The sequence below is a fragment of the Pseudomonas sp. B20(2017) genome (assembly GCF_002113125.1).
Taxonomy (GTDB): Bacteria; Pseudomonadota; Gammaproteobacteria; order Pseudomonadales; family Pseudomonadaceae; genus Aquipseudomonas.
Genome location: NZ_NEJP01000010.1, coordinates 167,699 through 225,369, shown reverse-complemented (window position 1 = coordinate 225,369; position 57,671 = coordinate 167,699). Strand labels below are relative to the sequence as shown.

35 protein-coding genes (2 of these 35 running past the window's edge) are annotated in these 57,671 nt (G+C 61.8%); 15 read left to right on the top strand and 20 right to left on the bottom strand.

Going from position 1 to position 57,671, the window contains the following annotated elements:
- From CAF63_RS16715 to CAF63_RS16705, 3 genes are all read right to left on the bottom strand, one after another.
- On the bottom strand, positions 1-2,791 hold the beginning of the coding sequence (locus CAF63_RS16715) for a non-ribosomal peptide synthetase (RefSeq protein WP_085686525.1). The gene continues 5,510 nt to the left of window position 1, outside the view; 2,791 of the gene's 8,301 nt are visible here — the first part of the coding sequence; the start codon lies at positions 2,789-2,791; its stop codon lies beyond the left edge, outside the window.
- On the bottom strand, positions 2,788-15,786 hold the full coding sequence (locus CAF63_RS16710) for a non-ribosomal peptide synthetase (protein ID WP_085686523.1): 12,999 nt from the start codon (positions 15,784-15,786) through the stop codon (positions 2,788-2,790). Before CAF63_RS16710 ends, CAF63_RS16715 begins: the two co-directional genes overlap by 4 nt.
- Before the next feature lie 251 nt (positions 15,787-16,037).
- Entirely contained in the window at positions 16,038-22,448 is a 6,411-nt protein-coding gene (locus CAF63_RS16705; protein WP_085686521.1) for a non-ribosomal peptide synthetase, read from the bottom strand.
- 492 nt (positions 22,449-22,940) lie between these two features.
- Between CAF63_RS16705 and CAF63_RS16700 the strand changes: the two genes are divergently transcribed.
- The 4 genes from CAF63_RS16700 to CAF63_RS16685 all read left to right on the top strand — a co-directional run bounded on the left by CAF63_RS16700 (position 22,941) and on the right by CAF63_RS16685 (position 26,446).
- A complete protein-coding gene (locus CAF63_RS16700; protein WP_085686519.1) occupies positions 22,941-23,735 on the top strand; it encodes a helix-turn-helix transcriptional regulator in 795 nt (264 codons plus the stop codon).
- 59 nt (positions 23,736-23,794) lie between these two features.
- Positions 23,795-25,213 carry an AdeC/AdeK/OprM family multidrug efflux complex outer membrane factor gene (adeC, locus tag CAF63_RS16695; protein ID WP_085686517.1) on the top strand — a complete coding sequence of 473 codons (1,419 nt, stop codon included), beginning with the start codon at positions 23,795-23,797 and terminating at the stop codon, positions 25,211-25,213.
- Positions 25,214-25,364: 151 nt separating this feature from the next.
- A complete protein-coding gene (locus CAF63_RS16690) occupies positions 25,365-25,970 on the top strand; it encodes an SCO family protein (protein ID WP_085686515.1) in 606 nt (201 codons plus the stop codon).
- Positions 25,970-26,446: a copper chaperone PCu(A)C gene (locus tag CAF63_RS16685; RefSeq protein WP_085686513.1), complete on the top strand. Its 477-nt coding sequence runs from the start codon at positions 25,970-25,972 to the stop codon at positions 26,444-26,446. The genes CAF63_RS16690 and CAF63_RS16685 overlap by 1 nt, the downstream gene beginning before the upstream one ends.
- Before the next feature lie 75 nt (positions 26,447-26,521).
- Here CAF63_RS16685 and CAF63_RS16680 read toward each other — a convergent pair whose 3' ends face one another.
- Positions 26,522-26,938, bottom strand: a complete 417-nt coding sequence (locus CAF63_RS16680; protein ID WP_085686555.1) for an organic hydroperoxide resistance protein — start codon at positions 26,936-26,938, stop codon at positions 26,522-26,524.
- A gap of 265 nt (positions 26,939-27,203) precedes the next feature.
- Here CAF63_RS16680 and CAF63_RS16675 point away from each other — a divergent pair, with 265 nt between their 5' ends.
- Entirely contained in the window at positions 27,204-27,656 is a 453-nt protein-coding gene (locus CAF63_RS16675; RefSeq protein ID WP_085686511.1) for an Ohr family peroxiredoxin, read from the top strand.
- 179 nt (positions 27,657-27,835) lie between these two features.
- Entirely contained in the window at positions 27,836-28,297 is a 462-nt protein-coding gene (locus CAF63_RS16670; protein WP_085686509.1) for a MarR family winged helix-turn-helix transcriptional regulator, read from the top strand.
- A 109-nt stretch (positions 28,298-28,406) separates the two neighbouring features.
- Here CAF63_RS16670 and CAF63_RS16665 read toward each other — a convergent pair whose 3' ends face one another.
- Positions 28,407-29,420: an ABC transporter substrate-binding protein gene (locus CAF63_RS16665; RefSeq protein ID WP_085686507.1), complete on the bottom strand. Its 1,014-nt coding sequence runs from the start codon at positions 29,418-29,420 to the stop codon at positions 28,407-28,409.
- A 142-nt stretch (positions 29,421-29,562) separates the two neighbouring features.
- The gene (locus tag CAF63_RS16660; protein WP_085686553.1) at positions 29,563-30,609 is read right to left on the bottom strand and encodes a sterol desaturase family protein; all 1,047 of its coding nucleotides are present in this window, start codon (positions 30,607-30,609) and stop codon (positions 29,563-29,565) included.
- Between the two features lie 332 nt (positions 30,610-30,941).
- On the opposite strand from CAF63_RS16660, the gene CAF63_RS16655 reads away from it, so the two are divergent.
- Together CAF63_RS16655 and CAF63_RS16650 are read left to right on the top strand one after the other, a co-directional pair.
- Positions 30,942-31,280: a hypothetical protein gene (locus CAF63_RS16655; RefSeq protein ID WP_085686499.1), complete on the top strand. Its 339-nt coding sequence runs from the start codon at positions 30,942-30,944 to the stop codon at positions 31,278-31,280.
- A gap of 313 nt (positions 31,281-31,593) precedes the next feature.
- Positions 31,594-33,804, top strand: a complete 2,211-nt coding sequence (locus CAF63_RS16650; protein ID WP_085686498.1) for an LTA synthase family protein — start codon at positions 31,594-31,596, stop codon at positions 33,802-33,804.
- A 49-nt stretch (positions 33,805-33,853) separates the two neighbouring features.
- Here CAF63_RS16650 and CAF63_RS16645 read toward each other — a convergent pair whose 3' ends face one another.
- Complete coding sequence (locus tag CAF63_RS16645) at positions 33,854-35,890, bottom strand: TonB-dependent receptor (RefSeq protein ID WP_085686497.1); 2,037 nt, start codon at positions 35,888-35,890, stop codon at positions 33,854-33,856.
- A 326-nt stretch (positions 35,891-36,216) separates the two neighbouring features.
- Between CAF63_RS16645 and katG the strand changes: the two genes are divergently transcribed.
- The gene (gene katG / locus CAF63_RS16640; protein WP_085686496.1) at positions 36,217-38,481 is read left to right on the top strand and encodes a catalase/peroxidase HPI; all 2,265 of its coding nucleotides are present in this window, start codon (positions 36,217-36,219) and stop codon (positions 38,479-38,481) included.
- Between the two features lie 147 nt (positions 38,482-38,628).
- Here katG and pepN read toward each other — a convergent pair whose 3' ends face one another.
- The 6 genes from pepN to CAF63_RS16610 are packed head-to-tail and all read right to left on the bottom strand — an operon-like array spanning position 38,629 to position 45,142.
- Positions 38,629-41,286: an aminopeptidase N gene (gene pepN, locus CAF63_RS16635; protein WP_085686495.1), complete on the bottom strand. Its 2,658-nt coding sequence runs from the start codon at positions 41,284-41,286 to the stop codon at positions 38,629-38,631.
- Between the two features lie 10 nt (positions 41,287-41,296).
- Complete coding sequence (locus CAF63_RS16630) at positions 41,297-42,127, bottom strand: DUF2797 domain-containing protein (RefSeq protein WP_085686494.1); 831 nt, start codon at positions 42,125-42,127, stop codon at positions 41,297-41,299.
- The gene (locus CAF63_RS16625) at positions 42,124-42,384 is read right to left on the bottom strand and encodes a YeaC family protein (RefSeq protein WP_085686493.1); all 261 of its coding nucleotides are present in this window, start codon (positions 42,382-42,384) and stop codon (positions 42,124-42,126) included. Before CAF63_RS16625 ends, CAF63_RS16630 begins: the two co-directional genes overlap by 4 nt.
- A 30-nt stretch (positions 42,385-42,414) precedes the next feature.
- The gene (locus CAF63_RS16620) at positions 42,415-43,284 is read right to left on the bottom strand and encodes a rhomboid family intramembrane serine protease (RefSeq protein ID WP_085686492.1); all 870 of its coding nucleotides are present in this window, start codon (positions 43,282-43,284) and stop codon (positions 42,415-42,417) included.
- On the bottom strand, positions 43,281-44,255 hold the full coding sequence (locus CAF63_RS16615; RefSeq protein WP_371807412.1) for a metallophosphoesterase: 975 nt from the start codon (positions 44,253-44,255) through the stop codon (positions 43,281-43,283). The genes CAF63_RS16620 and CAF63_RS16615 overlap by 4 nt, the downstream gene beginning before the upstream one ends.
- Positions 44,252-45,142, bottom strand: coding sequence for an NAD(+) kinase (locus CAF63_RS16610; RefSeq protein WP_011333623.1), 891 nt, complete (start codon positions 45,140-45,142; stop codon positions 44,252-44,254). The genes CAF63_RS16615 and CAF63_RS16610 overlap by 4 nt, the downstream gene beginning before the upstream one ends.
- Positions 45,143-45,257: 115 nt before the next feature.
- Between CAF63_RS16610 and CAF63_RS16605 the strand changes: the two genes are divergently transcribed.
- The gene (locus CAF63_RS16605; RefSeq protein WP_085686490.1) at positions 45,258-46,208 is read left to right on the top strand and encodes a DUF1853 family protein; all 951 of its coding nucleotides are present in this window, start codon (positions 45,258-45,260) and stop codon (positions 46,206-46,208) included.
- Positions 46,209-46,312: 104 nt separating this feature from the next.
- Here the strand turns inward: CAF63_RS16605 and CAF63_RS16600 are convergent, their stop codons facing one another.
- Positions 46,313-47,596 carry an arsenic transporter gene (locus CAF63_RS16600; protein WP_085686489.1) on the bottom strand — a complete coding sequence of 428 codons (1,284 nt, stop codon included), beginning with the start codon at positions 47,594-47,596 and terminating at the stop codon, positions 46,313-46,315.
- Positions 47,597-47,766: 170 nt separating this feature from the next.
- Positions 47,767-48,324 (bottom strand): NADPH-dependent FMN reductase, encoded by a 558-nt coding sequence (locus tag CAF63_RS16595; RefSeq protein ID WP_007956924.1) that lies wholly within the window; start codon positions 48,322-48,324, stop codon positions 47,767-47,769.
- A 185-nt stretch (positions 48,325-48,509) separates the two neighbouring features.
- Between CAF63_RS16595 and CAF63_RS16590 the strand changes: the two genes are divergently transcribed.
- Together CAF63_RS16590 and CAF63_RS16585 are read left to right on the top strand one after the other, a co-directional pair.
- Positions 48,510-48,746 carry a hypothetical protein gene (locus CAF63_RS16590; RefSeq protein ID WP_007956926.1) on the top strand — a complete coding sequence of 79 codons (237 nt, stop codon included), beginning with the start codon at positions 48,510-48,512 and terminating at the stop codon, positions 48,744-48,746.
- A gap of 85 nt (positions 48,747-48,831) precedes the next feature.
- A complete protein-coding gene (locus tag CAF63_RS16585; protein WP_085686488.1) occupies positions 48,832-49,725 on the top strand; it encodes a LysR family transcriptional regulator in 894 nt (297 codons plus the stop codon).
- On the opposite strand, the gene CAF63_RS16580 is transcribed toward CAF63_RS16585, so the two are convergent.
- The 3 genes from CAF63_RS16580 to dnaQ all read right to left on the bottom strand — a co-directional run bounded on the left by CAF63_RS16580 (position 49,691) and on the right by dnaQ (position 53,488).
- A complete protein-coding gene (locus CAF63_RS16580) occupies positions 49,691-50,305 on the bottom strand; it encodes a GNAT family N-acetyltransferase (RefSeq protein WP_085686487.1) in 615 nt (204 codons plus the stop codon). The genes CAF63_RS16585 and CAF63_RS16580 overlap by 35 nt on opposite strands.
- A gap of 14 nt (positions 50,306-50,319) precedes the next feature.
- The gene (locus tag CAF63_RS16575; protein ID WP_085686486.1) at positions 50,320-52,575 is read right to left on the bottom strand and encodes an Orn/Lys/Arg decarboxylase N-terminal domain-containing protein; all 2,256 of its coding nucleotides are present in this window, start codon (positions 52,573-52,575) and stop codon (positions 50,320-50,322) included.
- Positions 52,576-52,729: 154 nt separating this feature from the next.
- On the bottom strand, positions 52,730-53,488 hold the full coding sequence (dnaQ, locus tag CAF63_RS16570) for a DNA polymerase III subunit epsilon (protein WP_085686485.1): 759 nt from the start codon (positions 53,486-53,488) through the stop codon (positions 52,730-52,732).
- Between the two features lie 187 nt (positions 53,489-53,675).
- Here dnaQ and CAF63_RS16565 point away from each other — a divergent pair, with 187 nt between their 5' ends.
- Positions 53,676-53,981 carry a DUF2388 domain-containing protein gene (locus CAF63_RS16565; protein WP_085686484.1) on the top strand — a complete coding sequence of 102 codons (306 nt, stop codon included), beginning with the start codon at positions 53,676-53,678 and terminating at the stop codon, positions 53,979-53,981.
- On the opposite strand, the gene rnhA is transcribed toward CAF63_RS16565, so the two are convergent.
- Entirely contained in the window at positions 53,982-54,443 is a 462-nt protein-coding gene (gene rnhA, locus CAF63_RS16560; RefSeq protein WP_039770807.1) for a ribonuclease HI, read from the bottom strand.
- A 92-nt stretch (positions 54,444-54,535) separates the two neighbouring features.
- Positions 54,536-55,294: a methyltransferase domain-containing protein gene (locus CAF63_RS16555; RefSeq protein ID WP_085686483.1), complete on the bottom strand. Its 759-nt coding sequence runs from the start codon at positions 55,292-55,294 to the stop codon at positions 54,536-54,538.
- 65 nt (positions 55,295-55,359) lie between these two features.
- Here CAF63_RS16555 and gloB point away from each other — a divergent pair, with 65 nt between their 5' ends.
- Both gloB and CAF63_RS16545 read left to right on the top strand, forming a co-directional pair.
- On the top strand, positions 55,360-56,127 hold the full coding sequence (gene gloB / locus CAF63_RS16550; RefSeq protein ID WP_085686482.1) for a hydroxyacylglutathione hydrolase: 768 nt from the start codon (positions 55,360-55,362) through the stop codon (positions 56,125-56,127).
- A gap of 99 nt (positions 56,128-56,226) precedes the next feature.
- On the top strand, positions 56,227-57,671 hold the 5' portion of the coding sequence (locus CAF63_RS16545) for a transglycosylase SLT domain-containing protein (protein ID WP_085686481.1). It continues 31 nt past the right edge of the window; 1,445 of the gene's 1,476 nt are visible here — the first part of the coding sequence; it begins with the start codon at positions 56,227-56,229; its stop codon lies beyond the right edge, outside the window.

Sequence of the window (57,671 nt, the reverse complement as noted above, 5' to 3'; positions counted from 1 at the left end):
GACGCGCATTCGGGCGTTGACTGAACGGGTCCGGCAGAAAGCGTTCGGCGGTCAGTTGCGCACGGTTCAAGTAACCACGCGCCACGCCTCGGCCACCGATATACAGCTCGCCGGACACCCCGATCGGCACCGGACGTTGTTGGCCATCGAGCAGGTACACCGAGGTATTGCTCACCGGTTTACCAATGTGCAGTGCCTCCCCCGCCTCGATCCGTCCGGACGTGGCAACGACGGTGGCTTCGGTCGGGCCATAGTTGTTGATCACGTCGAAATGCTGATTGCGCGAAAACTGCCGCAAGCGATCGCCGCCGATCAGCAGGGTGCGCAATGTCGGGTGCTCGAGATGCCGGCTGAAGGCGTATTCGGCGACCGGGGTCGGCAGGAAACTCACGTCCAGCGGTTGCTCACACCACCAGGCCAGCAGCCCGTCGACGTCTTCGCCGCCGTCCTGCGCAGGCGCCAGGTGCAGGGTCGCACCGGCGCACAGAGCGGGCCAGACTTCCCATGCCATTGCGTCGAAGCCGAACCCCGCCAGACTCGACGTATGCCGGCCAGCGCACAAGTCGAAAGCGTTGCAATGCCAGTCGACCAGATTCGCCAACGTCTGGTGTTCGACCATCACGCCCTTGGGCAAACCGGTAGAACCGGATGTGTAGATCACGTAAGCCAGGTTCGCATCGGACAGCCCCGTCACCAGAGGATTGGTGTCATCACCTGAGCGCCAGGTGCGCGGGTCGAGATCGAGTATCGGCAGCTCTTGCGCCGGCAGCCTTGCGAGCAGGTCACTTGAGGTCAGGATCGCGACCGGTGCGCAATCACCCAGCAGATAATTCAAGCGTTCGGCCGGATGCGCGGGGTCGATCGGCACATAGCCGGCGCCAGCCTTGAAGACCGCAAGCAATCCGGCCAGCGTATCCAGTCCTCGACGGGCGACGATGGCAACCCGGTCATCCGGTTGCACACCCAGATCGATCAAGCGATGGGCCAGACGGTTGGCCTGGCGGTTCAGTTCGTCGAACGTCAGTTGCTTGTCCAGATGCACCGCCGCCAGTGCTTGCGGTCGCGCGACGACCTGCGCTTCGAAGCGTTGATGAATCGTCTGCCCGCGAACGTATTCGACATCGCTGGCGTTGAACCTCGTCAAAAGCTGTTCGCGCTCTGCGGCGGGCACCACCGACAGTTGATTCAACGGCGTATGCGGAGCTTGCTCCAATGCCTGCAACACATTTTCCATGGCGCACAACATATAGCCGCAGATCCGCTGCGCCTCGACCTCACGGGTCGCCAGCAGCGTCAGGCTGAAGTGATCGCCAAAGTCGTCGATGCTCAAGGTCAGCGGATAATTGGTGCGTTCCTCCGCATGCAGGACGCTGATCCCCTCCCACGCCGCGTGAGCTTCGGCACTGGCATTGGCACGCGAGGTGCTGTGCCGATAATTGAGCAGCGAATTGAACAGCGGCGAAGACCCGACCACCCCGCTGCAGCGCTGGGCCAACGCCAGCGGTGCGTGTTCATGGCGCAGCAGCGTCGTCAGACGTGCGTGGATAGCCTTCACCGCTTCGCTCGCGGCCTGCGTGCCGACCTCGACCCGCAGCGGCAAGGTATTGATGAAAATGCCGAGGGCGCGGTCGGTGGACTCCGCTCCCTGCATCCGTCCCATCAGCACCGTACCGAACACGACAGAAGACTTCCCGGTGAGGGCATTCAGAACCTGCCCCCAACCCAGATGGAACAGACTCGCGACACTCACCCCGAGCGAACTGGCGCTGGCTCGCAGGCGCTGCCCCAGCGACGGGTCAAGCGGCACACTGCACTCTTCGATGTCGCTGCCGTCGCCATGCACGCCTTGCAGACCAAACGGTAACGTCGGCTCGTCGATGTCACCGAGCATCTCGCGGAAAAAAGCTTCGTGTTCCGACTCACTGATGCCCAGTCGCGCCTGGGCGACATAATTGCGAAACGGCACCGGCGGCCCCAGTCTGGCGCTCAATCCTGACAGGCAAGCCTGCAATTCTTCGCTGACTACCGCGAGCGCCGAGTGATCCATTGCCATGTGGTGAAACAGCAACATCGCGACAATCCGCCCGGTCCCTGTATCCCGGGCATGGATCAGGCGCAATAGCGGCGCGCGTGTCACGTCGAGGCGAAAATGGCGGGCATCGTATCGCTCGTGCAACTGCTTCATGACATCGCCGTCAGCCGTGTCGAACTGCGCTTCTTCCACAGGCAGTTCGACGTTTCGCAAGACCACTTGCAACGGCGTGTCCAGTCCTTCCCAGACGATGGCGGTACGCAGAATGTCGTGGCGCTCAATCACGGTCCGCAAGGCATGAAGAAATGCCTCCAGCCGCTCGTGTCCGCTGAACGCGAAATGCGCTTGCATCACATACGGATCGCCCTGCTCAGCACTGACGTGGTGGTAGAGGATGCCCTGCTGCAACGGCGTCAGCGGGTAAATATCCTGGACATTGGCGCCACCGCCGGGCATCTGTGCGACGAGTTGATCGATGGCGTCCTGGCTCAGATCGGCCAGCGTCAGCATCGCCGGGGTGATCCGCGTTGCACCCGGTGGTATGCCATTGGCCGGCACTTCGACCTGCCCTACTCGTGCGGGCGAATAAACACCGGTCTCGATCAGCTCGATCAATGCCGGTTTGTGCTCGCGCAACGCCGCCAGCAACGCCGGTTCACTCAGGGCCTGCTTGTTGCCATTGACCCGCAATTGGCCGTCCGTGATTGCCAGCTGGATGTCTTTTCTCTTCAGCGTCGCCAACAGTTCATTCAATTTCACAGGACGATCTCCATTCTTTCCGTGATGGCTGCGTAACCAGCCAGAGTCGGTTGCTCGAACAGCGTCCGGACATCGGCTTCGATACCTTCCTGTTGCAGGCGCCCGATCAGGCTGACCGCCAGCAACGAATGCCCACCCAGCTCAAAGAAATGGTCTTGCCGTCCGACTCGCTCGACCTTGAGCAATTCGCACCACAGCCGCGCGAGGAGGATTTCCATCTCGCCGACCGGCGCTTCGTATTCGCGGTGACTGACCGCAGTCGAATCCGGTGCGGGCAGCGCCTTGCGATCCACCTTGCCGTTGGGACTCAGCGGCAGGCTGTCGAGCGCGACGAATGCCGACGGCACCATGTAATCGGGCACACGTGCGAGCAGGTGTTCGCGCAAGGCCTCGATCCCCGGCTGCCCGACCTCGGCGTGCCAGGTGAAGTACGCCACCAGACGTTCCTCACGCACCAGCACCACGGCTTCACGCAGCGCCGGATGGCTGAGCAGTTGCGCTTCGATCTCGCCCGGCTCCAGACGCAGGCCACGCAACTTGACCTGGAAGTCGTTGCGTCCGATGAATTCGAGCTGGCCATCGGCGCGGTAGCGCACCAGGTCGCCCGTGGCGTATAGCCGATCGCCGGCCACGAACGGGCTCGGGATAAACCGTTCGGCCATCAACTCGGGCAACCCCAGATAGCCCCGCGCAACCCCGGCACCGCCAATGAACAACTGACCGATGACGCCCATCGGCACCGGCTGTCCGGCCGCGTCGAGCACATACAGACGGGTGTTGTTAATCGGCCGTCCGATCGGCAATGAGCTTTCCGGCACTGGCATTGACGGCTCCAGCGTCCACACCGTGCTGTCTACCGTCGCTTCAGTCGGGCCGTAGACGTTGTGCAAGCGCACCTGCGGCAGACGCTCACGGACACGACGAGCCAGCGCCGGTGTCAGGTCGCCGCCGCCACAGAACACATCGGTGAGGCTGCAGCACTGGCTGACGTCGTCCAGTTCAAGGAAGTGTTGCAGCAACACCGGCACGAACTGGATCACGCTGATCCGCTGCTCACGAATCACCTGCGCCAGATACGCCGGGTCGCGATGTCCTTCAGGACGCGCCATGACCAGACGCAGCCCGGCGCTCAGAGGCCAGAACAGCTCCCAGACCGAGGCATCGAAACTGAACGGGGTTTTCTGCAACAAGGCACCGTCCGTCACGGCGGGACACAGCTGCGAACTCCAGTGCAGCAGGTTGCCCACGCCACGGTGCTCGACCATCACGCCCTTCGGCGCACCGGTCGAACCGGAGGTGTAGATCACGTAAGCCAGGTTCGAAGCGCTCAGGCCCGGTACTTGCGGGTTGTCCTCCGGGTTGGATGTCCATTGCGCCTGATCCAGATCGATCACCCGTGCAGTGCTCTCGCCCAGCAACTCACGCGTCGCCCCGTGCACCAGAACCGTTATCGGCGCGCTGTCCTTGAGCATGTAATCCAGACGTTCCGCCGGGTACGCCGGGTCCAGCGGCACATAGGCACCCCCAGCCTTGAGGATGCCGAGCAGACCGACTACCAGTTCCAGTCCGCGCTCGACACAGATCGCCACCCGCGAATCCGGCCCTACGCCCAGCTCACGCAGGTGATGTGCAAGACGGTTGGCCTGAGCATTGAGCTCCGCATAAGTCAGTTGCCGTTCGCCGGCCTGCACTGCCACGGCTTGCGGCGTGCGTTGGACTTGCGCCTCGAACAGCCCGTGAACGGTTTGCTCCAGATCGTCTGCGGTGCCGGTGACGTTAAGGTCGTAAAGCACCCGTTGACGCTCTGAGCCGTCAAGAATCGGCAAGCTGTTCAGCGGCTGATCCGGCGCCTGCTCCAGAGCATCCGCCAGTGTCTCCAGAGCGGTCTGCATGTAGTCGCAGATGCGCTGCGAACCGATGCTCGCCGGGGTCATGGCGGTGAGCACAAAACCACTGCCCAGATCGTCGACGCCCAGACTCAGCGGATAGTTGGTGCGTTCCTCGCTGCTCAGGGTCTCGATGCCTTGCCAGGCCTGACGCACGTTTTGCTGTTGCGCCTCGTCGGCGCTGTGCCGGTAGTTGAGCATCGCACTGAACAACGGCGACGGCGCGGCCACGCCGCTGCAACGCTGGGCCAGCGCCAGCGATGCGTGCTCATGGCCGAGCAGCGCGCTCAGACGTGCATGCGTCGCCCGAGCCCCTTCGCGCACCGGGGTTGCCCCCAGATCGACCCGCAGCGGCAAGGTGTTGATGAACATCCCCAGTGCCCGGTCTGCGCCTTCGCCGCCCTGCATCCGGCCCATCAGCACCGTGCCGAACACCACGCGCTCCTGCCCCGACGTCGCAGCCAGTACCTGCGCCCACGCGAGGTGGAACAGGCTGGCCACGCTGATGCCCAGTTGCCGGGCCAGGCTGCGCAGACGCTGACCGGTCGCAGCGGTCAGGACCTGTCGGGTTTCCTCGATGTCGCGACCGTCTCCCTGCACATCCTGCATGCCGAACGGCAGGGTCGGCTCGTCAATGTCGCCGAGCATGTCGCGGAAAAACGTTTCATGCTCCTGCTCGCTGACACCCAGCCGCGCCTGCGCCACGTAGTTGCGGTAAGGCACGGCCGTGCCCAAAGAGTCTTCGTGCCCTTGCAGACAGGCGAGCATTTCGTGCTGCACCACCTCCAGCGCGGTGTGATCGAGCACGACATGGTGGAACAGCAACATTGCAACCACCCGCTCGTGGACGGGATCACGGGCATACACCAGACGCAGCAACGGAGCCTGACTGATGTCGAGGCGGTAGTGTCGGGCATCGAAGCGCCCGTGCAACTGCTCTAGGACATCGCCATCCGCCGGGTCAAGCACGATTTCCTGCACCGGCAGTTCGACGTGACGCCACACGACTTGCATCGGCGTGGCCAGTTCTTGCCAGATCACCGCCGTGCGCAGGATGTCATGGCGTGCAATGACCTGACGCAGCGCTGCTGCAAAGCTGTCGACACGTTCGAGGCTGTCGAAGGACAACCGCGATTGCAGCAGATAGGGATCTCCCCCGGTTGCCGTAATGTGGTGATAAAGAATGCCTTCCTGCAACGGCGCCAACGGGTAAATATCCTGCACGTTCGCCGCACCGCCCGGCACCGAGGCGACGATCCGGTCGATGCTTGGCTGATCCAGCTCGGTCAGGCTCAGCAGGTCCGGGGTGATGTGGGTGCAACCAGGCGGAATGCGATTGGCCGGCACTTCGATTTCGCGGCCGCTGCCCACCGCTGCGGCCAGGGCTGCCAGAGTTGGCTGGCTGAACAACACACGCACATCGGTGCTCAGGCCGATCTGGCGCATACGTTCGATCAGGCTCACGGCCAATAACGAGTGGCCACCCAGTTCGAAGAAGTTGTCGTGGCGACCGACTTTTTCCAGCTTCAGGACATCGGCCCAGATCTTCGCCAGCGCGGTTTCCACCGGGCCTTGCGGGGCTTCGTATTCACGGCTGAGCCATGCGCTTTGATCCGGCTCCGGCAAGGCCTTGCGGTCGAGTTTGCCGTTGGCGGTCAGCGGCAAGGTGTCGAGGCGCACGTAAGCCGCCGGGATCAGGGCTTGCGGCAAACGGGTTTGCAGATGATTGCGCAAGGCCTCGAGATCAGTCGGCGCACGCTCGGTGAACCACACCAGCAATTGACCGTCGCGCACCAGCGCCACCGCCTCTTGCACCGCCGGATGGCTGGCCAGCGCGGCTTCGATTTCCCCCAGTTCAACCCGCACGCCACGCAGTTTGACCTGATCGTCGTTGCGGCCCTGGTACTCGATGTTGCCGTCCGCCAGCCAGCGTGCGAGGTCGCCAGTACGATACATGCGCCCGTCGTTGAACGGATCCTTCAGGAAGCGTTCGGCAGTCAGCTCGGGACGATTCAAGTAACCCCGCGCAACACCGGCGCCAGCCACATACAACTCGCCCGTCACACCCACCGGCACCGGACGTTGCTGGTCATCGAGCAGATAGATACGGGCGTTGGCAATCGGTCGGCCGATGTGTAGCGACTGACCGACTTCGACCGGGCCGGAGGTGGCGACCACGGTGGCCTCGGTCGGGCCGTAGTTGTTGATCACGGCGAAGGTCTGCTCGCGACTGAACTGACGCAGCTTGTCGCCGCCGATCAGCAAGGTGCGCAGGGTCGGATGTTGCAACTCGCGGCTGAACGCGTATTCGGCCACCGGCGTCGGCAAAAAGCTGACCTGCAACGGCTGCGCTCGCCACCAGTCGAGCAGTTCGTCCAGATGTTCGTTGCTCACCGATGCCGGCGGCAGGTGCAAGGTCGCGCCGACGCACAGTGCCGGCCAGACTTCCCACGCCATGGCATCGAAACCGAAACCGGCCACGCTGGCGGTATGGCTGCCGGCGTGCAGGTCGAACGCTTCGGCGTGCCAGTGCACGAGGTTTTCCAGAGTGGCGTGTTCGACCATCACGCCCTTCGGCTGCCCCGTGGAACCCGAGGTGTAGATCACGTAGGCCAGGTTGTCCGGCGTAAAATCGGCGACCTGAGGGTTGGCAACCGACAGGTCTTGCCAGGTCTCGTGGGCGAGATCAATCACCGGCACGCCCGCCTGATCCGGCAATGTGACGTCGCGAACCAGCACCGCCACCGGCGCACTGTCGGCCAGCATGTAAGCGATACGCTCGGTCGGATAAGCCGGGTCGACCGGTACATAGGCGGCGCCGGCCTTGAGGATCGCCAATAACCCGACCAGCATTTCCGGGCCACGCTTGAGACAGATCGCCACTCGCGTATCCAGGCCGACACCCATCCCGCGCAAATGATGGGCCAGCTGATTGGCGCGCTGATTCAGTTGCATGAACGTCAGGCGCTGCGTGCCCGCCTGAACCGCCACGGCATCCGGCGCCCGCAGGACCTGCGCTTCGAACAGTCGGTGAACACCTTGCGCTGACGGGTAAACGGCAGTGCTCGCGTTGAAGTCTCCTAGCACCCGTTGGCGCGCCGCCGGTGACAGGACGTCCAGTCGATCAAAGGCTTGTTCAGGATTGTCAGTCAACGCGGTCGCCAGTTCTGCCAGCGCGGTGAGCATCAGCTCGCCGACGCGCTGTGCCCCCACATGATCCGGGGTCAGCACCGACAAGTTGAAGCCATCGCCGAGATCGTTGACGCTAAGGGTCAGCGGATAATTCGTGCGCCCGTCCTGGGCCAGAAATTCGATCCCCTGCCAGGCTTGATCGGCAGCCTGTCGCTCAGTGTCATGACCACCGTGTCGATAATTGAGGACCGCACTGAACAGCGGTAACGGCGCGGCAACGGCGCTGCAACGCTGAGCCAGTGCCAGCGACGCATGTTCGTGTCCCAGTAAAGCGGCCAACCGCTCATGACCCACTCGAACCGCTTCGCGCACACGCTGCCCGTCAACCTCCACGCGCAGCGGCAAGGTGTTGATGAACATCCCCAATGCCCGATCCGCGCCTTCGCCGCCTTGCATGCGGCCCAGCAGCACGGTGCCGAACACCACGCTCTGGCGCCCGGAAGTCGCCGCCAGTACCCGCGCCCAGGCGAGATGAAACAGGCTCGCGACACTGACCCCGTATTGCCGCGCCTGACGGCGCAAGTGCCGATTCAAATCCAGCGGCAGCGCCAGCGAGTGCTCCTCGATGCTTCGGCCATCACCCTGTACGTCCTGCAAACCGAATGGCAGGGTCGGCTCGTCAATATCGCCGAGCATTTCGCGAAAGAAGGTTTCGTGTTCTTCCTCGCTGATACCCTGGCGGGCCTGATGGACGTAGTTGCGGTATGGCGCGGCGGGCGGTAAAGGCTCGAGCTGTTCCGCCAGGTACACCTGCATGTCCCGGCGAACCACCTCCAGTGCGGTGTGATCCAGCACGACGTGATGAAACAACAGCACGCCCACCACCCGGTCATGCGCCGGATCCTCGGCATACATCAGACGGATCAGCGGTGCCTGACCGAGGTCGAGGCGAAAATCCCGGGCGTCGAATCGTGCGCGCAACTGATGGCGGACATCGCCATCCTGCGGATTCAAAGCGACCGACTGCACCCTCAGCTCAGCCTCCCGCCATACCACTTGCTGAGGGCTCGGCAACCCTTCCCAAACCAGGCTGGTGCGCAGAATGTCGTGGCGCGCAATCACCTTTTGCAAGGCGCTGGCAAAAGCACGCAGGCGCTCGACGCTGGCAAAGGCCAGACGCGATTGCAACAAGTAGGGATCGCCTTCGGCAGCGCTCAAATGGTGATAAAGAATGCCTTCCTGCAACGGCGCCAGCGGGTAAATGTCCTGCACGTTGGCCGCGCCGCCCGGTACCGAGGCGACGATGCGGTCGATGCTCGGCTGATCCAGCTCGGTCAGGCTCAGCAAGTCCGGGGTGATGTGGGTGCAACCTTCAGGAATGCGGTTGGCCGGCACTTCGATTTCGCGACCGCTGCCCACCGCTGCGGCCAGGGCTGCCAGAGTTGGCTGGCTGAACAACACACGCACATCGGTGCTCAGGCCGATCTGGCGCATACGTTCGATCAGGCTCACGGCCAATAACGAGTGGCCACCCAGTTCGAAGAAGTTGTCGTGGCGACCGACTTTTTCCAGCTTCAGGACATCGGCCCAGATCTTCGCCAGCGCGGTTTCCACCGGGCCTTGCGGGGCTTCGTATTCACGGCTGAGCCATGCGCTTTGATCCGGCTCCGGCAAGGCCTTGCGGTCGAGTTTGCCGTTGGCGGTCAGCGGCAAGGTGTCGAGGCGCACGTAAGCCGCCGGGATCAGGGCTTGCGGCAAACGGGTTTGCAGATGATTGCGCAAGGCCTCGAGATCAGTCGGCGCACGCTCGGTGAACCACACCAGCAATTGACCGTCGCGCACCAGCGCCACCGCCTCTTGCACCGCCGGATGGCTGGCCAGCGCGGCTTCGATTTCCCCCAGTTCAACCCGCACGCCACGCAGTTTGACCTGATCGTCGTTGCGGCCCTGGTACTCGATGTTGCCGTCCGCCAGCCAGCGTGCGAGGTCGCCAGTACGATACATGCGCCCGTCGTTGAACGGATCCTTCAGGAAGCGTTCGGCAGTCAGCTCGGGACGATTCAAGTAACCCCGCGCAACACCGGCGCCAGCCACATACAACTCGCCCGTCACACCCACCGGCACCGGACGTTGCTGGTCATCGAGCAGATAGATACGGGCGTTGGCAATCGGTCGGCCGATGTGCAGCGACTGACCGACTTCGACCGGGCCGGAGGTGGCGACCACGGTGGCCTCGGTCGGGCCGTAGTTGTTGATCACGGCGAAGGTCTGCTCGCGACTGAACTGACGCAGCTTGTCGCCGCCGATCAGCAAGGTGCGCAGGGTCGGATGTTGCAACTCGCGGCTGAACGCGTATTCGGCCACCGGCGTCGGCAAAAAGCTGACCTGCAACGGCTGCGCTCGCCACCAGTCGAGCAGTTCGTCCAGATGTTCGTTGCTCACCGATGCCGGTGGCAGGTGCAAGGTCGCACCGACGCACAACGCCGGCCAGACTTCCCAGGCCATGGCATCGAAACCGAACCCGGCGACGCTGGCGGTGTGGCTGCCGGCGTGCAGGTCGAACGCTTCAGCGTGCCAGTGCACGAGGTTTTCCAGAGTGGCGTGTTCGACCATCACGCCTTTCGGCTGGCCGGTGGAACCCGAGGTGTAGATCACGTAGGCCAGATGTTCCGGGGTCAGGTCTGGCAACTGTGGATTGCCGTCCGGCAGATGCTGCCAGTCTTCGCTGTCCAGATTGATCACTGGCACGGCGCCCAGCAGATTGCGGGTGGCCGTCTGTGCTAGCACCGCCACCGGGTCGCTGTCCTGCAACAGGTAAGCGATGCGCTCTGCCGGATGCGCCGGATCGACGGGGACGTAACCGGCGCCGGCCTTGAAGATTGCCAGAAGCCCGACCAGCATTTCCGGGCCACGGTGCACGCAGATCGCCACGCGATCATCCGGTTGCACGCCGAGACCGATCAAATGGTGGGCCAGTCGGTTGGCGCGGCGGTTCAACCCGTCGTAGCTCAGGCTTTGTCTGCCCTGTTCCACTGCCACAGCGTCAGGCTGGAGCGCCACTCGCTCTTCAAACAATTGGTGCACAACATGACCATGGGCAAAGTCGCGACCGGTGACATTGAAGCCGACCAACACACGCTGACGCTCGGCCGCCGACAAAATTGACACCTGACTCAATGGCGCATTGCGGTCTTGTTCCAGTGCGCTCAGCAAATTGTGCAACGCCGTTTGCAGGTAATCGCAGACCCGCGCACCGTCCACTTCCGGCACTGCCTGTACAGAGAGCCGGAATCCCTGCCCAAGGTCGTCAACGCTGACCACCAGCGGATAGTTGCTGCGTTCACGAGAGTCGAGAATCCGGATGCCTTCCCATCCCGGCGTGGCCGACTGCTCCGCACTATGGCGATAGTTGAGCAGCGTGTTGAACAGCGGTTCTGACCCCGTCACGCCACTGCAACGTTGCGCCACCATCAGTGACGCTTGCTCGTGTACCAGCAGTTGCGCCAGTCGCTCATGGGTTGCCCTGACACCCGCCTCCACCGCTGTCGCCCCGACACTGACCAGCAGCGGCAGCGTGTTGATGAACATACCCAGCGAACGGTCGGCGCCCTCGCCACCCTGCATGCGCCCCAGCAGCACGGTGCCGAATACCACGTCTTCGCGCCCGCAGACCTGTGCAAGCACCTGGCCCCAGGCCTGATGCACCAGGCTCGCCACACTGATGCCCAGCTCGCGGGCCTGTTTGCGCAGACGCCCGGCAAGGCCTTCATCCAGTGCCAGCTCACTGTCCACAATGCGGCTGCCATCGCCGAGTACGTCGCGCAAACCGAACGCCAATGTCGGCTCAACGATGTCGCCGAGCATGTCGCGAAAGAATGCTTCCTGTGTCGCCGCATTCGAACCGAGTCGGGCCTGTGCGACATAGTTGCGATATTGCACGGGGTACGGCAGCGCGTCGGCTTGCCCGTGAAGTGTTTCGCCCATCTCGGCCACCAGCACCTCAAGCGCCGTGTGGTCGAGAACGATGTGGTGCAACAGCAAGATCCCGACCCAGCGGTTCTGCAACGGATCCTCGGTGTAGGCGAAACGCATCAACGGCGCACGCTGCAAGTCCAGGCGATAGTGTCGCGGATCGAAGCGCGCCTGCATTTGCTGCAACACATCACCGTCCTGCGGATCGGCATCCACCCGCTCCAGCGCCAGCGGCGCCGCACGCCACACCACTTGCACCGGCTCCTCGAGGTTTTCCCTGACCACGCTGGTACGCAGGATGTCGTGCCGGGCGATGACGCTGTTCAGCGCGCGGACAAATGCCTTGATCTGTGCCAGTCCGTCGAAGGCGAACTGCGCTTGCAACACATAGGGGTCACCGTCGGCAGTCGCCAGATGGTGATAGAGAATCCCCGCTTGCAACGGGGCCAGGGCGTAGATGTCCTGTACGTTGTCGATACCGCCGTCAACGGTTTCGACGACACGGTCGATGGACGCTTGATCCAGCGTGACCAGTGGCAGCATGTCCGGGGTGATACGGGTGCAACCGGGTTCGATGCGATTGGCCGGCACGCTGACCGTGGTATCCCCTCCCAACGTCGCGGCCAGTGCCGCCACGCTCGGCTGGCCGAACAGCACGCGAACGTCGCATTGCATGTCCTGTTGACGCATGCGCTCGATCAGCTTCACCGCCAGCAGCGAATGGCCGCCCAGCTCGAAGAAATTGTCATGCCTGCCCACTCGGTCCAGCCCAAGCAAGGTTTGCCAGATCGCTGCGATGCGGGCTTCGATCTCGCCCTGCGGCGCTTCAAAATCACGTCGGGCGAAGGCCTCATTGTTCGGCTGCGGCAACGCCTTGCGATCCAGCTTGCCGTTGGCGGTCAGCGGGAAGGCGTCGAGACGCACGAACGCGCCCGGCACCATATAGTCGGCCAGCGACACCAGCAGGTGATCGCGCAATTGCGCAACGCTTGGCTCTCCACCTTCGGCGGCCAGCCAGTACGCCACCAGACGCGTGTCTCCAGGGCTGTTCTCGCGCGCGATCACCACCGCATCGCGCACGCCGTCGCAGGATGACAGGCGTGCCTGAATCTCGCCGAGTTCGATACGGAAACCACGGATCTTCACCTGATCGTCATTGCGTCCCAGGTATTCAAGCTCGCCTTCCAGCGTCCACCGTGCCAGATCGCCGGTCTTGTATAAACGCGCGTGGGCATGCCCGCTGAACGGGTCGGCGATGAAACGTTCGGCGGTCAACGCCTCACGATTCAGATAACCACGGGCAACCCCGGCGCCGCCAACGTAAAGTTCTCCAACGACCCCGGCCGGCACCGGCTCCCGGCGGGCATCGAGGACGTACAGTTGCAGGTCGGGAATGCGCACCCCAATCGGGCTGCTCGCGGTCAATTGCGCGTCTGCCGCCACCAGCGGTCGATAGGTCACATGCACCGTGGTTTCAGTGATGCCGTACATGTTCACCAGCCGGGTGCCGGCGTTGCCGATCCGCGCGTACCAGGGTTTGAGCGACCCAGGCTCCAGCGCCTCACCGCCGAAAATCACTTCGCGCAACGAATGCTGCAACGGACTGCGCTCCTGGGCGGCGATCAACTGGCGGAACGCGCTCGGCGTCTGGTTGAGCACGGTGACGCCCGTTCGGCAGAGCAACGCGTAGCACTCGTCCGGCGAGCGGCTGATGCGCTGCGGCACCACCAGCAACTGACCGCCATACGCCAGCGCGCCCCAGATTTCCCAGACCGAGAAGTCAAAGGCAAACGAATGAAACAACGCCCAGACGTCTTGCGCATTGAACCGGAACCAGTCGTGGGTCGCGCCAAACAGGCGTGCCACGTTGCGGTGTTCGACCATCACCCCTTTGGGCAGCCCGGTGGAGCCAGAGGTGTAGATCACATAGGCCAGATGCGCCGGATTCAAGTCCGGGATCTGCGGGTTGAATTCGGGTTCGGTCTGCAAAGCGTGGTCGTCGAGGTCGATCTGCGGCACGGATAGCCCGGCCACCCGATCCAGCGTCGCCGCCTGCATCAACACCGCTATCGGTGCACTGTCTTGCAGGGTGAAGGCAATCCGTTCCAGCGGATAGGCCGGGTCGATCGGCACATAACCGGCACCCGCCTTGAGCACGCCCAGCAAACCGACAATCATCTGCGGGCCGCGCTCGACGCAAATGGCTACCCGGTCATCCGGGCGGATGCCCAGGGCGAGCAAGCGATGGGCCACCCGGTTGGCCTGTCGGTTGATTGCGTCGTAACTGTACGTCCTGTCCTCGAACAACAATGCGACGGCGTCGGGCCGAGCGTGCGCATGTGCTTCGAATCGCTGATGGATCATCGGCGCGTCGGGAAACTTCGCCTGCGGCGTATTGACGCCAGACAACCAGTGCTCACGCTCGGCTGACGGCAAGATGTTCAGGCTGTGCATGGCGGCTTGCGGATTGTTCTGCAACGCATCGGCGAGATTTTCCAGCGCCGTACGCAGATACCCGGCGATTCGTGAGGCGCCGAGCGTCACGTCGGCCAACGCCGTGATACGCAGATCCTGACCCAGGTCGTCGATGTTGATGGTCAGCGGGTAATTGGTGCGCTCGCGGGCACCCAGCACCTGCACCCCCGGCGACAACTCGATCACCTCGGCGACTTCTTCCACGCTGCTGTGGCGGTAGTTGAGCATCGCGCTGAACAGCGGCGTCGGCACCGCCACCGCACTGCAACGCTGGGCCAGTGCCAGGGACGCCTGCTCATGGGCAAGCAGCGCGGTCAGACGCCGATGCGTCGCCAGCACGCTGTCATGAACGCTCGACTCGCCGACATCCACCCGCAACGGCAAGGTATTGATGAACATCCCCAATGCCTGTTCGACGCCCTCCGCGGCGTTCATCCGCCCCAGCAGAACCGTGCCGAACACCACCGCCGTGCGCCCGGACAACTGCCCCAGCACGCGCGCCATGGCCAGGTGCATCAGGCTCGCCACGCTCACGCCCAGTTGCCGCGCCTGAGTGCGCAGACGCTGGCTCAGATCGCCTTCAAGCATGCACGAGACTTCCTCGATGCCCTGACCGTCACCCTGCACATCGTGCAAGCCACCGGGCAGAGTCGGCTCGTCGATGTCACCGAGCATCTCGCGGAAAAATGCTTCGTGCGCCTGCTCATCCGACTCCAGACGTGCCCTCGCCAGATGGTCGCGAAACGGCACCGCCCTACCGACTTCGGCGTCGCGACCGGACAGATAAGCCTGAATCTCACGGCGTACCACATCGAGCGCGAGGTGATCCATGATCATGTGATGGAACAGCAACAATGCAACCACCCGGTCGTTGACCGGATCCTCGGCGAACACCAGTCGCAGCAACGGGGCCTGTTGCAGGTCGAGGCGAAAGAGTCGTGGGTCGTGGCGTGCCAGCAATTGCGTGAGCACGTCCTTGCGGTGATTGAGTTCAACTTCCTCACAGACCAGCGGGGCTTCGCGCCAGACCACTTGCACAGGTTCGTCCAGACGCTCCCAGACGAACGAAGTGCGCAGAATGTCGTGGCGGTCGATCACCCGACGCAACGCGTCAGTAAATGTGTCCAGCCGTTCGCGACTGTCGAAGGTGAACCGCGCCTGCGACACGTAGGGGTCCCCTTCCGGCGCGCTGAGGTGGAGATAAAGCAGACCTTCCTGCAACGGCGCCAGCGGATAAATGTCCTGCACATTCGCCACGCCACCCGGCACGGTGGCGACGATTCGGTCGATGGCCGGCTGATCCAGTTGCACCAGCGGCAGCATGTCCGGGGTGATACGCAGCGCCGGGCTCGACCAGTCGCCGCCGTGGCTCGCCACCAGTTCCAGCAACTGCGCCTTGTGTTTGGCGAGGCTGTCCCAAAGCGCGTCGTCCAGCGCGTCGTCGTCGCCCAGAATGACCAGGTCTTCATCGTCCTGTTGAAGGCGGATCGCATGGGTGGAAATAACAGCCATCAGCTCGCGAAATTGCATGGGGGTAACCTGCTGTAAATTCGGGAAAAAGGAGCGCGCAGCGGCGAGTCCGTGCGGCCGCACGCAGCCAGGAAAAGCTAAAACATCGGGGCCTGGGTGTCTGACATGGGAAGCGGGGACAAGCCATGGTGCTGGGCAGCTCCCACCCTGTGGGAGCGAGCTTGCTCGCGAAGAGGTCTTGGCAGCCGACATCATTGGTGACTGACACACCGCTTTCGCGAGCAAGCTCGCTCCCACAGGTTTGATCCCATTCAGAGCCGGCGTTTGCGGTTGAGCGTCGGTATGGTGGTTTGCGGGACTTCCACCTGTTTTGCCTGCGCCGAAGTCTGGGCCGCCAGCGCGGCCAAGGTTGGCTGGCTGAACAGCGACCGCGCATCGACGTGCAGCCCGGCCTGACGCATGCGCGCCACCAGACTGACCGCCAGCAACGAATGCCCGCCGAGTTCGAAGAAGTGGTCGTTGCGGCCGACCTGCTCCAGTTGCAGCACCTCGGCCCAGATCTGCGCCAGCCGGATTTCGACTTCGCCCTCGGGCGCCTCGTACCGACGACTGAGCACCGCTTCTGCCCCCGGTGCCGGCAAGGCTTTGCGGTCGACCTTGTCGTTGGGGGTCAGGGGCAATGCCTCGAGTTTCACGTAAGCGCCCGGCGCCATGTACTCCGGCAAGCGCTCCAGCACGTGGGCGCGCAAGGTTTCGATGGGTGGCGCGTCGAAGCCTTCGCGCACGGTGAAATACGCCACCAGTCTCTCGTCGCGGACCAGCACCACGGCTTCACGCACCGCTGGATGCTCGATCAGCCGCGCCTCGATTTCCCCCGGCTCAAGACGCAGGCCGCGCAGCTTGACCTGGAAGTCGTTGCGCCCGAGGAATTCGAGGTTGCCATCCGCCCGGTAGCGCACCAGATCGCCGGTGCGGTACAGGCGATCACTGGCCACGAACGGGCTGTCGATGAAGCGCTCGGCCTGCATGTCCGGCAGTCCCAGATAACCCCGCGCGACTCCGACCCCGCCGATATGCAAGTGACCGCTCACCCCGAATGGCACCGGTTGGTCATGGGCGTCCAGCACGTAGAGCCGGGTGTTACTCAACGCCTTGCCGATTGGCACCACGGCTTCCGGCACCGATTGATCCGGCTCCAGCGTCCAGCCGGTGCTGTCGACCGTGGTTTCGGTCGGGCCGTAAACGTTATGCAGACGCACCCACGGCAGGCGCTCGCGCACGCGTCGGGCCAGTGCGGCCGTCAGCTCACCGCCACCGTTGAGCACGTCGGTCAGGCTGGTGCACTGGCTGACATCATCCTGTTCGATGAACTGTTGTAGCAGCGCCGGCACGAACTTGACCACGGTGATCTGCCGTTCGCGAATCACCTGAGTCACATACGCCGAATCACGGTTGCCGTCGGGACGCGCCAGCACCAGCCGCAGGCCGGAACACAGCGGCCAGAAAATCTCCCACACCGAACTGTCGAAGCTGAACGGCGCCTTCTGCAACAGCGCGCCGTGCCCGGTCGGTGGGCTGATCTGCGAACCCCAGTGGACCATGTTGCAGGCGCTTCGATGCTCGATCATCACGCCCTTCGGCGTGCCGGTGGAGCCCGAGGTGTAGATCATGTAGGCCAGGTTTGCAGCGCTCAAACCCGGAACTTGCAGGTTCTCGGCAGATGCGTGCTGCCAGGTGCAACGGCCGAAATCGATGACCGGCACACCGGGATCATTAAGCAGATTGCGAGTGGCCTCGTGTACCAGCACCGCCACCGGGGCGCTGTTCTGCAACATGTAATGCAGGCGTTCCAGCGGATAGTCGGGGTCAAGTGGCACATACGCGCCGCCCGCCTTGAGAATGCCGAGCAGGCCGACTATCAGATCCAGGCTGCGCTCGACGCAGATCGCCACCCTGGAATCCGGTTGCACACCTTGCTCCCGTAGATGATGCGCCAAGCGGTTGGCCTGCTCATTCAGCTGGCGATACGTCAGCTGTTGTTCACCGGCCTGCAAGGCGATGGCGTCGGGACGGCGTTGCGCCTGCTGCTCGAACAACACCTGAAGCGGCTGATCGATCGGGCAATCGACTTCGCTGGCATTGAACTCGACCAGCAGTTGTTCAAGCTCCGCCGCCGGCAGGATCGGCAAGCGATTCAGTGGCTGTTGCGGTGTCTGCTCCAGCGCATCCACCAGCGCCTGCAATGCGGTCTGCACGTAGTCGCCGATGCGCCGGGCGCCGATGTTCATCAGTGTTCGCGTAGTGATCCGCAAGGCGCTGCCCAGATCATCGACGCTCAAGGTCAGCGGGTAGTTGGTGCGCTCTTCATTCTCGAGGGTCTGGATGCCTTGCCAGGCTTGGTCCGACGTCGATTCCTGCACCTCAAGGTCGGTGTGCCGATAGTTGAGTAACGCGCTGAACAGCGGTGCTGGTGACGCAACGCCGCTGCAACGCTGGGCCAGCGCCAGTGACGCATGTTCGTGCCCGAGCAAATCGGTCAGTCGGCCGTGGGTCAGCAGCACGGCATCGCGCGCACCCCGGTCCATGTCCACCCGCAATGGCAAGGTGTTGATGAACACCCCCAGCGCCCGGTCCGCGCCCTCGCCGCCCTGCATGCGGCCCATAAATACACTGCCGAACACCACGCGCTCCTGCCCCGACGTCGCCGCCAGCACCTGCGCCCAGGCCAGGTGAATCAAGCTGGCCACGCTGACGCCTGCCTGCCGTGCCTGAAGGCGCAAGCGCCGGTCCAGTTCAGGCGCAAGCATGCGCACCGCTTCGTCGATACCGCGTCCGTCGCCCTGCACGTCCTGCAAACCGAACGGCAAGGTCGGCTCGTCGATGTCGGCGAGCATTTCGCGGAAGAACGCTTCGTGTTCCTGCTCGCTGACACCGAGTCGGGTCTGGGCCACGTAATTGCGATACGGCACCGCTGGCGGCAGCGGTTCATCGAGCCCCAGCAAGTTGGCGCGCATTTCATGGCGCAAGACCTCCAGCGCGATGTGATCCAGCGCCAGATGATGGAACAACAGAATCGCCACGATCCGCCCATGAGCCGGATCGCGCGCATACATCAGCCGGATCAGCGGCGCCTGACTGACGTCGATGCGATAGCGACGAGCATCGAAACGCTCGTGCAGTTGCGCGAGGACATCGTCCTCCGCCGGATCGAGGGCGATTTCCTGCACCGGCAGTTTGGCTTCGCGCCAGACCACCTGCACCGGCGTGGTCAAACCTTCCCAGACCACGGCGGTGCGCAGGATATCGTGGCGCGCCATGACCTGACGCAGCGCCGCCGCATAGGCCTCGACCCGCTCGACGCTGTCGAACGCCAGCTGCGATTGCAGCAGGTACGGGTCGCCCTGCGCGGCGGTGATGTGGTGATAAAGAATGCCTTCCTGCAACGGCGCCAACGGATAAATGTCCTGCACGTTGGCCGCCCCGCCCGGCACCTTGGCGATGATCCGGTCGAGGGTGGCCTGATCCAGTTCTACCAACGGCAACAGGTCCGACGTGATCTGCGTGCAACCTGGCGCAATGCGGTTGACCGGCACTTCGACCTCGCGACCACTCCCCACCGACGCAGCCAGTGCCGCCAATGTCGGCTGACCGAACAGCACGCGCACATCGCTGCTCATCCCTAGCTGACGCATGCGCTCGATCAGGTTGACCGCCAGCAACGAGTGCCCGCCGAGTTCAAAGAAGTGATCGTGACGCCCGACCTTTTCGACTTGCAGTACGTCGGCCCAGATCTGCGCCAGGAGGATTTCGACGTCGCCTTGCGGGGCTTCGTACTCGCGGCGGATCAACGCCTCCGGCCCCGGCGCCGGCAACGCCTGACGATCCAGTTTGCCGTTGGCCGTCAGGGGCATCCCCGTCAAGCGCACGTAAGCCGATGGCAGCATCGCACTGGGCAGACGGGTTTGCAGATGGGCATGCAACTGCGTGATGTCCAGCGGCTGGCGTTCGGTGAACCAGGCCAGCAGTTGGCCGTCACGTACCTGCACCACCGCATCGCGCACGGATTCATGGCTGCTCAACGCGGCTTCGATTTCGCCGGGTTCGATACGCACGCCACGGATTTTCACCTGATCGTCGTTGCGGCCCAGGTACTCAAGGGTGCCGTCCGGACGCCAGCGTGCGAGGTCGCCGGTGCGATACATACGTGCGTGGGGCTGGCGGCTGAATGGATCGTCGAGAAAGCGTTCGGCGGTCAGCTCAGGGCGATTGAAGTAACCCCGCGCTACGCCGGCGCCTCCGACGTATAGCTCGCCGGCCACGCCAATCGGCACCTGACGCTGTCGGTCATCCAGCAGATAGGCCGTGGCATTGCTTACGGGTTTGCCGATGTGCAGCGTCCGTCCCGGTTCGATTCGACCCGAGGTGGCGACCACCGTCGCTTCGGTCGGGCCATAGTTGTTGATCACCGCGAACGACTGCTCGCGATTGAACTGGCGCAGGCGATCACCGCCGATCAGCAGCGTGCGCAGGGTCGGGTGTTCGAGGTGGCGGCTGAAGGCGTACTCGGCAATTGGAGTCGGCAGGAAACTCACGTCCAGCGGTTGCGTGCGCCACCAGTCGAGCAGCGCGTCGATGTCTTCGCCACCGTCACGGGACGGCGCCAGGTGCAGGGTCGCGCCGGCACAAAGCGCAGGCCAGACTTCCCAGGCCATGGCGTCGAAACCGAAGCCGGCAAGGCTTGAAGTGTGGCGACCGGCGCACAAGTCGAAAGCCGTGCAATGCCAGTCGACCAGATTCGATAACGTGCGATGTTCGACCATCACGCCTTTGGGCTGGCCGGTGGAGCCGGAGGTGTAGATCACGTAGGCCAGGTGCGCGGTGGTCAGATTCGGGACGTCGGGGTTGAGATCGTTGATCGGCCAGCCGCGCGCATCGATTTCGATCAGCGGCACGTCCAGCACCGGCAAGCGTTCGCGCAGATCGCGCTGGGTCAGGACCACGACCGGAGCGCAGTCGCTCAACAGATAGCTCAACCGTTCCGCAGGGTGAGCCGGATCGACCGGCACATAACCGGCGCCGGACTTGAGGATCGCCAGCAGCGCGACCAGTGTGTCCTGCCCTCGGCGGGCGACCAGTGCCACGCGGTCATCGGGTCGTACACCGAGCCCGATCAAATGATGGGCCAGGGCGTTGGCCTGTCGGTTCAGCTCGGCATAGGTCAACCACTGTCCCTGGGATTCTGCCGCTACCGCCTCTGGCTGTGCTGCCGCTTGCGCTTCAATGCGCTGGTGAATGGTCAGGTCTTTGGGGAGTTCAGCGCGCGTGTCATTCCACTGCTGCAGCAACGCCGATTCGGAAGGAAGGCTCAGGCTGAAATCGCCCACTGCAAGCGCGGGTTCCTCAAGCCCCTGTTCCAGCACCCAAAGCAAGCGCCCACTCAGCGCCGCGATTTCATCGGCGTCAAAGTAGGCCTCGTTGTACACCATGTACAAACTGTCCTCGCCGTCGCCCCGGCTGCTCAGCAGGTGCACGGACAGCGGTGTGCCCTCTTCGTGGTTCGACACTTTGACCACCCGCGCCTGCGCACCACCGTAGCGGTACTCATGCGCGTCGCGCTCGTAGGACACGGTCACTTCGAACAGCTGCGAGCGATCCTCGCGCAGCAGGCCGAGTGCGCGGTTCATGTCGCTGAGGGGAAAACGTTGATGGCGGAAATCGCGTTTCAGCTCATCACCTATCGCCTTGATCAGTGCACTGAACGACAGCTCGCGGCCAAATCCCATGCGCACCGCACTGACCTGGGTGAACAGCCCCAGGGTCGATTTGAACCGGGCGCCGGAACGATTGAGCAGCGGCACGCCCACCACCCATTCGTCTCGCTGGGCGCTGCGGCTGAAGTACACATGGATCGCTGCCAGCAACACATGAAACGCCGACGCACCATATTCTCGGGCCACGTGCTTCATGCGCTCGTGCAGACGTGCCGGAAAAACCTGCGAGAAAATCCGGGTCGGTGCCGCAGCGCCGGCAAAGCGCTCCTGATAGCGCGGCAACAACAGCGGTTCGGGACGGTGCTGGTATTTGTCCAGCCAGTACGCTCGGTCACGGGCATAACGGGCGGACTGAAAATACCGCGCATCGTCACGGATGAAATCGACATAGGACGGCGCCGAATCGGGTGGCTGCTGCCCGAGCGCCAGCGCGTTGTAAATCTCGTCGAGGGATTTGAGCATCTCGCCGAACCCCCAGCCATCGACGATCAGGTGATGGGCCTGGAGTGAGAGCCAATGGCAGTCGTCATCGAGCCAGATCAGACAAAACCGGAACAACGGCCCTCCGTCCAGTGTGAACTGCTGCTCGATGTTTTCCTGCGTCAATTGGCGTGCTTCGACGTAGGGATCGGGATGGCTGCGTAAATCGTGCACCGGCATCGGCACCGGCATGGACTGCGCGAAACGCTGTAACGGCAGCCCATGCTCGCCGGCCCCCGCCAGCAGACTGGTGCGCATGGCGTCATGCCGGGCCACGAGCCCTTCAAGCGCTGCCTGCATCAGCGCCGGGTCCAGCGGCCCGGTCAGCTCGACATAGCCACCGATGTTGTACATCGGCGAATTCCCCTGACGCAGTTGGTCGAGCCAGATGTCGCGCTGGGCGGCAGTCAGCGGGAAGGCCTCGGAAATCGCGGACAGACCGTCCGCCGCGTCGGCAGCAAATTGGTTCATAAGATCCATCTCACGTGATTTGGCGCGTATTCAAGCATCGGCCCCGAAACCCGCGTGACACGTGAAACCCGGACAACTCTCCCCACTTTGTACAGTTGTGCGTACCAACAGGGCCTGAGAAGTCGGCAATTCCCCTAAAAGTTCGGAAAGAAATTACTGAAAATCCTGTAGGACAATCGCCACACTTGATGACCCGCTAGCCCCCCGAAATGTCGGAACACGGCGGTCCGAGCCCCGGATTCCGGGGTTCGTATTAGACCGTACAGTCACGGACTACGTGACCGTCAGCCATGGCCTGACAGAAACATGGCGCCATTAATTCGGAAATAGTGGCACTTTGTGTCCCTGTTTTCCCCTACAGACGTAGGACAAATGCATGGGCTTAAATCCTGCTCCAGATCGATTTCAAGGAGAAAAGACTGGGTGGGCGTTTCACGGGTGCATGCACGGCAGACGATTCGGCAATGGCTCTAAATCAAGGATGACAAAGATATGAATCTGACCGGCAGTCTTCGCAACATGGAAAATCCGCACTTTTACTGGCAGTTGGGTGAGCTGATCGCCAGCACCGGCAACGAGCGTTTTGCCACGAACATGTTCCAGTTGGTCGACAACCTCGTTCCGGTCAATCGCGTCCATCTCAGCGAATGGACCCTGGATGAACGGGAGTCCAGCGTGGTCGAGATCAAGGCGCTGGGCAGCGCCGGGTTGCCGGACACCTTCCCGCCCCCGGATCCGTTGCAGCACCCGGACGACCATCCGCTGCTGCAACAGATGATCGAGATGAACGATTCGCTACTGATTCAACTGAAAGCCTCGCTCCAGCATCGACACCCGCACCACAGCGTCCACCAATGCAATCTGGTGTCCCGCACGTCCAACCGCCGTTGCGTCATCTCCTTTTACCGCCCTCACACGCATCGGGTGTTTTCGCTGCCGGAGCTGTCGTTCCTCAAAAGCCTGTCCGACACGCTGTTGCCCTTGATCGAGCGCCATGCGCACATCAGCCGGCAAACCGACGCCCGGCAACCGCGTCTGCCAGAGTCCGATCAACGGCAGGCACCGTTGCAACAGGTGTTCGACCAACGCTTGGCGCTGGGCGACATCACGTTGTCGGTACGGGAAAAAGAAGTCTGCCTGGGCTTGCTGACAGGCGGCACCGTGCCGCAGATGGCCGAGAAGCTAAGGGTCAAGAACAGCTCGATCGAGACCTACCTCAAGCGTGCGGCCGCCAAGCTCGGTGTCAGCGGGCGACACGGTCTGGCCAGATGGATGGCCGGCGCCTGATCCGCGCTTTCTTTTATCGGGCGCCCGACGTCCGCTCCCCTTTGTGAACGAGGCTGTTGATGTCCAGGCTCCCGATTTCCCTCCTGTCCGTGACGCTGCTGCTGGGCGGTTGTTCGTTGATTCCTGATTACCAGCGACCCGCTTCGCCCAGCGCTGCGCAGTATCCGCGAGGTCCGGCGTACTCAGCGGCACCGCAAGCCACCACCGTCGTCGATGACTGGCGCACGCTGTTCAATGATCCGGCGTTGCAGCAACTGATCGAAAGTGCGCTGATCAACAACCGTGACTTGCGTGTTGCCGCGCTGAACGTCGAGGCGTTTCAGGCGCAGTACCGCATCCAGCGTGCCGATCTACTGCCGGCGGTGTCGGCCAATGCCAACGAACTGCGTCAGCGGGTGCCGTCCAGCGTGACCCGAACCAAAGCAGCGATCACCTCGACCTATACGGTGAACCTGGGTATCAGCGCTTACGAACTGGACTTCTTCGGCCGGGTGCGCAGTCTCAGCGAGCAGGCGCTGTTGACCTGGCTGTCCACCGAAGAAGCCCGGCGCAGTGCGCAATTGAGCCTGGTGGCCAACGTCGCCAACGCCTACCTGACCTGGCGCGCCGATCAGGAGTTGCTGGCCCTGGCCGAGGAGACGCTGGCCGCCGACGAGCGCAGCCTGCACCTGACCACCCGCAACCGCGAGGCCGGCAAGTCTTCGGCGCTGGATCAGATTCAGGCGCAGACCAGTGTCGACAGCACCCGCGCGAGCCTGGCTCGTTATCAGCGTCAGGTCGCCCAGGATTTGAACAGCCTGACGCTGCTGGTGGGGGCGCCGGTGCCCGAGCACCTGCCGGCGCGTCCGCTGGACAGTGATCTGGTGGCAACCGTGCCGGCCGGGTTGCCGTCGGATCTGCTGCAACGCCGGCCGGACATTCTCCAGGCCGAATACAAACTGCGCGCCGCCAATGCCAACATCGGCGCGGCGCGGGCAGCATTTTTCCCCAGTGTCAGCCTGACGGCCAATGCCGGGACGTCCAGCCGCGATCTGTCCGGGCTGTTCAAGGGCGGCTCCGGGGCCTGGACGTTCCAGCCGCAGATCAACCTGCCGATCTTCAACGCCGGCAGTCTGCGTGCGAGCCTGGATTACGCGAAACTGCAAAAAGACATCACCGTCGCCGAGTACGAAAAGACCATTCAGACGGCATTCCAGGAAGTATCCGACGGCCTCGCGGCGCGCCAGACCTACGAACAGCAACTCCAGGCCCAACGCGATCTGGTGCAGGCGACCCAGGATTATTACGACATGGCGCAGCACCGCTATCGAAGCGGCGTCGACAGCAGCCTGACATTCCTCGATGCCCAGCGTTCGCTGTTCAGTTCTCAGCAAGGACTGATTACCGACCGGTTGGCGCAACTGGTGGCACAGGTGAACCTTTACACCGCACTGGGCGGTGGCTGGAGCCCGGTTGAACCGCCACCGCCATCACCTTGAGTCATTTTTTCTTACACCTTTTGTCGCCCGATCCGACATTGGCTGGCGTTCAAAAACCGACCTGTCGGTTCATTTTGGTATCATGCGCCGCTTTTACGGTTAACCCGCCCGCCTGTCCTGCCGACTGGCGGGCTCCAAAGGGCGGTATGAAATGACGGCTTTGTTGACTCGCCGCAAGGTGCTTGCGGGAATGGGCGTACTCGGTCTGGGCCTGCTCGCCGGCTGCGACACCCGCGGCAAACTGTCGTACAAGTACGGCAAGGATCTGAGCGACAAGATCCTCGGACGCACCTTCAAGCTCAAGGACACCGAAGGCAACACCGTGTCGCTGTCGAGCTTTCGCGGCCTGATGCCGATGATCTTCTTCGGCTTCACCCAGTGCCCGGCGGTCTGCCCGACAACGCTGGCCCGCGCCGCGAAAATCAAGAAGCTGATGGGCAAGGATGGCGACATCCTGCAAGTGGTGTTCATCACCCTCGACCCGGAACGTGACACGCCGGAAATCCTCGACGCCTACGTCAAGACCTTCGACCCGAGCTTCGTCGCGCTGTACGGCACCCTCGAAGAAACCAAGGCCACCGCCAAGGAATTCGACGTGTTCTACGAAAAAGTCCCGGCCGGCGACACCTATACCCTGTCCCACACCGCCACCAGTTACGTCTACGACACTCGGGGCAACTTACGTGTGGGTCTGTCTCAATCGCTTTCGGCACAAGAGTGCACGGAAGATTTGCTTACCGTCATGGAGGTCTGCTGATGAACCCTTTTCTGAACAACATCAAACGTGCCGCACTGGGCCTGTCCCTGCTGGGCCTGGCGTTCCAGGTGTCGGCGCAGACCAGGGTCGATGACGCCTGGGTGCGTGCGACCGTGCCGAACCAGTCGGCCAGCGGCGCGTTCATGATCGTCACCGCCGACACCGACAGCAAGCTGCTCAGCGTTGCCTCGCCGGCGGCCAAGGACGTGCAGATTCATGAAATGACCATGAAAAACGACGTAATGAGCATGGGCCCGGTGAAATCGGTCGACCTGCCGGCGGGCAAAGCCGTCAACTTCGACCCGAATGGCTACCACGTGATGCTGATGGGCCTGACCGCCCAGCTGAAGGAAGGCGACAGCGTGCCGTTGACCCTGATCGTCGAAAACGCCAAGGGCGAAAAGGAAACCATTGAAGTGAAAGCGCCGGTCAAGGCGCTGACCATGGAAGGCCACGATCACAGCAAGATGCATTGATTGCCGCCTCACTGCCTGAACAAACAAACGGCGCGCCATGATCGATGATCATGGCGCGCCGTTTTGCATTACCCGTCAAACCAGCTTCACCTCAACCTGAATGTTGCCTCGTGTGGCCTTGGAGTAAGGGCACACCTGATGCGCGTCCTCCACCAGTTTCTGCGCCGCGGCGCGATCCATACCGGGCAGGCTCACACTGAGCCGGGCCTGTAACAGATACCCTCCTGAATTCGTGCCCAGATCCACCTCGGCGTCCACGGCCACATCCGCCGGCACGCTGATTTTCTGTTGTGCGCTCACTGCCTTGATTGCGCCGATGAAACACGCCGACCAGCCGGCCGCGAACAGTTGCTCCGGATTGGTCCCGCCGCCATTAGTGCCGGGAGACGATAGCTTGACGTCGAGAATCCCGTCGGAGCTGCGCGACGCACCATCACGTCCACCGGTGGTGTGGGTTTTCGCGGTGTAAAGCACTTTTTCAATCTGACTCATGGCGATCTCCTGGATGAAAAACAGCTGATTGTTCACTCGGCGCCTCCCGTCGCAGCCTTGAGGTGCGCCACCCGTTTCACACAGCCCTCTGACTATAGACGCGGGTTTGCCGCGCACCCGGGCAACGGACGTGCGGACAACCGCCCGTCGTATGAGCGACATTGAGCAGATTGACAGAACCAGAGTGCAAGAGGATTATCGTTACATCGCATGCGATCTAACCGTATACGATCACAACTATTCACAACACCTTGAGGATTACCCCATGAGCAAAATCGAAAAAGTCCTGGCCACCGGCAAGACCCACACTACCGCCAGCAGCGCCGGCCTCACCTCCCGTGGCCACAACGGCAATCTCGACATTCAGCTCTCGACACCCGGCAATGCCAAACCGGCGCACGTGTTTGCCAATGTCTTGCCCCACCCGACCGCCGAGCAACTGTTCGCCGGTGCCTGGTCTTCCTGCTATACCGCCGCCGTCGGCCTGGTCGCCAATGACCTGGGCGTGGTTCTTCCGGCAGACATGTCGGTGGACATCGAAGTAGATCTGGGCCAAACCGGCCCCGCTTACTTCCTCCAGGCGCGTCTGACCCTGCGCGTACCCGGCATCGCCGAAGACATCGCGAAGAACCTGGCCCACACCGCTGACCAGATCTGCCCGTATTCCAAGGCGACTCGCGGCAACATCGAGGTGGCACTGAACGTCATCACTGAGTAATTTTTCCGCACCAAATATATCGCATGCGATGTAGGCGCATAAGAAACAAGTGACCGGTTCGCGCTTGCGAATGGCGAATCGGTTACCTCAGGCAACATGATCAACCCTCCCGATTGAATCGCATCCGACGTATAGTTCGCCCCATACGTTTCACCGGTCACTGACCTACGAGGATGAACATGAATTCCACCGCCAACACCGCACCAACGGATCTGAAACTCAGCGATTTCCTGTGCTTTGCCGTCTATTCCACCAACCTGGCATTCGGCAAGGCTTACAAACCGATCCTCGAACGGCTCGGCCTGACTTACACCCAATACATCACCATCGTCTCCCTCTGGGAGCAGGACAACCAGACCGTCGGCGGCCTCGGCGAAAAGCTGTTCCTGGAGTCCAACACCCTCACCCCGATCCTGAAAAAACTTCAGGCCATGGGTTATGTGCAACGCCAGCGTGACCCGGCGGACGAACGTCAGGTGCGGATCAGCCTGACCCAGAGTGGTCGTGACCTGCGCAACGTGTCTTCGGGCACCAGCCTGTTCGAAGCGACGGGGCTGACCACGGAAGAGTTCACGCAGATGCAGAAATCGATCGTCACGTTGCGCAACAACCTGATTCGGTCGATGAATGCCGAAGAATGATGGAGGCGTTCGCCAAGCGAAAGCCTCTTGGGTGAAAGCAGTGAGTTGAAACGAAAAGTCCGCCCATCAGTACAAACTGCCGGGCGAACGGTTCACAAATGACGACTGTTCAACTCCCCGCCCCACCATGCGCCTCTTCAAAGAAATAATCCTTCCAGCTGTCCGCCTTGTTTTTCAGCACGCCCAGCTCCTGCAATTTCTCTGCATATATAAAGGTGCGTTGCGGCACCACGGTGAAATCGATTTCCGGGTCGGTGACGATTTTCTCCACCAGCGCCAGCGGCAGTTTCGACTGTTCAACACGAATGTAAGCCTGAGCTGCGGCAGGCTTGTCGGCCTTGATGATCTTCTCGGCCTCGGCCAGTGCGTCGTAGAACGCCTTGTAGGTTTTCGGGTTTTCGTCGTGGAATTTTTCCGTTGTGTAGAGCACGTTGAACGTGGCCTGGCCACCGAGCACGTCGTAGGAACTCAGCACTTTATGCACGTTGGGATTCTGCAGCGCCTGATACTGAAACGGTGGGCTGGAGAAGTGCGCGTTGATTTCCGAGCCGCCGGCGATCAACGCGGCCGTGGCATCCGGGTGCGGCAGGCTGACCGAAATATCGTCGAATTTCTTGTATTGGTCATTGCCGAATTCCTTGGCCGTTTCGATCTGCAGCGTACGTGACTGGAAGCCCACACCCGCCGCCGGTACGGCGATGCGATCCTTGTCGCTGAAGTCCTTGAGGGTTTTCACGTTCGGGTTGTTGGTCAGCAGGTAGTTGGGCATCGAACCCAGCGAAGCGATGGCCTTGACGTTCTGATTGCCCTTGGTGCGATCCCATACGGTGAGCATCGGCGGCACGCCGGCCGAGACCACGTCCAGCGATCCGGTCAGCAGCGCTTCGTTCATGGCGGTGGCGCCGGAGATGCTGTTCCAGTCGACCTTGATGTCCAGGCCCTGGGCCTTGCCGTGCTTCTCGATCAAGTGCTGATCGCGCACCACATCCAGAATCAGATAACCGATGCCAAATTGCTGGGCGATGCTGATCTTGCCTTCGGCCTGAGCGGTGTTGCCGAGCAGCGCGCCAGCCAGCGAAGCTGTCAGCAGCGTCAGTGCAGAACGTTTGAACGGAAGAGCCATGACAACCTCGCAGTGATTTACAGGAAATCTGTGAGGCCGGACTCTATCGCTATAAAAAACGAAATTTAAATACCGTTATCGCATATTGATATCACCCGAAAACCAGCCTTCAAAAAACCAATGAACAAGCTGATGTCGACGTTCAAGGCGTACGCTGGTTGAACCGGGTTCTGAGCCCGTCGGCGTTCGACGACAGGCGCTTCGCGGTGTCCACGAACGGAGTAACGATCAGGCTGTAGAGCGTCAGATAGCGCGTACGATCCTTCTCGCCCGTACCGAAGCGCAGCACTTCGGGCTTTGAAGTGGTGACGTACAGCGTGCCGAACAGCCAGTCCCACAGTGACAGGTTGATCGCGAAGTTCTTGTTGAAATGTCGCGGGGCGTCACTGTGGTGAATCTGGTGCTGGGCCGGACTGTTGAGCACATGCTCGACCGCCGGCCCGAACGACAGCCAGACATGGCTGTGCCGCAGATTGGAACCCAGACTGTTGATGATCAGCACCAGCCAGGTCACGCCGAACAGCGTATAGCGGCTGACCTCGCCGCCGCAGGCGTACCAGACCACACCGGCCAATGCTCCGAGGCCGGCAGTGATGACGATTCGTTCAACAATCGATTCGACAATGTGAATCCGGCTGGCCGTGGCCGGCACCAGTACCGGCGCCGAATGGTGAACCTTGTGAAACTCCCACAGATAGCGGGAGTGGAAGGCGCGGTGAATCCAGTAATGCAGAAAATCCCTGAACAGAAACACGCCCAGTCCGTAGCACAACGCGATCAACGGATGATCCGGCACCTGCTCGCGAGCGCCCCAGAGCTGGGTGAAAAATCGCGCATAGTCGCCCGAACGAAGGATGTGCGGGTCGACGAGGCCAACAACCGGCAATACCAGGGCCACCTTCAGAATCGCCTTGATGAAGTAATAGCGATAATCCAGCCAGGCCGAGCGATGCCCGTGAACACGACCGCCGCCGACAAATTGCCAGAAAGATCGGGCCTGCGTCAGATGTCGGGATTTACGATAGCGATAAAGGCCGTACGCCACGCTGTAAGAGGTGAACAAAAAGACGAGACCGAGGCGGCCATTCAAATCGAACAGGCCAAGGAACTGTTCGGTGACCGGTTCGATCACCCAATGGTCAAGCTGCGCACAGAGTTGCGTGAGTAGATCCACGACGGCCGACTCCATCAGAAGTCGCGCATTGTAAATCGCACTGGTTCGCAAATGCAGCACGACATTGATCAAAGTCCGGTTAAACAGCCTGAAACAATAAAACCGCTGCCTCGCTCAGGTCGGAAAACCGAGAGGACGCAGATCGATCAAGGCCCACAGCCAATCCGGAGGATTCACGGCATTTCGCCAACTCCAGCCATGACCCTCAGACGATGAACTATAAAACTCGTTTCAAAGACTGATTTGATCTAAAAAACTGGCAGATCCGACAGGTTCGATGGCGATACTTTTTCACTAATGTCCCGAGAGGTTGAATTCCGACCGCCTATCTCCCAGGAGTATTGAGAATGACAAATGTTTCTCGGCAGAACCCGGGGCCGAATACTGCCTCTTTTGATGACTTCAACCTCCAGGGTTTCAGCTCTGCAAATATGACGATTTCCTTGAGCGCGGTTCCCGCTTACGGGGCAACAGTCTCAGCAAAACTTCCGACAACCGGACTCACCGTAGATCTCCTCGTTAATCCCGACACACTGCGAATGGAGCGCAAGTCTCAAACAACGCAGATCGTGGACATCATCATTCCCCGCTCGTATCTGTCAGATGCCTTGAACAAGAGCATTGATTGCATTTTGGCTGCTCCCGGCATCGGCACCGTTTTCGGATTAATCAAGGTGACCTCGTAGTCATCGCGCCAAGCGTCGCTGAGCAGCTTCAGCGGCTAACCGCCTCAACCCTAAAGGCCGGATCCTCTCTACGAAGGAGCGAAATCGTTGTACTGCACCCAACCAAACAGTCAGTAACAATAAATATCTCAGGCAGATTTCCTTCAGCCCGACCTCCTCAGCCGAGTCGGTCAAAGGCCTCACGCATTCCTGGCTCGCAATGTTCAACGTGACGTGCGCTCTGTACAGCGTTTAAAAACACAATCAGCCGTCCTACCCTTGTTATCATCGCCCACACTTTTATGACGGTTTGATGGCTGGAAGGTCTTTTTTTGTGAGCGCTCTTTTTCAACGGCTACGGCAGCTCGATGCTCGCCTTCTCTCTCTGATTTTTTTGGTACTGCTCGTGCCGGTGTGCCTGCGTGCGGCACTCGGTTGGTCGAGCCTGTTCGGTTATCTGTCGGATCTGGCCATCGGCAGTTTGCTCATCGTGCTGTTGCATCGCCGTCCCTGGTGGCTGGCATTACCGCTTTTGCTGTTCTGGGGATTGCTGACGGTGGCGACGGCGGAACTGGTCAGTGCGGTGGGCCGTCTGCCGACGGTGGCGGATCTGCATTACCTGATTGATCCACAGTTCGTGGAAAACTCCACCGGCGGCGGCTTCGCCCATCCCGGTGTGGCGGTTGCATTGCTGCTGGCTCTGGCCCTGTGGTTGCTGAGTCACTGGACTCGACGCGCGACAACCGCCCCCGCTCTGCCCCGCGCAACCTGGGCGACGCCGGTACTGTTGTTCACCGCGTACTGGGGCGCGCAAAACATTTCGCCCAGCGACGCCGACCCTTGGCGCCTGTACAACCTGCCGCACCAGTTGCTGGCCGCGCAGGTCGCCGACGTGCAGATGCAGGCAGAAGAATGGCTGGAGGGTGAAGCCCCGGCAATCGCCCCGTCGATGGCGGGACTCACGGATGTCGACCTCAATGGCCACCCGCTGCTGAGCGCAAGAGGTCAGGCGCGCAATGTGCTGATCGTTGCGCTGGAAGGCATTCCCGGCGCCTACATCGGCGCCAATCGCCGAGCCATCGGCAGCCATTATCAGGAAGACTTGATGCCCAACCTCAGCCGCTGGGCCGAGCGTGGCATGAACACCCCGGATTACGTGTTGCATACCCACCAGACCATTCGCGGTCTGTACGCCATGCTCTGCGGCGATTACGACAAGCTCGACAATGGCACACCCAAAGGCGTGGAAATGCTGACCCAGCACGAGCGCAATCAGGCCTGTCTGCCGGCCCAGTTGCGCCAGCACGGTTTTGCCACGCATTACCTGCAAGGCGCAGGGCTGCGGTTCATGGCCAAAGACAAGATCATGCCGCACATCGGTTTTGATGCGACACATGGCCTGGAATGGTTCACCAACGCCAACTACCTCGAGTTCCCGTGGGGCAAGGACGACAAGGCGTTTTTCGAAGGTGCGCTGAAATACGTTGGCGAACTGAAAAAACAGAAACAGCCGTGGATGCTCACGCTGCTGACCGTCGGCACGCACCAGCCCTACTCCGCGCCCGAGGATTACCTGCAACGCTACGACACGCCCAAGCAGGCCGCCGTCGGTTACCTGGACGATGCGCTGGAGCAGTTTCTGAGCGGCCTCGAACGCCAGGGCGTGCTGAAAGACACGCTGGTGGTGATCACCTCGGACGAATCCCACGGCATCGACGGCGTCCGCCTCGCGTCATCCTGGGGTTTCAACCTGACCCTCGCGCCGGAGCAGGCGCAGCTGCCGCGCCTGAATGCCGGGGTCTATGGTCACGTCGATCTGAGCGCGTCCATTCTCGACTATTTTGATTTCCCCGTGCCGTCGGCCCTGAGCGGCCGCTCGCTGTTTCGCGATTACGATAGCGGCCGTGAAATCATGTCGTTCACCAATGGCAAACTGCGCTACCACGATGGAAACGGCATCCTCACCGAATGCGACATGCCGCGCCGCTGCCGCGAATACGCGAGCACCGGCTTCATAGCCGACAGTACGACATTCAAGGGCAACGCCAATGGCCTGCATGCCCGACAGATCGCCGCTCGCGCCAGCGCCCTGGACCTGTCGCTGCTGCGCACCCCGCTCAACCAGCGCTATCAGTTCGGCAGCGCCAACGTGATCCCGCTGCAAGCGCAGATCAAGGACGACTGGGCCGACAACCTGATCGGCGCGCAATACCTGGAGATGCCCAAGGGCTCCCACACCCGCGTGCGCCTGACCGTGCGTTCGGTCGATCCGCAGCAGGCGGCGTACATTCAGCTCAAGGCCAAGGAGTTCGAACAGGACGTGCAACTGGGCCTGCCGACCGAGATGGTCGCCACGGCGGATCAGCCGCTGGAGATGGATTTCAGTTTCGACAACCCGCAACCGCGCAAGGCGTTCTCTTTCCACTTGTTGGGGTATGGCCTGGGCGCCGTGGAAGTCAGTGATTTCAGCGTGATCACCGAGCTGCCGGGGCAACAGGATCTGCTGGACGAGATCCCGGAAGAAGACACCGCTCAATCAAGTTGAGGTCGACGCCAGCGTCGCAACGACGCTGGCGCCTATTCGGTGTGAACGATCAAAACGTGGTGCGCAGACCGACCTGAATGCTGCGCCCTTCTGCCGGCGCAATATCGCGCAGGATCGAGCTGGCGTAACGCACGGTCTGATTAGTCAGGTTCTCGGCATTGACGAAGGCCAGCCATTTGCTCTGGCCGACATCAAAGTGATAACCCACATTCGCCCCCAGCGTGGTGTAGCCGTCGGTGCTGCTTTCATTGTCCGGCACCCGGTGCTGGGAACTGGCATGTTCCACATCGATCCGTGCCTGCCAGCGATCCAGCTCCCACAACAGACCGGTGTTCAACCGCAGCGGAGCGATGCGCGGCAGGTCCTGGCCGTTGTCGAGGTTCTTGGCGCGGGTGTAGTCGCCCGACAGTTCCAGAGCAAACTTGCCGTAGGCGTTTTCGCCCAGCGTCCAGCGATCCTGCGCTTCGATGCCGCTGAAGCGCGCTCGTACACCGGAGTAGGTGTATTCAGGAATGCCGTCGGCGTCCTCCTCCCCTTCGTCGTTGAGCGTGCGCCCCGTCCCGAGCAGGCCGATGTAGTTGGAGAAATGGCTATAGAAGACGCCGACGCTGCCCTTGTGCGTACCGTTGTCGAAACGCAGGGCCAGGTCGCTGGAGATGGCTTTCTCTTTCGACAGCCCCGCATCCCCGACTTCATAAGTGCCGGTGGCGACGTGGGCGCCGTTGGCGTAAAGCTTATAGAACGTCGGTGCGCGTTCGGTGTAGCCCAGCGTGGCGGCGACCGACCAGACCGGCGTCAGCGTGTACACCGCACCGGATGACAGGCTGCCGGCGGTGAAACTGCTGGAGCGATCGGCATTGGCGAAGCGCTCGTTGCCTTTGGCGTCCGGGTCGACCGTGGTGTGCTCAAGGCGTCCGCCGAGGGTAAACAGCAGGCGATCCGTGGCTTGCAGCTCTTCGAGAATGAACAGTGCACCGGCATCGGTATCGGTGTGTGGCACGAATGCTTCTTCGCCCAGCGCCGAGAACTCGTTGCGACTGACCTGTGCGCCAATCACCCCGTTGAACGGCCCCAACGGCTGATGCCGGGCCTCGACCCGCGCCTCGTAGCCCTGGTTCTTGAACGTGGTGCCGACCTCGCCGCCCTCGATTTCCCGGTGCTGGTAATCGGTGTAGCCGGCATCAAATTTGACCGAGCTGAACGGGCCGTCGAGGTTGCGGATTTCCGAGGCGAACGCGTAGTGCTCCTGCTCCATGCGGATGCGCACATCGTCTTCGGCCGGCGAGCCGTAGTTGGAATCGTAATTGCTGTACGACAGCCCCGCATAACCATCATCCCAGGTGTACGAGCCACCCACCGCACCGCCGTCCTGACGACCGTCGCTGTTGGCTAGCCGATGCTTTTTCGAATCGCCATCGTCGTTCGCCCGTTCACGGCCGGTTTTGGCGTAGCCGGGAATCTTCAGGTCATTGAACTCGCGGGCGCTGGCGTCCAGGTGCAAGGCGAACTGGCCGTTACCGGCTTCGAGCTTGCCGGCACTGCTGCGAGTGGTGTCGGCGCCGCCGTAGCGTAACTCGCCGGCACCGTGAATGCCTTCGATGGCTTCGGTCGGGATGCGGTTGTCGAAGGTGTTGACCACCCCGCCGATGGCGCTACCGCCGTACAGCAAGGCCGCCGGGCCACGGACAATTTCGATGCGCTCGACGTTGACCGGATCCAGCGGCACCGCGTGATCGTAGGACAGCGACGAGGCGTCCAGCGCACCGACACCGTTGCGCAGGATGCGAATGCGATCGCCGTCCTGCCCGCGAATGATCGGGCGACTCGCACCGGGGCCGAAGTAGGACGACGACACGCCCGGCTGCTTGTTCAGGGTTTCGCCGAGGCTGCCCTTTTGCTGCAGCGTCAGGCTGTCGCCGCTCAACACAGTCGAGGGCGAGGCCAGCGTCTGACTGCCCAGCGGATTGCCGGTGATGACTTGCGGTTGCAGTTCCAGCGGGTCGGCGGCGAATGCGGGGGAAGCAATCAGCAGCGCAGAGGCCATGAGCGTCAGGCGGGGTTGGAAGGTGTGGAAACGGGAAGGCATTTCAGGAATCCGTCAGGCAGAAAAGTGAGGATCGATGCCGGCGAGACAGAGTGCGTGTAACCGGCATCAATCAGATGAAATCATTTTTATGTTATACAATAACATTTCTAATGACCATCACGTTTCTTCCACAAATTTGCAAACCATCGCTCAAGCACGGGCATTTCAGCGCCCTGCCCTGCGCCGGCGCCTGACACTTCGCGTAAGAGACTGCGCCTATCAGCCACCAATAGTCGGCCTATTAGCTGACTCGCCGAGTCGGGTCTAGCCTTACTAGTCCGAAGTCGGCACGAGCCGGCCGCAGAAGACCTGATAAGGACCCGAACATGGCAAATGAATCGAAATGCCCGTTCAACCACGCCGCCGGCGGTGGCACGACGAACCGCGATTGGTGGCCGAATCAACTGAACCTGAAAATCCTGAGTCAGCACTCGCCCGCATCCGATCCGATGGGCAAGGACTTCGACTACGCCAAGGCTTTCAAAAGCCTGGATTTCCAGGCCCTAAAACGCGATCTGACGGCGCTGATGACCGACTCCCAGGAATGGTGGCCAGCGGACTTCGGCCACTACGGCCCGCTCTTCATCCGCATGGCCTGGCACAGCGCCGGCACCTATCGCACCGCTGACGGACGTGGCGGCGCTGGCTCCGGCCAGCAACGTTTCGCCCCGCTCAACAGCTGGCCGGACAACGTCAGCCTCGACAAGGCCCGCCGCCTGCTGTGGCCGATCAAGCAGAAATACGGCCGCAACATTTCCTGGGCCGACCTGATCGTACTCACCGGCAACGTCGCGCTGGAATCGATGGGTTTCAAGACCTTCGGTTTCTCCGGTGGCCGCGCGGATGTCTGGGAACCGGATGAAGACGTGTACTGGGGTTCGGAAAACAAATGGCTGGGCGGCGATAACCGCTACGGCAAGGATCCGGAATCCATGCAGCCGCCGGGCGAAGGCACGCTGGTGGCTGAACCTGCCGAACACGGCAATGAAGAAAGCCGCACCAACCAGGGCGAACGCAACCTCGAGAACCCGCTCGCCGCCGTGCAGATGGGCCTGATTTACGTGAACCCGGAAGGCCCGGAAGGCAATCCCGATCCGGTAGCCTCGGCCAAGGACATCCGCGAAACCTTCGGCCGTATGGCCATGAACGACGAGGAGACCGTCGCCCTGATCGCTGGTGGTCACGCCTTCGGCAAGACCCACGGCGCCGGCCCCGCCGACAACGTCGGACCGGAACCGGAAGCCGCCGGCCTTGAAGAACAAGGCCTGGGCTGGAAAAACAGCTTCGGTACCGGCAAAGGCGCCGATACCATCACCAGCGGCCTGGAAGTGACCTGGACCACCACTCCTACGAAGTGGAGCAACAACTACCTGGAAAACCTGTTCGGCTTCGAGTGGGAACTGACCAAAAGCCCGGCCGGCGCTCATCAGTGGAAACCGAAAAACGGCGCCGGGGCCGGCACCATCCCCCACGCCCACGACCCGAACAAACGCATCGACCCGACCATGCTCACCTCTGACCTGGCCCTGCGTTTCGACCCGGCCTACGAGAAGATTTCGCGGCGTTTCCTGGCCAATCCCGATCAACTGGCCGATGCCTTTGCCCGCGCCTGGTACAAGCTGATTCACCGTGACATGGGGCCGCTGTCGCGCTACCTCGGCCCGGAATTGCCCCAGGAAGAACTGCTGTGGCAAGACCCGATTCCCGAAGCCAGGCATCCACTGGTGGACGACAGCGATATCAGGGCGTTGAAAGGCAAAGTACTGGCGTCGGGGCTGTCCGTTTCGGAGCTGGTCTCCACCGCCTGGGCGGCCGCATCGACCTTCCGGGGTTCGGACAAACGCGGCGGCGCCAATGGCGGACGTCTGCGTCTGGCACCGCAGAAATTCTGGCAGGCCAACCAGCCTGAGCAACTGGACAAAGTGCTGAAAGTCCTCGAAGGCATTCAGAACGAGTTCAACGCCGGGGCGGCAGGCAAGCAAGTCTCGCTGGCGGATCTGATCGTGCTGGCCGGGAATGCCGGTGTCGAACAAGCGGCAAAAAACGCCGGACACACGGTGACCGTGCCGTTCAATCCGGGGCGCACCGATGCGAGTCAGGAGCAGACCGACGTCGAGTCGTTCGGCTTCCTCGAACCGCACACCGACGGCTTCCGCAACTACGCTGCCACCACCTATCGCGTGCCGGCCGAAGCGTTGCTGATCGACAAAGCGCAACTGCTGACCCTTTCGGCACCGGAAATGACCGTGCTGATTGGCGGCCTGCGCGTACTGGACACCAACGTCGGTAAAACCAGACACGGCGTGTTCACCGACAAACCCGGCACCCTGACCAACGACTTTTTCCGCAACCTGCTGGACATGGGCGTGGAATGGAAACCGACGTCCAAAACCGAGTTCGAAGGTCGTGACCGTAAAACCGGCAGCGTGAAATGGACGGCGACCCGGGTCGATCTGGTGTTCGGTTCCAACGCCGTACTGCGGGCGCTGGCCGAGGTGTATGCCAGCTCCGATGCGAAGGAAAAGTTCGTCAACGACTTCGTTGCCGCGTGGGCGAAGGTGATGGATCTGGATCGGTTTGATCTGAAGTAACTGAGGAAACGCAAAACAACTGTGGGAGCGAGCTTGCTCGCGAAGAGGGAGTATCAGACACGCAGATGTCGTCTGAACTACCGCATTCGCGAGCAAGTCGAATCGTCGCACCGTCGCCCCCACAGTTTTAAGCGGTGCTATCCCAGCTTACGCCAGGCTTTTGCTGACCACTTCATACACATCACTGGACAGCTGACCGGACGCCAGAATCCGCTCCAGCTCCGCCTTCATCAGCGCCTGACGAGCACCGTCATACTTGCGCCAGCGGGTCAGCGGCGCCAGTTGGCGCGAAGCGATCTGCGGGTTGAAGCCGTTCAGCTCGATCACCAGATCCGCGAGGAAGCGATAGCCCGAACCGTCCGCCGCGTGGAAGTTGATCAGGTTCTGCCCGGCAAAGGCGCCGACCAGCGCACGCACCTTGTTCGGGTTCTTGATGTTGAACGCCGGGTGCTGCATCAGCGCCTTCACACGTTCCAGACCGCCCGGCAAGGTGCTGCCGGCCTGCACGCTGAACCACTGATCCATGACCAGCGGATTGTCCTTGAAGTGCTCGGCGAAACTGGCCAGAGCCTTGGTTTTCTGTTCGTCGAACGGCGAGTTGACCAGCACGGCCAGCGCGGTCAGGCGCTCGGTCATGTTGTCGCAGCTGTCGAACTGTTCGAGCGTCGCCGCCAGCACTTCCGGCTTGCCGCTGAGCATCAGGTACGACAGCGCGATGTTCTGCAACGCGCGACGGGCGAAGTGCTCGGCTTCGGCCACGTATGGGGTTTGCTTCGACAGGTCGCGGTTGGCCTGATAACGCAGCCACAGCGCCTCGAACAGGTTGTCCGCCAGTTGCTGACGGGCGAATTCGCGGGCGGTGTGGATCGCTTCCACGTCGGCGACTTCGCTGATTTCGGTCAGGTAGGCTTCGCTTGGCAGCGAGAGCATTTCCGCGACCATCGCCTGATCCAGCGACTCGTCCGACAGCACGGTACGCAGCGCGGAAACCAGACGCGGGTCGAGCACCAGGCTTTCGCCCTTCTGCTGCTGACCGATCAGTTCCTGCAACACCTGCACCGACAATTGCTGGCCGGCATCCCAACGGTTGAAACCGTCGGTGTCGTGCTGCATCAGGAACATCAACTGATCGCGGTTGTACGGGAAGCTCAGTTTCACCGGCGCCGAGAAACCTCGCAGCAACGAAGGCAGTGGTTGTTCGGCGATGTCGACGAAGGTGAACGTCTGCTCGGCTTCAGTCACCGAGATCACTCGGCTAGTGCCTTGGGCCGAGGCTTCGCCAGCCAGACGCAAGGCAATCTCGTTGCCTTGGCTGTCGAGAAGACCCAGTTCCACCGGGATTACGAACGGCAGCTTTTCAACCTTGTCCGGGGTTTCCGGGCAGCTCTGGCGGAAGGTCAGGCTGTAGGTTTTCGCAGCGGCGTCATAAGACTCGCTCACCGCCAGACGCGGTGTCCCGGCCTGGCTGTACCAGCGCTTGAACTGGGTCAGGTCGACGCCGTTGGCATCTTCCATGGCCTTGATGAAGTCATCGCAGGTCACTGCCTGACCGTCGTGGCGTTCAAAGTAAAGGTCGCTGCCCTTGCGGAAGCCATCGGCGCCGAGCAGGGTGTGGATCATGCCGACCACTTCCGAGCCCTTTTCGTACACGGTCAGGGTGTAGAAGTTGGAAATCTCGATGAAGCTGTCCGGGCGCACCGCGTGGGCCATCGGGCCGGCATCTTCGGCGAACTGGTGGGTACGCAGGTACGCCACGTCCTGAATGCGCTTGACCGTGGCCGAGTTCATGTCGGAGGAGAACCCGGCGTCGCGGAATACCGTGAAGCCTTCTTTCAGCGACAGCTGGAACCAGTCGCGGCAGGTCACGCGGTTGCCCGACCAGTTGTGGAAGTATTCGTGGGCGACGATCGCCTCGACCCGCTGGTGCGCAGCGTCGGTGGCGGTTTCGGCACGGGCCAGTACGGCACTGGAGTTGAAGATGTTGAGGCCCTTGTTCTCCATGGCGCCCATGTTGAAGTCGTTCACGGCGACGATCATGAAGATGTCCAGATCGTACTCGCGACCGTAGACCTCTTCGTCCCAGCGCATTGACTTCTTCAGGCTGTTCATGGCGTGCTGGCACTTGTCGATGTTTTCCGGCTCGACATAAATGCGCAGCGCCACGTTGCGGTTGGTCATGGTGGTGAAAGAGTCTTCAACGCACCACAAGTCACCGGCCACCAGCGCGAACAGGTACGCCGGTTTTCTGAACGGGTCTTCCCAGGTCGCCCAGTGCCGGCCGTCTTCGCCGGGGCCGCTGGCAATCGGGTTGCCGTTGGACAACAGCACCGGATAGCTGTGCTGCTCGGCGACCACGGTGGTGGTGAACTTGCTCATCACGTCCGGGCGGTCGAGGTAATAGGTGATCTTGCGGAAACCTTCGGCTTCGCACTGGGTGCAGAACATCGTGCCGGACTTGTACAGGCCTTCCAGCGCGGTGTTGGTTTCCGGGTGGATCTTGACGCTGGTGTCGACCGTGAAGGTTTCGCTGGCCGGTTGCAGGGTCAGGTGGTTTTCAGTCAGTTGGTAATCGCTCGCGCTCAGTTCTTGGTCTGCCAGGGTCACCGAGAGCAATTCCAGCTGCTGGCCATCGAGCACCAGCGGCGGCAGGCCCGGGCCACGGGCCGGGTTGCGGCGCATCACCAGTTGCGCGTGGACCAGACTGTGGTCCTCGAACAACTCGAAGGTCAGGTGTGTTTCATCGATCAGGTACTCGGGCGCCTGATAGTCCTTCAGGTAAATCATCTTCGGTTGTTCGGTGCGCATGCTGAAGTCCTTATTGATGCACGGCGAGCTGATAGGCCGTGTACTTGCGAATGTTGATCACGCCGGTGTCGAAGATCAGGTACTGGCCCTTGATCCCCAGCAGCGTGCCTTCGGCAATCGGGTTCTTGTCCAGGTTGAAGCTGACGATCTTGGCCGGGTACTGCTCGACCGGGTAACGGATTTCCAGCGGCTCGACGTCGGCGATGGTCTGAATGGCCTGCAGACCGAATCGCTCCTGCAAACCTTGCAAACCCGGGGCGCAGCTTTCGAACAACTGATCGCGCACCTGCGCCAGATCCACCGCCACCGCGTCGCCCTTGAGCAAGGCGCGCCAGTTGGTCTTGTCCGCCACCTGACTGCGGAACAGGTCTTCGACGAAGCCCGATTGCTGGCGCGTGGAAACGCGCATGATCGGCAACGCCTGACTGGCGCCCTGATCGAGCCAGCGGGTCGGCAACTGGGTGGCGCGGGTGATGCCGACCTTGATCCCCGACGAATTGGCCAGGTAGACGATGTGGTCGGTCATGCAGAACTTCTCGCCCCACTCAGGCTCCCGGCAGGTGCCGGCCTCGAAGTGGCAGCGCTCCGGGCTCATGATGCATACGTCGCATTGGGCCAGTTTGGTCATGCACGGGTAGCAGTAACCCTGACTGAAACTGGTCTTGGTCTTGCGCCCGCAATGGGTGCAGTGAATCGCCCCCAGGTATTCCAGACGCACCGTGCTGCCGATCAACGGGTTGACCGGCACCTCGACGTCATCCAGACGAAACGCGTACTGCACGTTCGGCCCGTCCAGGCGCGCCGACATTTTGCTGATTGCACCGCGGCCGATCTCGATCAATGGAGGGCGTCCGACTTGAACAGGATGTTCGGCACTTCGATCGACTTCGACGCACATTCCTGCGGGCCCATGTAACCGGTGCGCTCTTCCTCGGGCAGGTTCTGGATTTCCCAGGCGATCATCGCCTGCAGCGACAGCTCACGCTGTTCGGCGGTGAGCTTGCCACCGTCCGACCATTTGCCGATCTCTACGGCCAGTTTCAGGCTCTGGTAGATGTCGGGGGTGATGTTTTTGATCAAATCGTTAAAAGAGGACATCAGGGTCTCCGTGCTCTTTATTCAAAAAATTCAGGCGGCCAGTTTACGGCGGTTGTACAAACCGCCCAACAAACCGGTGAAGCATCCGATGAGTAACCCGCCGACGTGGGCGGCGTTGGCAATTTCGCCGAAACCGATCATCGAGATCAGCCCCGACATGCACACCAGCAACCACACCAGCATCATCACCAGCACGCCGCGCGGCAGGCGATAGGCCGGGTTAGGCGCCAGCAGCTGGAAGATCCAGCAGTGACCGAGCAATCCGTAAAGTACGCCAGACAGGCCGCCAAACAGGCTCGGGCCGCCCCACGCGAACTGCGCATAGTTGGAAACGAGGCCGAACAGCAGCGTCAGGCCGATCAGGTTGACGCTGCCCTGGCGCGACTCGATGCGCCGCCCCAGCTCCCAGTACCACATGCCGTTCATGGCCAGATGCAGGATGCCGAAGTGAATCAGCATCGGCGTGAACAGGCGCCACCACTGCCCCGCTGCCAGGCTGTCGGCCAGCGATGTGAAGTGGATGTAGTCGCCAACCACGCGGAAATCGAGGAAGGTCAGCCAGCGCATCGTGTCGAGGTTATCGCCGAGAAAGGTCAACCCACCGACGATCAGGCTCAGCAGCAGAATGAACCCGGTGGCTTTGGCGTGCTTCAGTTGCTCGGCAAAGCTCGGGCGCTTGAACGTCGGCGCCACCGGAATTTCCAGTTGCTGATCGGGGTCGCCCGCCGGGAAACGCTCGTACAGCGAACGCACGTCGTCGCTGATTTCCGAGGGCACCCACAACACCTGCTCGCCCGCCTCTTCACTGACGCGATGGGGCACTTGCATGCGTTGCAGCAGTTTGACGAAACCACTCAGGTCCGCCGCCAACGGCACACGCAAGACGGCTATGGCACTCATCGCAGCACCTCCGGCCGCTCGACGTCGACCCAGACAAATTTATGCGGATCAAGGCGGGTTTCCTGATCCAGACGATAGGCCACCAGTTTGCCGTACAGCACCGCGCTGTAATCCAGGCAGGCGAGGTTCGGGCGGATCGGCGCCGGTTTGCCGCTGCGCCAGTAATGGCCGACGAACAGCAACGGCTCATCGACGCCGTAGCGCAGCAGGGAATTCTTTTCGCTGGAAGTCAGCGGCTTTTGCGCTACCGGTTCCGGCAGTGCATCGGGCTGGAACACGATGTCGCCATAGGTTTGCGGGTCGTCTTCCCAGAACTTGGTGCGGAAGAACGAGCGCACCAGGCCATCGCCGCTGGTCATGGTCAGACCATCCGGCAGACGCATGTCGGTGCCGCGCAGCAGGCGATCGAACACCGTGCAGGCAAAGCTGCCCGGTACGGCGGAAGCCTGGAGAAAGTGTTCATCGATGCAGCCATCGGGAAACAGCGCGCGCAGCGGCTCGATCAGACCGGCATCCCAGCAGGCATGCACGACCCGGAAGCGACCGGCGTCGACAAACAGCGGCAGCTCATAGAACCATTGCTGGAAGTCGTGCCAGTCACCCGGATGGTTTTCGAACTGGGTCAGGGTTTCATGCAGCAAACGGGCATGGCGCGGCGTGTGTTCACGCACGAACTGCTTGCCGCTGCCCGGAGGCGCCGGAGTGCTCCAGCCGAGCGCGTTGAATTCGTGGTTGCCCATGATGCACAACGCCTGACCGGCCTCGACCATGTCGTGAACGATGTGCAAAGCCTCGCGAATCCGCGGGCCGCGGTCGATGATGTCGCCGACAAACACGGCCATGCGCGATGGATGCCGCCAGACCCCGCCCTGCTTGTGGTAACCGAGGCGGTCCAGCAGGTGTTCCAGGGTCAGGGCGCATCCGTGCACGTCACCAATCAGGTCATAACTGCGCGCGGGATCGAGCATCAGTCGCCTCCACCACCCAACTTGCTGCCCCAGCCGAGCTTGGTCCGGCAGACTTCGTAGTAGTTGTGGTCGAGCGGATGGATCAGCCGCAGCTTCTGCGCTTTCTTGCTGACGGTGATGGTGTCGCCCGGCGCGCAGGTGAAATGGTTCTGCCCGTCGCAGGAGACCTGCGGGTAGATCTGCATATCTTTGGACACGACGATTTTCAGCTCACTGTTGCCATCGACCACGATCGGTCTGCCCGACAAGGTATGGGGGTACATCGGCACAATCACAATAGCGTCAAGCTTGGGATGCATGATCGGGCCACCGGCGGACAGTGCGTACGCGGTGGAACCGGTCGGAGTGGCGACGATCAGGCCGTCGGCCTTCTGGCTGCAGACGAACTGGCCGTCGATGTACAGCTCGAATTCGATCATCCGCGTCGATTTGCCAGGGTGCAGCACCACGTCGTTCAGCGCATCACCCTGGCCGATGGCCTCGGCGTGGCGACGGACCTCGGCTTGCAGGAGAAAGCGGTTTTCCACCAGATAATGGCCGTCGAGCACTTCGGCGACCTTGATTTCCAGCTCGTCGGGACGGATGTCGGTGAGAAAGCCGAGGCTGCCACGGTTGATCCCGAGCACCGGAATATTGTGCTTGGCCAGTGCCCGCGCCGCGCCGAGCAGGCTGCCGTCACCGCCGACCACGATGACCATGTCGCAGACTTCGCCGAGCATCTTGCGCGACGAGGTCTGCAGGCCATGGCCCGGCAGGACTTCGGCGATGGTGTCTTCGAGAATCACATGCAGGTGACGATCGAGCAGGAAGCGTTTCAGTCGGCGGACGGTATCCAGCACCTGGGAGCTGCCCAGGCGACCGATGATGCCGATATTACGAAATTGCTCCATGGGACTCCTGCGGGGGACTGAGACGGCGAAAAGCACGATTATGGGCGAAAGCGCCGGATAGACAAAATCCTTTCAGCCCCGAGGATGCACCGGTGTTTGAGGCTATGCTCGCAAGATGATCCTATTTCCCGATTTGCTGCAGTTGCCCCACCAGTTACGTCACCCGGAGGTGCGTGATCTGGCGTGGGTGATCCTCGCCCCGCCGATGCTCGCCGCTACCCCGTGGCCGCAGCGCCATCCGCTGGCGGGCAGCGACTGGGTCAGCGACCCCGAGCGCCTGGAACACTGGCTGCACCAGCTCGACCGCGACAGTTACGGCCTGCTGCACTGGCTGTCCCAGGCCCGCACCCGGCGCCTGGGCCTGTATTACGAGCGATTGTGGCAATTTGCGGTGGAGCACGCGCCAGGCATCGAACTGATCGCCGCCAACCTGCCGATCCGCCGCGAAGGGCACACCCTCGGCGAGCTGGACATGCTGCTGCGCGACCGCGACGGCGTGCATCACCTGGAACTGGCGATCAAACTCTACCTCGGCCCGCAGGACGGCGACGGCCATGATCCGGCGTCGTGGCTGGGGCCGGGTTGTCATGATCGGCTGGATCGCAAACTGGCGCACTTGAGCGAACATCAACTACCGATTTCTGCGCGCCCCGAAAGCCGCAAAGTGCTGGCGGCGCTGGATGTCGGGTCGTTCAGCGCGCAACTGTGGCTTGGCGGGTATCTGTTGTATCCATGGCCCGGACAGTCCGTGCCGCCCAGCGGTGCCCACCCGCAGCATTTGCGTGGCAGTTGGCTGCATCAGAAAGACTGGCCGGCGTTTGTCGCCCAGCGCCCGGTCGGACGCTGGCAACCCCTGCCCCGCCATGCCTGGCTCGCGCCGGCGCACTACCCGGCAGACCAGACCTGGAGCAACGGCCACTTGCAGGCCTGGCTCGACGAACTCGAACCGCTGGCCCCGGCGCAACTGATGGTGCGCCTGACCGATAATGCCCGGGGCGAGTGGGAAGAAGCCGAGCGGCTGTTTCTGGTGTCGGATCTGTGGCCGAATGTGCCCGGCCAATCCTGATTTCTGTGGCGCCTGATCTGGCCCCTTCGCGAGCAAGCTCGCTCCCACATTTGAAACACATTCCACTGTGGGAGCGAGCTTGCTCGCGAAGGGGCCGACTCGGTCTAAATGGAAAGTCTCACGGCGAGTGCCGCCAGGGTGACCAACAGAACCGGCACGGTCAGCACGATCCCGACCTTGAAGTAATAACCCCAGCCGATCTTGATGTTCTTGCGCTCCAGCACATGCAGCCAGAGCAGGGTCGCGAGACTGCCGATCGGGGTGATTTTCGGCCCCAGGTCGCTGCCGATCACGTTGGCGTAGATCATCGCTTCCTTCACCACGCCGCTGGCCTGGCTGGCATCGATCGACAGCAACCCGACCAGCACCGTCGGCAGGTTGTTCATGATCGACGACAACAACGCCGTCAGCACCCCGGTGCCCATCGCCGCGCCCCATACGCCGTAGCCGGCGAACACATCGAGCCAGCCGGCCAGATAATCGGTGAGCCCGGCGTTGCGCAGGCCGTAGACCACCAGGTACATGCCCAGCGAGAAAATCACGATCTGCCACGGCGCCTCTTTCATCACCTTGCGCGTGGAGATCTTGTGCCCGCGCGCGGCAATCGCCAGCAACAGCGCCGCACATACTGCCGAGATCGCGCTGATCGGAATCCCCAGCGGCTCCAGCGCGAAGCAGCCGATCAACAGAATCAGCAACACCACCCAACCCGCGTAGAACGTGGCTTTGTCGTGGATGGCGGTTTCCGGGTGCTCAAGCTGTTCCGGGTCATAACTCTCGGGAATGTCACGGCGGAAGAACCACAGCAACATGCCCAGCGTGGCCGCGACGCTGACGAAGTTGACCGGCACCATCACCGCTGCATAGCGGTTGAAACCGATGTGGAAAAAGTCGGCCGAAACGATGTTCACCAGGTTCGACACCACCAGCGGCAGGCTGGCGGTGTCGGCAATGAACCCCGCGCCCATCACGAAGGCCAGGGTCGCTGCCGGGGAAAAACGCAGGGCCAGCAGCATGGAAATCACGATCGGCGTGAGGATCAGCGCCGCGCCGTCATTGGCGAACAGCGCCGACACCAACGCGCCAAGCAGCACCATGAAAGCAAACAGCCTGCGCCCACTGCCCCGCCCCCACCGCGCTACGTGCAACGCGGCCCAGGCGAAGAACCCGGCCTCGTCGAGCAGCAGGCTGATGATGATCAGCGCCACGAACGTGCCGGTGGCGTTCCAGATGATTTGCCACACCAACGGGATGTCGCTCAGGTGCACCACACCAAAAATCAGCGCAACGATGGCGCCGAACGTTGCACTCCAGCCGACCCCGAGGCCTTTGGGTTGCCAGATCACCAGGGTAATGGTCAGCAGGAAAATCAGTGACGCAGCGAGCATTCGCGACAGCCTTCAATCAGGTTAGAAAAACGAGCCACAACAAAATATCTGTGGGAGCGAGCTTGCTCGCGATGGCGGCGTGTCATTCAACTGAAGTGTCAGCTGATACACCGATATCGCGAGCAGGCTCGCTCCCACAGGGTATCGATCTTGTCAGAAAATTCAGCGAATCACTTCTTGTGCTGCGCCACCCACTCACCAAACGCATTGATAAAGCTCTGCAGGAACGGCTTCACCGATTCGTTCAGCTTGCCCGCCTCGTCGAACGCGGTGCCCGCGCCGCCCAAGTAGGCTTCCGGCTGCTGCATGCACGGCACGTTGAGGAAAACAAAGGACTGACGCAGATGCTGGTTGGCGCCAAAACCGCCGATGGCACCCGGCGAAACGCTGATCACCGCGCCCGGTTTGCCGCTCCAGACACTCTTGCCATACGGCCGCGAACCGACGTCGATCGCGTTCTTCAAAGGGGCCGGCACCGACCGGTTGTACTCCGGCGTGACAAACAGCAGAGCGTCGGATGAGCCCACTTTTTGCCGGAAAGTGCTGTAGGCTGCCGGCGGTGAATCGCCGTCGATGTCTTCGTTGTAGAGTGGCAGATCGCCAATTTCGACAATGTTCAGCTTGAGATTGGCCGGTGCCAGTTCCGCCAGCGCCAGGGCGACCTTGCGGTTGATGGACGCTTTGCGCAGGCTGCCGACCACTACTGCGACGTTATAGACATTGCTCATTGGAAGACTCTCGACTGTCCGTGGGAGGAGCCAGTAGTTATAGATGATCCGGCGACGATTCCACCAGACGTTGAAGGTTATTTCCCCCGTCTGGAATATTTTTTTCCTGTAGGAAAACTTACCAAGCTCGATGACGGTCTACCAAGCCGCAAATCAAGCGTTTTATCTCCAGAGGTTCTAAGCAGATGGCAGCAGTACTCGTCGGTCAGTTCCATGCAAGAGATGCGGAAGGCCGCGTTTATTCCGTGCATGAGTTCCAGGAATCCAACCCGTCGGCAGACGGTTTCACCGGCACGGAGCCCGTTACCACCTACAAACTGGCGATTGGCGACCGCGTCAACAAGATCGACGACAACGAGTTTTTGCTGGTTCAGTCGGGCATCACCCTGATCCGTGAACCCGAGCCATCGGTCGCTTCATAACCGATCGTTATGAGCAGAAGTCATCCGTGCCGAGTTGGGGTAGGATTCAGCCACTGACCCCAACGGCCGGACATGGACTTCACGCATGCGTTTACGTCATATCGAAGTGATTCAGGCGCTTTTGCAGACCGGTCACGTGGGCACCGCCGCCGAATGGCTGCAACTACCGGCGCCGGAGGTCGAAGAGCGTTTGCGCGAAGCCGAGAGTCAGCTCGGTTTCATGCTGTTCGCCAGCGTACGCGGACGGCTTCAGCCGACCCCGGAGGCCCGGGCGTTGCAAGTCGAGATCGGCCACATCTATGAAGCGCTGGAGCCGGTACAACGGCTGGCCATCAGCCTCAAGCAATACCTCGCCCCGCCCCTGCGGATCATCGGCACCCCGCCGCTGGCCCAGCAACTGCTGCCGCAAAGTCTCGCTGCCCTGCGTCGGCGCCTGCCCGACGTACCCTGCACCCTGCTCAGCGAACCGACTCGCGACATCGTCCGCCACCTGCTGCTGCGCGACAGCGATCTGGGCCTGAGCCTGCACGACCCGCAACACCCCGACATTGATTGCCAGCCTTTGGCCCAGGGCAAGTTGCAATTACTTGCGCCCCACGGCTGGCTGCAGCCGAAGCAGAAGTACATTTCCCTGCAGGATCTGGCCGGCCAGGCCATGGTCGGACTCGAAGGCCAAGACCCGTTGAGCCCGGCCCTGGAAAACAAGCTCCTGGCCCTGCGCCCGGCGCCGACCATCCAGACCCGGGTGCAGACCCACCAGATGATGCGCAGCATGGTCGAGGCCGGCGAAGGCCTGGCGATCGTCGACCCGTTCACCGCCCTTGGCGCACGGGCGGGTGGTCTCGATGTCTGCCCGCTGTCGCCGGCGGTACCGATCAGCCTCTATGCCCTGACTTTCAGACACGCCACGCCGTCAGCGGCGATTCAGACACTGCTCGGGATCGTCACGGAACAAGCCGAGGCGATGCTGGCAAACTGATCGGATGCTCCAGCGGGTTATCGAACAATCGATACCAGAACAACGCCACTTCGGCGGTGTTCGGATCGATGCCGCGATACCGTAGATGGTCGATGCCGCCGATCACATAACCGCAACGCTCATACAGGCGACAGGCGCCGAGGTTGTTGTTCTGGGTTTCCAGCATGATTCCCGGCAGCTTTTTCTTGCGGCTCCAGAACTGCGCCACGTCGAGCAAGGCCTTGGCCACACCGTGGCGCCGCGCCGGGGCGTGTACCGCCAGTTCATCGATATGGGCGAAACCGTTCCAGTTGGTGCTGATCACCAGATGACCGACCGGCTCGTCCTCCAGATACGCCATGAAGATCGCGCTGTCGGCGGCATCGCGAAAACTGCTGAATTCTTCAGGATCAATGCCGTAGCACTTGCGATAGGGCACGATGGGCGTCACCGCCCACTGCGCCACGGGTTTGCCGATTTCGGCTGCGCCGTAAGCAGCCACCTCGAAGCTGAAATCGCTGCCCCAGATATATTCGGCAAAACCCTCGTCGGCAACCCGCACCGACAGACCTGGGTATTTCGGATTCATGACCGGTTGCATACTCGGAAAAGCCCTCATTCCTTGACGCAATCGACGGTGTATTGCCGCCCATTGCCCTCATCTTCGTGTTGCAGACCGTGCACATCGACCACGAACCCCGGAAACGTTGCGTCGAACGTGCGGGCAAACCTGAGGTATTCGATGATTGAGCGCGTGGATTCGGTAAACCGTTCGCCGGGCATGATCAGCGGAATACCCGGCGGGTACGGCACCAGCATCACCGCCGCCACCCGGCCTTCCAGCTCATCGATCGGCACTGCCTCGACTTCGCCACGCACGAGTTGGTCGTAGGCGTGAGCCGGTTTCATGGCGATTTCCGGCAGCACGGTGTACATGCGCTTGAGGTGTTTGGCCGTGGCGTTGCTGCGGTAGCAGGCGTGGAGCTGATCGCACAGATCGCGCAGGCCCATGCCGCGATAGCGCACAGGATCTTCCTGGGCGACACACTTCAGGCAGGTGTCGAGGCTGACGTTGGCGTCGTAGCTGCGCTTGAACTCCAGCAGTTCGGTCAGCAGCGTGCTCCACTTGCCCTTGGTGATGCCCATGGAGAACAGCACCAAAAACGAATACAGACCGGTTTTCTCCACCACCAGCCCGCGCTCCCAAAGGAAGCGGCTGACCACGGCCGCCGGGATTCCCTTGTCGCTTAAAGCGCCGCCAGCGGTCAGCCCCGGCATGACCAGGGTGACCTTGATCGGGTCGAGCAGTACGTAGTCGTCGCTGACCTCGCCGAAACCGTGCCAGTCCGCATCGGGTTGCAGTAGCCAGTCTGCGGTCTGCACCCGGTCGATGCCCTCGACACCCGGCGGCTGCCAGATCGAGAACCACCAGTCATCAGCGGCGATGTGCTGGCGCAGATTGGCCAGCGCCCGGCGAAAGCTCAGGGCTTCGTCGAAGGTTTCCTGCAGCAGCGAGCGTCCAGCCGGCCCTTCCATCATCGCCGACGCCACGTCCAGCGACGCGATGATGCTGTACTGCGGCGAGGTCGAGATGTGCATCATGAACGCTTCGTTGAATCGGTCTCGATCCAGCTGCCGTGCCCCACCGTCCTGCACATGAATCATCGAGGCCTGGCTGAACGCCGCCAGCAATTTGTGGGTGGAATGGGTGGTGAACACCAGCGGACTGTCCTCGCTACGCGAGGTGGCCATGCCGTAACGGCCGGCAAAGAATTCGTGAAACGCCGCGTAGGCATACCAGGCTTCGTCGAAATGCAGGACTTCGACGCTATTGCCCAGACTCTGCTTGATCAGCTCGGCGTTATAGCAGAGGCCGTCGTAGGTAGAGTTGGTGATCACCGCCAGTTTGACTTTCGGCTCGCGGCCCTTGGTCAGCGGGCTGGCATCGATCTTGGCCTGGATCGATTCGCGGCTGAATTCACTGAGCGGAATCGGGCCGATGATCCCCAGCTCATTGCGTTCCGGGCACAGGTACAGCGGAATCGCGCCGGTCATGATGATCGCGTGCAACACCGACTTGTGGCAGTTGCGATCCACCAGCACCAGATCATCGCGGCCGACCATAGAGTGCCAGACGATCTTGTTGGCGGTAGACGTGCCATTGATCACGAAAAAGGTGTGATCGGCGCCGAAATTGCGCGCGGCTCGCGCTTCCGCCTCAGCCAGCGGCCCGGTGTGGTCGAGCAAGGAACCCAGCTCCGGCACCGAGACCGACAGATCCGAGCGCAGGGTGTTTTCCCCGAAGAACTGGTGAAACGCCTGCCCCACCGGACTCTTGTGATAAGCCACCCCGCCGCCGTGGCCGGGAGTGTGCCAGGAATAGTTGGAATCAGCGGTGTGTTGCACCAGCGCTTTGAAGAACGGTGGCAACAGGCCGTCCAGATATTTGCGCGCCGCCCGCGCCACTTGCCGGGCGAGAAACGGCACCGTGTCTTCGAACAGGTAGAGAATGCCACGCAACTGGTTGAGCTCGGCCATGGCATCGGCCGGGGCATTTTCCAGGGTGACTTGCTCACCGAGGGCGAAGATCGGCAGATCCGGCGCCCGCACCCGGGCCAGACCGATCAGTTCGGCCATGTTCTGCAACAAATGGGAATTGGTGCTCGCGTCTTCGGCGGCAATCAACATGCACGCCAGACCATGGTGGGTCGACGCCACCAGCCGGCCCTCGGTGTAGTCCGTGGCCGAAACGATGCTGAAACCTTCCTGCTCAAGTTCACGGGCAATGCCGCGAATGCGTTCGCCGGCAACCGTGTCGGCCTTGATGTCGCGGTGGACGATCAACACCGGGAACTTCAGATCTTTGTACATGGGGCTCAGTGTCCTGAGGCGGCGGAGAGTGATCTGCCAATGTCCTCAGGGTAGAGGGTCGGAGCGGATGTGGCGAGGGTGGCCAGTTGTCAGTACTGCCAAAAACAAAGAACCGTCCGGACACGACTTTGGTGTCCGGGCGATCCTTTTTGCCTTACGCCTGAGCTTCGGCTTCCAGCAACTGAGTCCACAGCGCCGGGGCGCCGGCCGACTTGGCGATGATTTCCAGGCGCGCCTGGTGTTCGGCCAGTTCGGCTTCGGTGGCGCGAATGATTCGCCCCGGTTTGCGATCCGCCGGCAGACGACGGATTTCGGTGGCGGAGTTGTCCGCGCCCTCGCCCGTGCCATTGCCATCGGAGGCGTTGCCGGCCAGCGACAGGCTGGTCTGGCCACCGGTCATGGTCAGGTAGACGTCGGCGAGAATCTCCGAGTCGAGCAACGCACCGTGCAGCTCACGGCCGGAGTTGTCGACGCCGTAGCGTTTGCACAAGGCATCGAGGCTGTTGCGCTGACCCGGGTGACGTTCCCTGGCCATCATCAGGGTGTCGAGGATCGTGCAGTGCTGCGTGATGTCCGCGCGATCCTGCTGGCCCATCAGCGCGAATTCATTGTTGATGAAGCCAACGTCGAACGCCGCGTTATGGATGATCAGCTGCGCGCCGTTGATGAACTCGAAAAATTCGTCGGCCACTTCGGCGAAGCGCGGCTTGCCGACCAGGAATTCGTTGGTGATGCCGTGAACGGCAATCGCGCCTTCGTCACTCTCGCGATCCGGTTGCAGGTAAACGTGAAAGTGCCGACCCGTCAGGCGTCGACCGATCAGCTCGACACAACCGATTTCGATAATCCGGTGGCCGTCGGTCACCGGCATGCCGGTGGTTTCGGTATCGAGTACAACGGATCTGGTGGCCATCAGTGTTCAGCTCTCAACGGGGCAATCGTGCAAAAGCGGCGATGTTAACACGCTCGCGGTACGCGTCGCGCGCCGTCAGGTGACCGGCGCTCATGCAGTTTTTAACAATCATTAGCAATGTTCATAAAGTCGGCGGCAAACCGGCTTGTTAGCGTGCGCGCCTTGTTTCCTGCGGATTGAGAGCGTCATGAAGACTACATACGTTTTAATGCTCGGCGGCTGCCTGCTGGCGGCCGAAGCGCACGCCACCAGTTTTGTCATTAGCACCGACATCACCATGAGCCTTACGCTCAGCTCCAGCAAAGGCACCAGCGGTTCGTTCAAGGACGACAAGATCGTGTTGGCGGCCAAGGATGACGCGGCGGCGTTCGTTGCCAGCGACGGGGACATTCGCGGCGCACAGATGGAAGCGGCACTGACGCGAATTCGCAGCCTGCTGCCAGGTCAGCCCTATACCGACCTGCAACTGGCCAAGGCCATTTTGATGCTTTGATCAATCCTGCTTGTAACCGCGAACCTCATCCACCCCACGGTTGGCCAACTGGTCAGCCCGTTCGTTGCCGTGGTGGCCGATGTGGCCGCGGACCCATTTCCAGGTGACCTTGTGGCGGTTGACCTGCTCGTCGAGCTCTTTCCACAGGTCGGCGTTTTTCACTGGCTCCTTGGCGGCGGTTTTCCAGCCGCGTTTCTTCCAGTTGGCCATCCACTCGTTGATGCCTTTCATCACGTATTGCGAGTCGGTCACCAGCAGCACTTCGCACGGACGCTTGAGGGCTTCCAGGCCGCGAATCGCGCCGAGCAGCTCCATGCGGTTGTTGGTGGTGTTGGCTTCGCCGCCCCACAGTTCCTTTTCGACGCCCTTACAGACCAGCAAGGCGCCCCAGCCACCCGGGCCGGGGTTGCCCTTGCAGGCGCCGTCAGTGAACAGTTCTACGCTATCGACGCTTTCGCTCATGCCAGTCTATCCAGAAAAATGCATGGCCTCGCCGATCACGGATCGACAATGGCCGAGGCCGGGGATTAACCCGGCCATCAATAAAAGAAGGTTTACGGTTCGATGCGCCGGCGGTTGACCTTGGCCATCGGCAGCGGAATCAGCTTGCCCATCGGCTCGCGGCGTTCCTGACGCACCGGACGCAGGCCGACCACGATCTTGCGCGCGACCAGTAAATAGAAGCCGCCGCCCGACAGTTGCCAGTCGCCGGCCTTGCGTTCCCAGCCGGCCAGACGGGCCTGCCACTTGGGTGACGCGAGCGGCGGACGATAGCATCCGAAGCGGCGTTTCTCCAGCGCGAAGCCCAGCAGATTGAGCCAGTCCGCCACACGTGACGGCGAGATGCAGCGCGCCTTGCGCAAGGCATCATGGGCGAACACATGGCGCAGTCCCCAAGTGCTCCAGGGGTTGATGCCGACAATCAGCAGATGCCCACCGGGGCGCACGCTGCTGGCCGCTTCGCGCAAAAGTCCGTGGGGCGACAGACAGAAATCCAGACCATGCTGCAACACCACCACGTCGGCGGCGTGCTCGCTCAATGGCCAGGCCTGTTCTTCGCAGACGATCTCCACGCCCGGCAACGGCGCGCCCAGCCGCACATTGCGCTGCACTTGCGGCGCCGACGGCGGTGTTTCGGCGGACGGGCCGTAATGCACCAGATAGCCGCCGAAGAACCGGCCCAACTCGTCTTCGAGCATGTGCCGTTCTTCATCCAGCAGAAATTGCCCGAGGGGGCCGGACAGCCATTCACGGGCTGCACCGATCAGCGCGAGCCAGTCAGGATCGGCCTGAGCGAACGCTTTATCGATCATTGCATTCTCCAACACGCCAGGAACCTCTAAGATGCGCCAATGTTACCCGCTTGGCGAATTCGACGATGATACAGATCAGTGCCCTGCCCGCCTTCACCGACAACTACATCTGGTTGTTACAGGATCATGCCACCCAGCGTTGCGCAGTGGTCGATCCGGGGGATGCCGCCCCCGTGCAGGCGTGGCTCGACGCGCATCCGGGCTGGGTGCTCGGCGACATTCTTATCACTCACCATCACCACGACCATGTCGGCGGCGTCGAAACGCTGAAAAAGGCCACCGGCGCCACGGTCTACGGGCCGGCCAGCGAAAGCATTCCGGGGCGGGACGTGGCCCTAAAGGATAACGACACGGTGCGCGTGCTCGGCTGGGACTTCGACGTCTATGCCGTGCCCGGCCACACCCTGGGACATATCGCCTACTACCATCACGGCCTGCTGTTCTGTGGCGACACCCTGTTCGCCGCCGGTTGCGGCCGTCTCTTTGAAGGCACGCCGCAACAGATGCACCAGTCACTGAGCCGTCTGGCAGCGTTGCCGGAAGACACGCTGGTCTACTGCACCCACGAATACACCCTGAGCAACCTGAAATTTGCCGCCGCCGTCGAGCCGGGCAACCGGGACATCGCCGCCCGTCTGGAAAAAGTCACCCAGCAACGTGCGAACGGCGTCATGACCCTGCCCTCGACCCTTGCACTGGAAAAGCTCACAAACCCCTTTCTGCGCACCAGTGAAATATTAGTTACACAAAAAGTGGACGAACGGAACGGCCCTCAAAACCGGGCGCCAAGTGAGGTTTTTGCGGCTCTGCGGGCATGGAAAGATACGTTCTAAGTGGCTCACTGCTTGGTACAAAAATTCTGAATGGTTGACCGCAGGGGGTGCGCTTTCTAGAATCGCCCGACATTTTTGCCCGGAACTTACTTCCAGCCAATGTCGTCATCCATACGTAAGTCCGTCAATTCAGATGCATTGACCCGCCTGGCGCAAGCCATCGCGGTGGCTGTGTCCGCCACACTGGCGGGCTGTTCCAGCCATGCTCCGCAGACTGAAGCGACACATACGCCGAACATTGCTGCGCGAGCCAAGCAGAAGCCCATCTGGTTGTCGGAAAAGCCCAGCCCGCAGGTGCCTCAGGACATCTGGGAGCGCATGCGCAGCGGTTTCCAGCTGCAGGAAGGCCTGGGCGTGAACCCGCGCATCGAGCAGCAGCGCCTTTGGTTCGCCAGTAACCCTTCTTTCCTCGAGAACGCCGGCGAACGCGGCAGCCTCTATATTCATTACATCGTCGAGCGCCTCGAAGAACGCAACATGCCGCTGGAACTGGCGCTGCTGCCGGTCATCGAAAGCGCCTACAACCCGATGGCCTATTCTCGGGCCGATGCAGTGGGCCTCTGGCAGTTCATCCCCTCCACCGGGCGTTACTTCAACCTGCGTCAGACACGTTTCTACGATGGCCGTCGCGACATTACGGCTTCGACCACTGCAGCGATGGACTACCTGACCCGCCTGCACGACATGTTCAACGGTGACTGGCTGCTGGCACTGGCCGCGTACAACGCCGGTGAAGGTACAGTGAGCCGAGCCATCGAGCGCAACGAAAAGCTCGGCCTGCCGACCGACTACTGGAATCTGCCGCTGCCGGCGGAAACCCAGGCTTACGTGCCGAAACTGCTGGCCTTGTCGCAAGTGGTGCTGACGCCGGAAGCCTATGGCGTGAACCTCAACCCGATCGCCAACGAACCGTATTTCCAGGTCGTCGAAATCAACCAGCGCATGGACCTCTCCAAGGTCGCGGCGGTGGCCAACATCGACGAAGACGAGCTGTTCCAGCTCAACCCGGCGTTCAAGCAGCGCACCACCATTGACGGCCCGCAGCACCTGCTGGTGCCGACCTCGAAGGCGCAACTGCTGACCGCCAGCCTGCAAACCATGCGCCCTGAAGAGCTGATCAGCCCGCGTTCGCTGAAACCGGTGTTCGAAGGTGCCGATCCTAGCGAAATCGCCCAGGCCAAGCGCGCCTATCGGGTCAAGCGTGGCGACAACCTTGGCTCCATCGCCAAGGCCAACAAGGTCGAGATCAAGGACCTGCAACGCTGGAACAAGCTGACCGGCAAGAACCTCAAGGTCGGCCAGACCCTGGTCATGCAGGACACCACCAAACGCACGCCGGTACGCAAGAGTGGCGGGCGCATCAATACGGTCATCGCTGCCAACAGCAAGACCAGCAGCAAGACCAAAGACAACGACGACGGCAAGCAGACCCAGTACAAGGTCAAGCGCGGCGATACCCTGTACGTGGTGGCCAAGCGCTTCAACGTCGAGATGCAACACCTCAAGCGCTGGAATCCGGGCGCCGGCAAGGCGCTCAAGCCTGG

Bases quoted from the DNA above. Each gene is read 5' to 3' on its own strand.
- CAF63_RS16710 (WP_085686523.1), bottom strand. From the start codon at position 15,786: ATGCAATTTCGCGAGCTGATGGCTGTTATTTCCACCCATGCGATCCGC.
- CAF63_RS16705 (WP_085686521.1), bottom strand. From the start codon at position 22,448: ATGAACCAATTTGCTGCCGACGCGGCGGACGGTCTGTCCGCGATTTCC.
- CAF63_RS16700 (WP_085686519.1), top strand. From the start codon at position 22,941: ATGAATCTGACCGGCAGTCTTCGCAACATGGAAAATCCGCACTTTTAC.
- adeC (WP_085686517.1), top strand. From the start codon at position 23,795: ATGTCCAGGCTCCCGATTTCCCTCCTGTCCGTGACGCTGCTGCTGGGC.
- CAF63_RS16690 (WP_085686515.1), top strand. From the start codon at position 25,365: ATGACGGCTTTGTTGACTCGCCGCAAGGTGCTTGCGGGAATGGGCGTA.
- CAF63_RS16685 (WP_085686513.1), top strand. From the start codon at position 25,970: ATGAACCCTTTTCTGAACAACATCAAACGTGCCGCACTGGGCCTGTCC.
- CAF63_RS16680 (WP_085686555.1), bottom strand. From the start codon at position 26,938: ATGAGTCAGATTGAAAAAGTGCTTTACACCGCGAAAACCCACACCACC.
- CAF63_RS16675 (WP_085686511.1), top strand. From the start codon at position 27,204: ATGAGCAAAATCGAAAAAGTCCTGGCCACCGGCAAGACCCACACTACC.
- CAF63_RS16670 (WP_085686509.1), top strand. From the start codon at position 27,836: ATGAATTCCACCGCCAACACCGCACCAACGGATCTGAAACTCAGCGAT.
- CAF63_RS16665 (WP_085686507.1), bottom strand. From the start codon at position 29,420: ATGGCTCTTCCGTTCAAACGTTCTGCACTGACGCTGCTGACAGCTTCG.
- CAF63_RS16660 (WP_085686553.1), bottom strand. From the start codon at position 30,609: ATGGAGTCGGCCGTCGTGGATCTACTCACGCAACTCTGTGCGCAGCTT.
- CAF63_RS16655 (WP_085686499.1), top strand. From the start codon at position 30,942: ATGACAAATGTTTCTCGGCAGAACCCGGGGCCGAATACTGCCTCTTTT.
- CAF63_RS16645 (WP_085686497.1), bottom strand. From the start codon at position 35,890: ATGCCTTCCCGTTTCCACACCTTCCAACCCCGCCTGACGCTCATGGCC.
- katG (WP_085686496.1), top strand. From the start codon at position 36,217: ATGGCAAATGAATCGAAATGCCCGTTCAACCACGCCGCCGGCGGTGGC.
- pepN (WP_085686495.1), bottom strand. From the start codon at position 41,286: ATGCGCACCGAACAACCGAAGATGATTTACCTGAAGGACTATCAGGCG.
- CAF63_RS16625 (WP_085686493.1), bottom strand. From the start codon at position 42,384: ATGTCCTCTTTTAACGATTTGATCAAAAACATCACCCCCGACATCTAC.
- CAF63_RS16620 (WP_085686492.1), bottom strand. From the start codon at position 43,284: ATGAGTGCCATAGCCGTCTTGCGTGTGCCGTTGGCGGCGGACCTGAGT.
- CAF63_RS16610 (WP_011333623.1), bottom strand. From the start codon at position 45,142: ATGGAGCAATTTCGTAATATCGGCATCATCGGTCGCCTGGGCAGCTCC.
- CAF63_RS16605 (WP_085686490.1), top strand. From the start codon at position 45,258: ATGATCCTATTTCCCGATTTGCTGCAGTTGCCCCACCAGTTACGTCAC.
- CAF63_RS16600 (WP_085686489.1), bottom strand. From the start codon at position 47,596: ATGCTCGCTGCGTCACTGATTTTCCTGCTGACCATTACCCTGGTGATC.
- CAF63_RS16595 (WP_007956924.1), bottom strand. From the start codon at position 48,324: ATGAGCAATGTCTATAACGTCGCAGTAGTGGTCGGCAGCCTGCGCAAA.
- CAF63_RS16590 (WP_007956926.1), top strand. From the start codon at position 48,510: ATGGCAGCAGTACTCGTCGGTCAGTTCCATGCAAGAGATGCGGAAGGC.
- CAF63_RS16585 (WP_085686488.1), top strand. From the start codon at position 48,832: ATGCGTTTACGTCATATCGAAGTGATTCAGGCGCTTTTGCAGACCGGT.
- CAF63_RS16580 (WP_085686487.1), bottom strand. From the start codon at position 50,305: ATGCAACCGGTCATGAATCCGAAATACCCAGGTCTGTCGGTGCGGGTT.
- CAF63_RS16575 (WP_085686486.1), bottom strand. From the start codon at position 52,575: ATGTACAAAGATCTGAAGTTCCCGGTGTTGATCGTCCACCGCGACATC.
- dnaQ (WP_085686485.1), bottom strand. From the start codon at position 53,488: ATGGCCACCAGATCCGTTGTACTCGATACCGAAACCACCGGCATGCCG.
- CAF63_RS16565 (WP_085686484.1), top strand. From the start codon at position 53,676: ATGAAGACTACATACGTTTTAATGCTCGGCGGCTGCCTGCTGGCGGCC.
- rnhA (WP_039770807.1), bottom strand. From the start codon at position 54,443: ATGAGCGAAAGCGTCGATAGCGTAGAACTGTTCACTGACGGCGCCTGC.
- CAF63_RS16555 (WP_085686483.1), bottom strand. From the start codon at position 55,294: ATGATCGATAAAGCGTTCGCTCAGGCCGATCCTGACTGGCTCGCGCTG.
- gloB (WP_085686482.1), top strand. From the start codon at position 55,360: ATGATACAGATCAGTGCCCTGCCCGCCTTCACCGACAACTACATCTGG.